Source organism: Porcibacter vitabionis, assembly GCF_046263795.1.
GTDB lineage: Bacteria > Bacillota > Clostridia > Lachnospirales > Lachnospiraceae > Lachnocurva.
The window spans coordinates 1-49,749 of the sequence record NZ_JBJYZD010000015.1 but is presented as its reverse complement, the minus strand read 5'-3'; the positions used below and the strand labels follow the sequence as shown (position 1 = coordinate 49,749).

Genomic DNA, 49,749 nt, shown 5'->3' with positions numbered 1-49,749 from the left:
CTTCGAACTTCTGCTTACAGAACTTCCCAATCATGCCGAAGATGAGGATCCATCTTATCTGGATGATCTTCTTCCCTGGTCCAAACGAATTCAGAAGTATTGTCTGAGCCAGATCAATAGGCAAAAAAAATCTTAAATTTTCAAAGTACAGATCTATTCTCAAGAAGCCCTGATTCTATCAGGGTTTTCTTTGATTAAGTACTCATGTTTGAGGACTTACATACATATCATACTCCTAAGTAGAATAGTTGTATTTACGACTAAATATTGTATAGCAAAAAATCCGCACAATTGCAAGCAAAAGTGCGGATTTATCCAGTGTTTTCAAGGCTTTTGGGCCGTTGTATTGCGCGCAGTTTTTCTCTAGTTGCACGCTTTATTGGAAGTCAACAAAAGAACAGATACCGCTACCAGGCAAACAGGGCCTATATCATAGGACGTAGAAAAATGTTTATTGCCAGGTTCCTTGCAAGTACCTGTAGACTTTCCCTATTGGACAATATATTTGAAGGTGCGTGTGCTAACCGATCGCAGATTCAACCCGGCAGACGCGATCCCCGAAAAAAGAAAGCAGACGCCCGCGACCGGAAGCACTTTAATAATCGACCGCGCACCTTCACAACTGATACTATCAAATAGTTCAAGCTGTCTCAACTCTTGACAGCTTATTCATCATGTCTAAAAAATAGCATTTGCCTAGCTCCGGCTGTCATTTCCTTCAAAAAAAATAGGAGCAGCTGAAATTATCAAACTTTCAAGTACTCTCGGTTGACGCTAGGTATACCACGTTGGTGCCTGTCACCAACGTGTGGCTCATCTTAGAGAATCACAGCATTGGGATCGTCGAAAACATTAACAGCTGATTCGAATGACAGATCATGCTTAAGAATATTGATCCGGTTCTTATAGTTGTCTCAAGCGAAGGTCATAATGTTCACTCACTTAATAATTTTTCATTAAGTTTTATTGAACCCTCATTTAAAAAAGAAACATAATCAAAATAGTCTATGTATCTTATGGTAGAATAGCGAGATACATATGATGTTAAATCTCTAACACAACAAACTCCATTTTGATTTAAACCAGTCCCAGGAATAAAGCAAGCAGATTGAAATTCTGGCATAGGCTTATGAACAAATATCACCTTATTTTTATAAGGTAAAGAATCAAACGTTTTAATATCGTCATAAGAGCATCCGTCTCTTTCGCACATCATAACATAAAGATTATCAAAATTAATTCTTTTTGTTCTTTCGTCCCATTTTGTCTTAAACTCTTGAAAATCTAAATAGTGAACAGCATTAATTACAATATCTTCACAGCCGATTATTGGATATGGAGATTTATCGTCTTTAATATTAAAAAAATTACCATAAAGATATTTATTCGGATTCTGTAAAAACTTCAAATAGTCTTTAGCAGAAAAAAACAAATTAATAGTAGGGGATTCAAATTGTAGACCTAATGCATGATATATTACCCCCCCCACACAATTAGAAGAGAATATACTCGGATTACTATTTATAAGCATATTCCTCATATTTTTATCGTGTTTTTTTCTTAATGTCCATCTAACATTAGATTTAAAATAATCAAACTTATTCATAAATGCTACCTCCTTTGAGAAGAAATTCTGTCTTTAATTATGATGCTTATTTGATCAATCGATAGCCTCATTACTTTTCTGTTAAAAAAGAGCCAAATTAGTAAAAAAATACCGGTTAACACAAGTGTAATAATATAGTTTCCCTTTATAGCTACTAGTGAAACAAAAAGGCAAAGGACAAAGAAAAGGAGTGATTTAGTCAAAGAAAGGCTCTTATGTATCAATTGAACTACGTCTATGTATCGATAGATTGATACAATAAGCCACGAAATAAAAGTAGCTATAACAGCTCCTTGTATCCCATACTTAGGAATAAGAGTAAAATTAAGGACAATATTAGAAACAGCACCAATCAACGTTGTTATAGTAATTCTCATATTTTTTTTGTGAGCAACATAAACTCCGCCAAAAAAATTTACTATTGACATTAAACCAGTGCCAAAAACTAAAAAAGGCACATAAATCCATGATGAATAATAACTTTTGCTAACATATACCTTCATAAAAGGTTGAATAAAGCCAATAATAACTAAGCTAGCAAATCCGACAAAAAACAAGAATGCTGAATAAATGTTTGAGTAAAATGAAGTTCCCTCTTCATTTTCATATTCATCAATAGCAGATAAAGTCCAAGCTTGCATAAAGATGCTACTTAAAGTAGTCAAAACTGTAGGGATCTTTGTAGCGACAGAATATAGACCAACAGCAGAATTATCCATATAGAAGTTGATCATGAACTTATCAGATGCTGTTATAATCCATCCAGATAAGGCGTTAACGATCATTGGCAATGAGTATATTACAAGTTTCTTAACAAGTCTGACATCAAAAGAGGCTGATCGAATATCCCTAATAACATTCCCAGCATAAAGTAAATATATAATACTAATTACATAAGCCAGAATGTAACTTAAAAAGTAACCATCTATTCCAAGTTTAAAAAGACTCAATAATAAGATATTAAAAGCACAAAAAGCGAAACTATATATCATACTATTAAGTGCATATTGACGATTCTGGTCTTTTATTTTAAGGTTAACCGAAAGAACATCTTGAAGAGTTCTGAAATTCATTATTAAAACAAAATAAGGTATCCATCCCTTCAAAGAGTCAAATTGATAATAAATAGGAATACATAATATGGAAATAACACATCCAACTGCCGCAATAATTATAGAATCTAAAAGAACATCTTGTTTTTTTATTTTTTTATCCAGGCCAAATCGAAGCATCCCATCTGTAATAGAAATTGAAAAAATGGGACTTACTATATAAATCGCATTTAAAACAAGTTCCGTTGTGCCAAATTGAGCAGTAGTAAGGCAATAAGTATATAAAGGCACCAAAAAGAACTGTATTATTTTTGATCCAATATTTCCAATAAAAAAGATTATTGTATTATCAAAAAGTTTTTTCCCTTTTAATTCCATTTTGTATCAATCTACCAAATATTCTTTTTCTCTTTTTTTATACGCGTTAATCAATTTGTCACTCACTTGAGCACCATAACCAAAATGCGCTACAGCACAGTTCTCTGATATTATCATGGCCTTAGAATTGCAAATGCAATAGCTATTTAAATCCGATTCATCAATTCCTAGCCCTACTCCTCCATGCGGAACAGAAAACATTCCCATATCTTTCCAAACATCTCTTTTAAAAAAAATAGCTCCTATGTTATATCGCACTGGACAAACAGAGTAATTAAAGGGATCAATATTTAATGTATTAGATAGAGTGTCAATATTTTGAAATTCCGGAATTGAGTTCATAAAGAATGGAACGTCTTTATTTGAAATAAAATCACAAGAGTTGTTATTGCCACCATATACAGCCTTTCCAAATCTTTTTTCGTAATCACTTAATTTATCAAACTTCTTTAAGAGTCGAATATAGCCATACCCATTTATCGGTGTAAGAGGAGAAACAAACCCAATATCGTAAAGTCCTTCTTTTTTTACTTTAGAATATGTTTCTCGCATATTTAAGAAGAATTCTTTAGTAATAAACATATCTTCATCAAGTTTATAAATATACTCAGCTCTATCAAAGATTTTTAAAGCGATATTCTGTGCAATACAAAGTTGATTCTTTTGTGTGCTAAGATACGACCAGTCATTTTCGTCACATATTTTGCTTAGTTCTTCTGAAAATAATCCCGAAGTAATAATACAAACATCTATATCATCAGGACAAAATTTTTTTATCCTTCCAAAAACAGCTTTCCATAAAAAGTTTCGATAACCTGATAAAACAATCAATGCGTATTTTTTGTTCTTTTTTCTATCGAAAAACTTGTATTTTGAATTCAATTTTCTTTTATTATCTATTCTATTAATTTCAGTCTTTATAAATTGTTTAGGCATACTCATTGAATTAATCTCCTTTTATCACAAGCGTTCTATTTATCCAATATACCAAAAAAGCAGGAAGGACTTGTAACCAAACTCCTTGAAGCATAACCGTCATATTTAAGCAATTTACTAAAGATAATGATGCCACAAGATAGACTTTGCAAAATGTTAACAACATATTTTTTTCAGTCTTTATTTTATTATTTTGTGTCAATGCAAAATAAACTATTCCTGCTTCAGGAATTATAAAGCCTATATTAAAAAAATTATATAATTGGCAAGATAATGGAAGTATCTGATCGACGGCTATACTTGACCCATAGTATATTCTATTAAAAATTATATGTGATGCATAATCTTGTAAATTAAGTATTCTATTTAAAAGTGGAAAATTGTTAAAGAAATCTGAAATAGACATAAGTAAAGGGGACGGCCCATTCTTATGAACAGACTTAACCATTTCTATTCCAACATGAATATTGGTCGGCCCAGCAAAATATGCATTCAAATTCTTATATGAGAATAATGAATTAACAGTTGAATTCATTTCCATATAGTCTTGATTTCCCAGTCTCGAGAACTTGATCATTGAACCAAAGAATACAGCAAAAATCAAAATAACTAAAAGTCCTATTAATAACACTTTCTTATATTTGGGGTGAAATCTAACTAAATATACATAAGCTAAAAGTCCTGTTATAAGCATAGACCATCTTGATACATTATCGCTGTTTATTGAGCTTCCATTTATATAGAAAATACTTATAGCAATTTGTAGAATGATTATTATCCATTCAGGAAGGCCAAGTCTTTGAAAATACAAAAAAGCTTTTATATATATAATTAGAAAAAACAAGTTTACTAAGAGAGCAATTAGGCCATTAGCAAACACCACACTAGCTTTATTTGTACTTAAGCTAAAATATAAAGATAATATTTCTCTATGTGTTATGACGTAGGCTCCGGTGACAATTAAAATAGCCGTAATAATTACGCCTCTTTGATTTGAACTTTTTATATTATCATCATTTATGTTAAAAGCTTCATACGCAACAGTCGTATTATCGGCACGGCTTTGATGTCTTACATCAAATAGAAAGATAGCAAAATATATTGCCATCATTTCTAAATATACAATCCAGTTATCATCAGGAAATGTATATACGCCATCTTTAAACGCCGCTAAAGCAACTATTATATACCTAAAAACACCGGACCCTCTAATAATTATCACAGGCCATGAATAAAATGTTTGTCTAGATAGAAAAGAACATAAGGCATTGAAAACAAGAAACAATAAGGCCGATCCAAAAGTGCCTGTTTGAAATGCCTTATCATTTATAATTGCCCAAATAATGGCAGCGAAACATATAAATAAATTGGCTGTTCTATAATAATCATTCTTATATATAGATAGTGTCACAATAGCACCTTTAGTCCTTGCCTAAGTGAGATAATTTATAAATTAATGCATCCCATTTGAGCTTAAAAAATGGGTAGTAGAACATCCTATCTTTTCCATAGTCTTCTACGCATCTTGTCGTTATCATCTTATTATTTTCAATAAATTTATTTGGAACAATCAAAAATTGTCTAACATCCTTTTTTTTAAATGGATTATTCATTTTTCTCTTTTGAAAATGAACATATCCAAGTTCTCTTTTGCTAAGTTCTCCTTCTTTTAGTGAAAATTCATACAATGAACCGTTTCTCCACTCAAATATAATGGGCACCTTTTTCTTATAATATTGTTTGTAATCTTGATCATAGCAGGAAAGTTGAAAGGCGTATCTCAACGGAGAAATATCGTCATACATCTTATCTACTCTATAAGACGAATATCCTAAAATTGTAAATATCTTCCTAATTCCGTACATGGGATTTTCATCAAAAGCCATGTTCTCGGCAACTCCCAATATTCTTTCAATAGGCTTACCACATTTTTCAGAATTCATAAAAACACTGTTGATATTATTTGAATTTTTATATAAAGTCATATGACCAAGAAACATTACTTTGTCAGATGTTAAGACATTATCCGTTAAAAATTTTCTAAGGTTTCCAAATATTGTATCTGAGATGTCACAATATCCCCAGTAATCTGAATCCTGTAAATAATCCTTAAAAACATACCCATATGTCGGTTTGAAATCACATAGTTTGTAAGGGGTATCTAAAGAAACCTTGAATTCAAATTTGCTTTGTATGTATTCTTTTAACCATTCAAACGAAACCTGAACCTTTTCAACATTAGTTGGGTAATCATATTCCGTTGTATCATCTGTGAATATAATCCATTTAATTGAAGGATTATACGCACAAGACTGTAACCATAAAGGAAATTGTGCTTCCGGTAATTTCCCAAAATACGGGCAAATAAAAGTAATTGATTTCATAAGTTCTCTATAATATTTTCAAGTTTATTTACTGCAACAGAACGCGACAAATGTTTTTGTGCGTACACCTTACCGGCGTTCCCATAACTATACATAACATCTGGATTTTCATACATGGTTTTCATCCATTCGGCCATTTCATCAGGATTCTTTACTATCACTCCACCAGGTAAATATCTAGTAATTCCAGCATCATACGAAATAAAAGCCTTACCTTCTGCCATTGCTTCGACTATTGAAACTGGAAATTTTTCGACTCTACTACTCATCATATAGAAGAGAGATTCCTCTACATAATCAGAAACCTCTGTTCTCGGAACACTAGTTAAGGCATATATTAGTTTTCCAATATCTCCACTATTGTTGATTGCTTCAATTACTTTTTCATAATATGCATTTTTAGTGCTTCCTATCATTACAAGTGATAAATCTGGAATATTTGCTTTCACAAATGCTCTTACCAAATCTATTTGATTTTTATTTGGATCATAATTTCCTACAAAAAGAGCATATTTCCCATATTTTTCTTTTAAAGAAGAATTATTATTCTGCTTAAAAAAAGCATCATCAGCTGCATTCTCAATGATATTTGTCTTTACACGATATCTTTTTATAAAATATTGATTAGCATAATCCATCGAATGAAGCTGTATGATCTTATCATACTCAGATATATATCTTCCCAATTTTGAATATAGGCTTCTCCAATTCAGCGAGCACCAAACTTTATGCATAAGTTGGATGCCATTTGACCAATCTGAGTTGTTAAATGTAAACTCAAACATGCCGTGCATATATAATATTTTTTTACAAGGCATTTTCCTCAAAAGAGGAAGTAATACATCTGTAGTAGCTGTCTGCATACACATATTTATCAAGCAATCACTGTTATTTGCTAAATCAATTATGTATTTTTGATAGCCGATAATGTCACCTTTATACTTACAATGCACTGTTGAAACATTCACACGATGGATTATAACACCATTATGTTCTTCGTCTAATGGTGCTCCTGGTATCACTGGAGTTACAACGGTTACATTATGTCCTTTTTGTACAAGTCCCTCCGCTAAGTACTCTGTTACAACCTGAACTCCATCTTTGTTCGGATAATACGTATGTGCTGTAATAACGATATTCATACTTCCCTACTTCTTTTCCCACTTTTTCCTATGTATGGCAGCATACATTCCATCAGGAATAAGTATCATCAATAATTGCTTGTATGGTACATACCAGTATTTCTTATATATGCCCAGTTTCTTGAAGCCCCAATTTTCAATGTTAAAAAGGTTAAGCCTGTTTTGTACTGTTCTTTTTGCAAATGCATCGCGGTCATCCCGATAGCAATAAAGTATATCGTCTATATGAGCACCTTTATACCCTTTAATATAAAATTTAAACCACAAATGGTAATCTTCAACTCTTATAAGATTTTTGCCTTCTGAATATCCACCCACGGATACTAGGGCATCCCTTCGCATCATTATACAAGGATGTATAAACGGTGATCCCTTCGCAAAATCATTCTTTTTTACTTCTCCATGAAAACTCGTTCTGCCCCATACTCCATTTTCATCAAACATTTCCATGTTGCCGTCAACTAATGCATATTCTGGATGGTTATCCAAAAATTTAACCTCCTCCTTAAATCGATTAGGTAGGGATCGGTCGTCACCGTCTTGTCTAGCTATATACCTTCCCCTAGCATAATGAATGCATTTATTGAGAGTGTAATTAAGTCCTTTATTTTTTTTATTAGTTAAAAGAACTATTTTTTCTGGGTAATCATTTTGATAAGATTTTGCAACGGAATATGTTCCATCGACTGACCCATCATCACAAAGGATCAATTCCCAATCTTTAAATGTCTGTTTCAATATTGAATCTATACTATCTGATAAATACTTTTCACAGTTATAGATTCCCATGATGATAGATACCTTTGGCATGGACTATAAGCTCCTAAATTTCTTGATAAGTTTTTTGCATTATTTTATTAACGATACCAATGTCGTATTTTTGAGCTTCCATCTTGCAATTTTTAGAAAGCTTCAAAGAATATTCATCCTTCAAGTTTAGTATTCCATCAGCAAAACCATTAACATCACTTGGATCATATTTATATCCAGTAACACCATTTTTACTGTAGCTATTTATTCCACCCATATTTGATGTTAATAAAGGAAGTCCCGCTGCCATCGCCTCAATCGCAGACAAGCCAAGTCCTTCACGATAAGAAGGGAATGCAAAGCAATCTGATGCATGAAGTAATTCCGGTATGTCCGTTCTAAATCCCAATAAGTGGACTTGTTCCTGAAGATTAAGTTTTTCTATCAGATCTTGCAATTCTTCATATATTTTTCCAGTACCAGCAATAATGTATTTTATGTTAGGATCATTGATTTTTGAAATTGCTCTGATAATTACAGAATGGTTTTTATTTGCATTTAATTCGCCTATGGACATTATTAAGAAGTCAGCCACATCTATTCCAAGCTCCGTTCTTACTTTCTGCCTATCAATTGCTTCACTCAAATAATTATAATCAAGAAGCTCCAGGCCATCATCAAATGTAACATTTTGTGTTATGCCTCCCCCGATCAGATTTTTGTAATCTTCATCAACAACGGAAAGATCGAAATGTTTGATCTTATTCTGGTTATATGCTCCCTGCTGTGACCAATTATCACGGTGAGTTAACTCTGCACTTATCGCTTCCGCTACGGAAGTTACATCCTGTGGATCAAATAGCTCTCCACCCTTACCAGTATCAATCAGATCAACATTGCCACGGATATTGCCAGCTAGACATGGAGTACCTGAAGCCATAGCCTCCGTCAGACTTACGTTCAATCCTTCACGGATAGAAGGAAGAATATTAAGGTCCGCCGCTGTGAGTAACTCGCTCACATCCTTACGGAATCCAAGAAGTCGAAGGTCAACGCCCTCTTCAGCAGCCAAATCTTCTAGTTCCTGCTTCTTATCGCCTGTACCAGCAATCATATAGACGATGTGGTTATTTCCAAACTTTCCCGACTTCTTTAGCTCACCTAGCGCTTTTATAACCACACTGTGATTCTTGTTCTCATTCAGTTCGCCGACAGAAAGAAGGAATATGTCATTACTATTAACGCCTAATTCCTGTCTCTTAGCATCTCTGTCAATGCTTTCACTCACACCAGCGAATTTCTTAACATCCACACCAACACCCGGAATATAGACGGTCTTCTTAGCATTAAATTCACTCGAAGCTCTTTTATAATCTTCCTTATTGATTGTTATTAATACGTCTGTGTACTTAGATAATGCTTTCTCCACAGGATAAAACAATATCCAGTTCTTAAGAGGAGCTCCATCATAGAAATGGAATCCATGTGCTGTATAGATTACTCTCAGTCTTTCGGGGGCACTTTTGCCTTCTTTAACCCTTCTCTCAATAGCGTCGTTATAATCTTTTGCTGCAAGCCTTACTTCTGCTGCGGCAACAGGCGTATGAACATGTACGAGCGTGTACTTCTCATGAAATAGAAGTTCTTTTATCTCATTATAACTCTTGCTCACCATTCCGATGTGCTTCGGAGATCGTGCAAAATCAATCTGAAAATACTTAACTCCCAGATCGTCTAATTGCTTTCTAAACTCTTCAACTCGTTCTTCTGTCCACACGCTTCTATCATCGAAGTTACAAGCAACATGGACTGTATATCTAAGATCAAGGAGAATTTGAATATTAGCCATATTAAATTGCCCAATCATTGAAGGCACTGTGGCTATCATGAGAGCTTTCTTATGCTGTTGTCCGTTCACTTTACTCTGTTTCATATTGTTTTTGTTTCTCTAACACAACTCTTATGTGCTCAAATGTAAGGATGGAGTCCCTAATGTCTCTTAATAACCTTCGCCGGACATCCGACTGCTGTAACTTCTGATTCTAGATCCTTCACAACGCAGGCACTAGCGCCAACAATTGTCCCAGCTCCTACATCTAATCCCTGTATAATTTGACTTCCTGTACCCATCTCAACACATTCTCCCAAGTGACAGGCTCCGCTTACGTTTACGCTGGGATAAAGCGTTACAAAATCATCAATCACATCATCATGACCAATTGTGCAGTCGAGATTGATGATTACATGATTTCCAATCTTTTCATCAACTGTGATAATCGTTCCAGCGCAGATGATGGTTCCAATACCTATACTCACTGATTCTGAAATAACCACACTAGGATCTATAATTGTGGCGAAATTCACACTATCGCCCAGCTTCTCAATGATCTTCTTTCTAGTCTTTGCGCATCCAATTGCACACACGGCCCAAGCAGAATCTTGCTCTTTCAGGTAATCACATCCGCCGAGGACTTCGTAACCATTCTCAATTGTGCTCCAAAGGGCACTATTGTCATCAATAAACTCTTTGATGTTCCAAGTGGGCTTCACAGCATTTATTCTTCTAACAAGCCATGCAACTTCTCTTCCGAATCCACCTGCTCCAATGATTTAGAGATACTTTAATCCACTTTTTGGGCCTGCCTTCTTCTGGTCTACTGTACTCATAAGCAGACCTCCGAAGACTGAATGTTATGATTCGCAATTGTGATTACTGTTGCTGCATAAAGCGGTATTGCGAACCGAACAAAGGAGTCAAATCTTTCTTTGCTATAACTTTGTGTTATATCCCCCCGATTGTGGATGAGGTGTTGTTCTTTACCATCTTTCTTGCTGGTACTCCTATATAAGTTCCTGCTTCATCTATATCCTTAATAACCACAGTCCCTGCGCCAATGACGCATCCGCTGCAGATATTAACGTTATTGCTTACTACGGCTCCGATTCCAAGCCAGACACACTCACCGATCTTCACTGTCCCAGCCGTATGTGCTCCAACCGCGATATGCGTGAAGTTACCAATCACATTGTCGTGATCCACTGAGGCAACGGTATTGATAATGCAACCATCACCTATAACACTTCCAGGATTAATCACAGCATCAGCCATGACTACAGATCCATTACCAATTTTCACGCCTTCCGCTATAACAGCGCTCGGGTGGATTAGCGTTACAAGCTGTTCTTTATACCGTTCACAGAAGTGTTTCCTGATTTCGTTATTTCCGATAGCAACGAAGAGATCACCTAAAGGAACTGTGTCCGTTGTACCAATTACCGGATCCTGCCCGCAATGTGTAACAGCAGGATCATCATCTAAGAATGCTATCTTTTCATACCCATTCAACTTCGCTATATCAGCACAGACCTTACCGTGACCCGAAGCCCCAATGATAGTGATGCTCTTATGTTCTTTTAATTCCACATATATCACACATCCTTTTCATTTGCTTTAATGCTCATATCATCATCTGTAGAAACATCAACATCTTCCTGCGTACCTTTGAACAACTTCATTGTAGCTTCACCGTCTTCCGATATACCTTCTTTGTTGATGACTTCTTTTATTGTATCTGCTATTACCTTACAATCTTCTATAAATGTCACGTTGTCTACATACTCAACGTCATAGTCGAACTTTTCTTCCCATGAAAGTCCATTTCTTCCATGGGCCTGAGCGAGCCCGGTTAAGCCCGGTCTGACCTCATGCCTGCGTGACTGATGCTTGTTATAAAGTGGTAAGTACTGAACCAGGAGTGGTCTCGGTCCAACCACAGCCATGTCACCTTTTAAAATATTGATAAGTTCAGGAAGCTCATCCAATGATGTGGAACGCAGCTTCTTGCCGAATGGTGTCAGGCGCTCTTCGTCACTTTTCAACTCTCCGTTCTCATTTTTTTCATCCGTCATTGTCCTGAATTTGAAGAGTTTGAAGATCTTGCCATTCTTCCCCGGACGATCCTGAGAGAAAATAACTGGAGAACCTAGCCTCAATCTTACAGCGATACCAGTAATCAGCAGCACTGGAGATAAAACGATCAGCGCCCCTGTCGAAAGGAATGCATCCAAGGGTCGCTTAAAGAACTTCTCATACAGGCCTTTCATCTGGTGAGGTTTGAGATCCTCAAACTCAGCATCTTCCCAGTCGCGTTTCTGACTGATCTGATCAAAGATCCCGGCGATTACAGCAACCACAGAGCAGATGAGAAGTATTACTTTTATGATGTTTTTAACAACTTTTAATTCGTTATGGTTTCTATCTTTCATAAATGTATTTCTGCCACTCTGTAGTTAAAACTGTTCTCTATATACGAATCAATACTCGTTAACTATTACTGAAACGCCCTATGAATAACTTCAATAATCTTGTCTTGCTGTTCTGCAGTCATCTTATTATCTGAAGGTAAACAGAGACCACGTCTGAAGATATCCATGCCAACATCTATCGTCTCACCCTCATCGATATAAGCATTGCTCTGTCCTCTTCCACTACCATTACGATTAATAAAGTCGTGACCCAGATACACCGGCTGAGCATGCATAGGTTTCCATATAGGACGGCCCTCCGCATTTATTGCAGCAATCATGTCAAGAATTTCCTGAGGACTGCTCTTTCCAGATACACTCTTATACAAGAAGTTCTTATCGCCACGAACCGCCGGTGCCATAGCATCGGGATTTATGATTAAACAGCTCAACCAGAAGTTAGGTCTACTCTTCTTGAAATCAAAGGGGTTCATGGATACAGGTAAATCCTTAAGACCTTCCTTATACCGCTCATAAATCGCCTTTTTCTGACCGATGTGTTCCTCCAAATACGGAATCTGCCCTCTAACCACACCAGCGATCACATTAGACATGCGGTAGTTATAACCGATTTCTTCATGCTGATACCATGGAGCCGCTTCACGACTCTGTGTCGACCATTTTCTTACCTTGTCAGCATCAGCCTTAGAATCAGTGAGGAACATTCCACCAGACGACCCTGTGATGATCTTATTGCCATTAAAACTAATAGCGTTGAAGTCGCCAAAGGTACCAGTTTCGCGCCATGTAGGCTGTACTACTTTTCTCCTGCCCGTGCTTTCATCTACGTCTTGTGAATAAGTAGAAAGATAACTAGCCCCCAAAGACTCTGCAGCATCCTCAATAAGCAACGCACCATGTTCATCACAGATTTTTCTAATCTCATCAATCTTTCCCGGAGTGCCATAAAGGTGTGCCACGACAACAAGTTTTACTTCCGGGTAGATTTCGAAAGCCTTAGACAATGAGACCGGGTCCATATTCCAAGTATCATGCTCTGTGTCAATAAACACAGCTTCCCCGCCTTCATAAGCAACCGGATTCACAGTCGCATCGAAAGTCATGTCAGAACAGAAAACCTTATGTCCAACGAGCGATCCGTCGTTTGCAGCATGAAAGCCGTAAAGTTTTTCGCCTGCAAGACGTGTAGCCAAATGAAGTGCAGCGGTTCCGGCTGATAAAGCTACTGCATACTTGCATCCAACCTTAGAAGCTATCTCAGCTTCTACTCTATTAATGTTTGCACCTACTGTACTCATCCAATTTGTTTCATAGGCTTCTGTAATATATTTTAACTCGTCTCCATGCATCGTTGGGGAAGAAAGCCAAACTTTATTATCAAATGGTTTGATATCAGAAATATCCTTCATCTCGTTCTTCTTTCTTTACTATCCTCACCCTTCCTGCGCCTGATCCGCATGTTCCAGATCCGGCTTATAGGTGGTAACAACTTCCGATACTACTTTCTTCATCTCCATCGGATTCACTTCTTCTTTGGAGACTTGATCCAGTCTATGCAGTTCCTGCATAAACTTCTCATCGTCCATTTCGATCGGATGGCCGATATGGATAAGCTTGTTCGGTGTATCCCTCATTCCCTCTTCGTCCATAAGAAGTTCCTCATAGAGCTTCTCTCCTGGCCGGAGACCGGTATATTCGATCTTAATGTCCACATCCGGCTGATATCCGGACAAACGGATCAGTTTTCTTGCCATATCATCGATCCGGACAGGTTTCCCCATGTCGAGGACGAAGATCTCTCCGCCTTTTGCGTAGATAGAAGCCTCTAATACAAGAGATACCGCTTCCGGTATTGTCATGAAGTAGCGAATAATATTTTTATCCGTTACTGTAACAGGACCGCCCTTGGCAATCTGCTCTTTAAAAAGAGGAATGACGGAACCATTGGATCCAAGAACATTTCCAAATCGTACTGCCATGAAGGTTGTATTAGGATACTTCCGGTCCATCATCTGGATGATCATCTCGCACATTCGCTTGGTCGCGCCCATGAGAGATGTCGGATTGACAGCTTTATCCGTGGAGATCAAAAGGAATCTCTTCACGCCATGTTCCGCTGCCGCTTTTGCAAGTTTATAGGTACCCATGACATTGTTTTTAACAGCTTCACAAGGACTGTTCTCCATCAAAGGCACATGCTTATGTGCAGCAGCATGGTAGATCATGTCCGGATGGTAGGTTTCCAAGACACTATTGATCCGGGAAGTATTACGGACGGAGCCAATTAATGTTACTAGATTCAATTTATCGCCATACTTTCGAATCAGTTCCTGCTGAATCTCATATGCGTTATTTTCATAGATATCGAAGATGATCAGCTGCTTTGGCTTAGCTGATGCAATCTGTCGGCAGAGCTCGGAGCCGATGGATCCGCCGCCTCCGGTTACCATAACCACTTTTCCTTCGATCGTCTTCTTGATCTCGGTAAGGTTGATCCTGACTTCTTCTCTTCCGAGCAAATCTTCAATCTGCACGTCTCTGAGCTTTGATACCTGTACATCACCATTTACAATCTGGTAGATACCAGGAACGATCTTAAGCTGACAGCCGGTCTCCTGGCAGATGTTCAGAATATTGATTCGGTCTTCATTTGACGCACTCGGTATGGAAAAAATAATGATATCAATTCGATACTTCTTAACCAGTTCCGGAATATCATGGCGATTTCCCTCGATTTTGTGTCCCTCCAGATACCGTCCAAGTTTCATCGGATTGTCATCGACAATGGTTAAGATCTGGTAATTGTCACGGACACCAAAGCGAAAGTCATTGATCAATTCCTTTGCCGCCTGACCTGCTCCGACAATCATTACACGCTTCTTGTTTTCATCCGGCTGTGCAATTTTTCTCCTGGCCGATATATAACGCACCATTCGGTATCCGAAACGGATTGCAACGCAGAACAAGAGAGACATCAAATATCCCACAACAGCTACGCTTCGTGGGACCTCTACTCCAACCAGCCAGGAAACAGAATGCTCTGCCAAGAGTGCGGCTGCAAGAATCAAGTAAGCAATAATGATGTGATAGGCTTCCGAGATACTGGCATATCTCCAGATACTCCGATATAGATGACAGAAGCCATAAACAACAAGAGTTGTGGCACAGATGATTGGGAAGAGAAGTGTAAGATGCTGCAGATAATTCTGCGGTATCCTTGAGAAATAGAAGTCAAACCGAAGCCACAACGCGAAGAAATAGGAGATAAATATAGTAACAACGTCTGCAAAAAAGAGCAGCATCACTCGCAGTTTGTAGCGCGAATCTCCCTGAAAACTGTTATTATTTTCTTCTGTACTCATAATCCCACCATATTTCCTTCATAATCCTACTATTCTTATCTGTCAACGATATCACATCGTTTGTCCCTGTTTGTCTCAGTTGTTGAAGCACCAGCTAAGCTGCCCATCGGACCTGCCCACTCGTCCGTCTTTCTGATCTATCCGAACTCTCTGAGATTTCAGCTCAATCTTTCTGCTCCACCTGTATCCTCTGGTCCTTTTCGATCTGATCCAGGTACTCTTTTGCCTGATTTACACTATTCTGATCCGGGATCATAACATAAGCCTGGAAATGTGGCATAGAATAGGTCGTATTCTTCGCGCCGGAACCTTCCACATGATACTTCTGGATATCCCAGCTTTTTCCATCATTCAGCTGATCACTGACCAGGGAACTTATAGTATCGTAAGGAATGCTGGTTTCAAAGGAATCCGACAAGCTGGTCATCAGCTGATCAAAATTCTTCAGAACTGCAGCCGAGCTAAGTTTATTGATGACGCCTTCGATCACGTACATCTGGTCCTTTCCTCTCTGGACATCTCCCTGAGGAAAAGCGTGCCGTTCTCTTGCAAAAGCCAGAGCTTCGTCAGAATTCAGATAATTGTCTCCCTTAACGAAAGTATATCCGCCTGCCTGGAAGTCGTAATCCGAATGAACCCGGACACCGCCAAGGGCCTGGATAATATTGGTGAAACCGGTGAAATTCAACCGGAAGTAGTAATCGATTTTCGTATCATAGAGCATGGACAGGGTATCCATGGATACATTTACACCATAGATCCCGGCGTGAGTCAGCTTGTCTTTTACCCCATTCGATATCGACAAGGGTACATAATAGTCTCTCGGTGTCGTCAGAAGGAAGATCTGATGCGTCTTGGTATTGACGGTTGCCAGGATATTCACATCCGACCGGCTGGTCTTGGAAACCGCGCCCGGAGTATCGATGCCAGATATAAAGATGGTAAAAACGCCATCTGTTTCTTTCTGTCCCTGGTCTGCCAGCTGAACTTCTGTCTTGATATCATAAGACTTGATCTCTCGGATCTGACTTTTGAAATCCTTATATTCATCCACTTCCGAGATAGCCGGAAGAAATGCTTCGTTCATGACAATGGCATCGCTTTCCTTATGAAGGAGGCCGGTTGCCATGCTTAAGAGATCGTCGTAGCTGTTGGATGCAGAAAGCTCCGCCGCCCCCTGATCCTTATCGATTCCCTGGTCCTTGGCAATACGCAAAAAGACCTGGTTCAGTTTCTTACTGTCATCGGTTTTCGAGATCCCGAAATTGTAATTCTTCGTCTCCCCGATTGATTGGGCCTTATTATCCTTCAGAACATATACGCCGTAAACCGTAGACTCGGTCTTGGCATTGGTAATCTTCTTGGCTGTGTTTACCGTCGTCTGGAGATAATGAAAAGCAAGGCCCGATAGAATACTGATGATCAGGGCCAAAGCAATTCCGGTCCAGTAGGAGATCTTATGATGGTGGTGCTTCCTGGTCAGAACCAAGTCAAGGACCCAGATGGCTGCCAGAATAAGGACAGCCAGCCCGCTATACTTGACCGGGAAGAATTTAGACCGGATGATCGTAATCACTAAGAGAGCCGAGCTGATCAGCTCTGCAATCAGGAAACCCCAGCGAATGATTTTATGTCTTGTACGCATTGATTCTCTACTTGCTTTCTATTCTTACTATCTGTATCTCTGCAGTTGCAAACGACTTGCAAAAGCTACCGGACAACCGGAGCCCTTCAAACTACTGAAACCACTCAAACTGCAACTGCATTACTGCACTACCAGATTGAAGCTGACCGGCGCGGATGTATTCCCGTCACTGTCTGTAACAGTAATCTGTATAGGATAGCTTCCAGGCTGCTTCGTATTGTAGTCTCCGGAGACATTGACTCTCCGGAAAAGTGCATTCTGGTCATCCTTGTCATCCGTAATACTCGTGACCACACCAACCGGATTAAAACGGCTTCCTGCTTTGATCTCTACCTGAGAAGAGGAAAGAGTCACTACAGGGGCTGCCGGGTTCGAACCCTCTGATTGAACCGAACCCGCTGCCGGCTGGTCTGCATTTGCTGATGCATTCGTATCTTGATCTGAATTTGCAGCATTGGCATCGGAGCCGATGCCAGAATTCTTGTCGGAGTCCTTGTCCGAGTTCTTCTCTGAATCCTTGCCGGTTTCCCCGTCGGACGAGTTTTCCGTCTTGGCTTTGCTATCGCCATTGGCTGAATCCGGGGAAGAAGCTTCCTGTTCGGTTGCCTGATAGGTCACGGTTCTTGCTGCTGTGGTCGCATTATGTGCTTTATCTGACACGCCATAGAGGACAACTGCTTTGGTCTGGTCATTGTTCGGGGTGATGCTGACAATGAAAACCTTGTCTGTAACATCACCATCACGGTTATCTTCGGCACGAAGCTTGGTCAGAAGATCGTTAGCATCTTCGCCTTCTTTATAGGCAATGTCGGCATCGCTGAAGTGGATGACCGGCGGTTTTCGGTCTGTTCTAAGATACAGGAAAGCAGAGAGCAGAAGAAGTAAGACGCAGGCAAGTCCGAAAAATACCCGTATATTGAATTTTGTCATGCCTTGTCCTCCTTTTCCCTGTCAAGCTTTATCTTCCAACTCCGCCTTGTCACCGTAGTATTTGCCATAGTATTTGCCATAGTATTTCCCATAATACTTGCCATAGTACTTATTCCCGCTGGCTACAGGAACTTTATTCAATACGACGCCAAGGATATGGGAGCCTGCCATTTCCAGCTGATTCTGAACGTCCTGAAGGAAGCGATAACTGACTTCTCCGGATGCACAGACAATAATCGAGGCATCTGTTGCCCGGGAAATGACGACCGCGTCGATCACGGATCCTACCGGCGGCGCATCGACGATCACGTAATCATAATGGTCGCGCAAGGTCTGGATCAGGTAAGAAAAACGTTTGGATCCTAAAAGCTCCGACGGGTTAGGTGGAACCTGCCCGGAAAGGATCATATCGAGACGGTTTATATTGGTATTAAAAATGCATTCGGTTAGTTCTGCTTTCCCGGTCAGATAATGCGTCATGCCCTTATAACTTCCTTTGACATGATATCGGCCGGCTAAAACTGATTTTCGAAGATCTGCATCAACAAAGCATACATTCTTTCCAGCCTCAGTAAGAGAAACCGCCAAGTTCATCGTGGTTGTAGACTTGCCCTCGTTTGGCATGCACGACGTCACGACAAAAGCCTTTTTATCCTCACCGGCAAATTCGATATTGGTCCGGAGTGCCTTATAGGCCTCGTTCATATGATAATCATTGATATTATTTAGGGAGCGAATCGTGATCTCTGCCATGGCTTACCTTCTTTCCTTAGAGTTTGACTTGCCTGTCACCCGTTTCCTTCCGGAACGGTGACCAGCCCTTTCTCCCTCTGACAGGGGAATGGTTCCAAGAACAGTAAGTCCTGTGTATTTCTCGACATCGTCCGCGGTCTTGACCGTATCATCAAGGAGATAGCGGACAACGAGAATCGCAATCGTAAGAAGCAGTCCGATCAGTGCGCCGACAAGGACATTCAGCTTGACATTCGGAGAAGACGGACTTGTTGGAAGTGACGCCGTCTCAACCGTATTCACCGCATCGATATTCATGACCTGTGTGATTCGGGCGGAAACGGATTTCCGGAGTGCATTGGCAAGCTTTCTTGCCATAGTCGGATCCGGGTCGCTGACACTAATCTGGAGGATTCGGGTGTTGGTCTGGTTCTCAACCTTGACGTGTGATTTCAATTGGGAAACCGTGAGGTCTGCACCAGACTGGGAAATGGCCTCTTCCAGGACCGGCCGGGTCGTTACCAGCTGGATATAATCTGCCGTCAACTGGGTGGCTGTCTGCAGGTCGCTGGATGTGAGTGTATTCTGATCCTGACGGGACAGGATCAGGATCGATGTCTCCGAAGTGTACATAGGTGTCACAAAGAGGCTTGTGAAAATAAAGGTGATCAGGGCACAAAAAATAGTCACCAGAAGGACAATAACCTTCTGCGACCAGATAAGTCCGAAAACTTCAGCAAGGTCTATGGTGACTTCTTCATTGTTATTCTCTGATGCCTTGGACCGGCGTAGTTCTTTCGAGTCCACTGGATAAACCTCTCATTCTAATCCTAATCGACAACAAGTCAATACCCCCTCCCCGAAAAAATCAGGAGAGGGGTAAAAATACTCACTTGTTACAAATACTTTTATATCATAAATAGTTGCTCTGTATAGTTCAATATGCAAATTGAACAAAGAATGCAGATTGAACAAAGATCAATTCACGAAAACTTGAAATCGTGGGTAAGAAATTATGCACCTATGATCCTGTCCTTGCCTCGCAAATCCCTGATGACTGCATCAATCGGATCAATGCTTCTGTATTCTTAACAGCACCGGTCGCATTTAAGTGTTCTCCACGATCGACAAAATCGGTATGCGGATCGATGGTAAGACCACTGTTCGGCATATTCAGATCGATAAAGGGGAGGTTGAATCTGCTTGCATATGTAGACAGCGCATTATGCCGTCCCATGGAATAAAGCCCGGGGCAAACACTGCTGAAGAGACAGAGTGTGATATTTCTTTTCTTACACTCCGCCGTGATTTTGTTCATGATATGCCTGTTAAATTTTGAAAATTCGAGGAACTCTCTCGTAGGTCGCATGTAATTCATATCAGGCACATCCGGAGAAACTGCATTCATCGGTGTAAAACCCTTAAAATCCGAAGACACAGGCTCCGGTTTTCGGGTCAGGTTTTTCCATGTGTCGTGATAAAAGAAAACAGGGAATGCACGGCCTGCCAGGTCAGGAATAAGGGTCTTCGCCCCGTCCAGATTGCCTCCGTAATAAAGCACATCCGTTTCAAACATTATGATCCGTGGGTTCTGGCACTCTAATAGTTCCTGAAAAGCATGATATGCCTCAAGAATCGTCATTCCGGGACTTGAGAGGAGGATAGAATTCTTGCCTGTCCCCTGATCCATGAGCTTGGTGTCAACGCCTGTCATAACAAGGGAATCGCCAATAAAAGCCAGGTCTATGCTATGATCTGGCACTCCCTGCAATGTAGTTAAAGGGCGGATGTGATTCCCGATCGCAGCGTCGACTCCACCTGTGAAGGAAGGTATTTTCACTGATACCAGAGACAAGAGATGAAGAAGGATGAGAAGTATAGCAAGAAAGAGGGCACATGAGATCCCTTTGTTTTTCGTTGCTCTTTCAAAAGATTTTTTCAATTTCTCTAAGGACATAAAAGGATTCCTCTTTCTATGCTACTCAAAATGGATTTCTTCCTGACTGGATACAAAAAACGACGTTGGTGCTTGACACCGGATATTATCAAAGCCTTAAGTTACCATCATTACTGTGAGCTTCAACTTTCGCTACAGTAGCACCACCAATGTATACAGCAGCCTTTCCTTGGGCAATATGGGATGCTGCACCAACTGCAGCCTTCCTATTTCCCTCTATCCTCAAAGAAGTAGTGCCTTCCAATATAGAAGCTTCTGCAGAAACTCTCACATATTCATTATTATTTACCACAACTGAAGCATTTTCTCTACATTTAAACAAATCAGCATTACCATCAATTGCCAGCTCAAAGTCTGATCGATAGGTCCTTCTCTTATAGCCACCGGAAACCTTAAAATTCAATAAATTTGCTCCTATTACATTTTTTAATTTAATCTTTCCGACAACAATAGATGATTTTCTCTCGAATCCCAACAAGCAGAAATAGAGCCGCATATGATGAGAATATATCATATTACTATTTTTCCCAATCGAAATGGTTTCCTCTCTATAAGCCGCATTCTTGTATACACTGGTCTCAGTTTGACTTATTATTCCGCTATTTGAGTGCTGCAATTTCCCCTTGTTTTTCCAAATCTTTACAATAGTAATTATTCCTTTATCATCAGTAACTCTAGGATTACGCAATGCATCAGCTAATCTAACTAGAGTTTCTTTCTTTTGTTCAACATTCTTTTTGGCCGATTCTAATGACAAGATATAATCTTCATTTTCCTTATAACTTAGTCTGGAAATGGTTTTAGCATATTTCAAATTGTTATCCTTGATTATAACTTCTCTATAACCTCTTGCCTTTTCAAGTTCAAGATCAATTTCTTTTTGTTTTATATCCAATGAAGGCAAAACATCATATTCTATTTTTTCCCACAGTCTATACTCTATTATAATCGATGTATTATCTCCTTTACGCTCAAAATCAACCTTCTTGGCGTTGTCAACTATTGAACAAATATCTGATTCCTCTAAGCATTTTGATTCATTATGATAAGCTATATCTATTATTTGTGCAATTCTCCAATTTACCATATCTATTTGGTTAATAGAAATATCTAGCTGACTTACCACTGTTTTGAGGATCGTTATAATATCGCAAAGTTTTTGATATGCAACTGGGTTTTCTTCTTTACTCCCATCATAATTCCGCTTTGTAATTTCAATAAGCACTTTGTATTCCACCTTAAAAGCTTTGTCTTTTACCTTCTTCAAAGAAACAATGAGTGCACTATTGCTGTCAGAGATTTCTTCTAGTTCTCCAGCTTTTGTCCTATCTATCAGTTTTGTTGATAAATAAATATTGTAATCAACCAAAATCTCAGGGATTTGCTTAGCAACCATTTGAATTGTTAGAGCCAAAAGCATTACATCATCGACTGTCATGTCAAAACTCTCCTATTCTTTTGCATGTTCCTTATGTGTTAAAAATTATCCGGGTGTTTATAATCAATCATTACTCTCTTTACACCCAACAATTTGTTAAAAATACTTTGAATCGTATTTTTCAAACTCATCTGAAGAATCCGGAGCCCGTTGAGCACCCTGTCCGGTGCAACTGAGCCACCATTCCGTTATTAACTGAGTCACCCTTCCGGCGATAACTGAGCCACTTTTGTTTGAGACTCCTACAATGATGACAAACGCAATAGTGCGTTGAGATTCATTCAAAGGAGGTCACAGAAGAGACAAACTACAGAGAAATCCTCCGGCTGAAAAGCCAGTCGATCCAACCAAAGACATCTCTATGAGGGAAGTCTATGGTCTACACAAGTAATCGCGACGGAGGTGGCTCAGTTCCTTCCGGACACCTGGCTCACCCGCCACCAGAAGGGCGGCTCCGCCGCACCGGAATATTCATCATCTTTCTAAGCAGTTTTTTAACAACAAACTTATCCATCATTACAGTTCCTCCTTTTATCTCCTACCTAATTGAGCATTTCAGAATGATACAAGGTAAGACATCAGGATCTTCTCTTTCTTCCTTTCTTCTATGGATAAAATGAAGAAGAAAAAATCTATTTTGACGAGGAAAAATTGTTTCTCTGCAGATACAAGATTGATATTCCATGAATATTTTCTATTGCTTACCATGTGAACTTCCAGAGACTAAAAAGGAGCTTGTTATCTGGGGCTTTAGTTGTAAAATCTCTGGAAGTTCACATCCAGAGGTCAAGAGGAAAATATACGAGCGGACGATCAAAGGCGTGGTCTATATCAACTACGAGTACGACCGGGTCTATAAGCCTGACAAAAAGTACAACATCCCCAAACGGACTACGATTGGTAAGAAGTGCGAAGATGTTGATCGCCTTTGTTGCGCTGATCATCCGGAAGCGGATGTATACGAAGCTGAAGGATGCGGAAGAAGAAATGGCGGAACGGCCGAATTACCTGAATGTACCGGCATCTGTACGAGAACTGGAAAAGATAGAGATGATCCGTCAGGCGGATGGTGTGTACCGGTTAGAACATGCGGTCACTGCTACGCAGAAAACAATACTGAAAGCGTTTGAAATCGATGCGAATTACATAAAAAGAAAAGCAGGAGAAATCAGCGACCAGCTGAATCCGATGGTGCTTAAGGTCAGGATATAGGAGGAAAAAAGTTATGGCACGCGGAAAGCGGAAAGTATCAACAGAAGCAATGGATGCAAAGATCGAGCAGCAGAAATCTGCACTGGAAAATGCAAAGGCGAAATATGAAGCCGAAAAGGATGAACTGGCTCACCTGATCAAACTTCGGAACGAGATACCGAAGGAAGAACTGATGGATGCTGTCATTAAGAGCGACCATTCTTATGCGGAGATCATGGCGTTCATCAAAGGATCAGAAGAGGTGGAACAGGCAGAGAGCCAGTAACGCCTGGATCAATGGCGCTACTGGCTGATGTTCTATTGAGTGTCAAAAATGTTGGAAGTTAAGATTACATAAAAACATTAGCACTCTGATGACATAACCGAACCAACAGTAAAATTTAACATTATTTTCCTCATTTTTTCTCCGTCCAAAAGCTCTTCAACTCCTTCAACAGGCTTGCCACAATCAGTATCATGACGATTCCTATTGGGAATGCAGCTATGATGCTGACACTCTGTATATTGGACATGGAGCTGTCACTAAACAGTAATGCTATCGGAAGAATGATTAACAAAATGCACCACATGAATTCAATCTTCTTTGAGGGCTGCTGTCCCTCTTCCAAGTGTTTATAGCTATAGCAGGAACCAATCAGAGCAATAGAGTCAAAACTTGTCGCATAGAAAGCGATCATTGTGCAGATCAGCCAGATCAATACTACCGGTACCAGCGGCATCGTCTTTATCATGGCAATGATCAGATCATAAGTATTCGCACCAGACTGGTACTGTGCGATGAAGTCTGCAACCCCGGCCATCTGCTTTCCCATGGAATAATTGCCAAGAATGATGAAGCTGACGCAGGTACTTCCGACACCGAAAACATAGCCGCCCAATATTGTCTGTCGGATCGTACGGCCTTTTGAGATCTGTCCGATGAAAAACGGTGCTGCGATGCTCCATACCATCCAGTATGCCCAGTAATAGATTGTCCAGTTCTGTGGGAAACTGGATGTGCGGAGAGGATCTGTGAATGTTGACAAGTCCACAAAATGATTGATCATTCGGCCGAAAGACTCCAACCCTGTTTCAAGGATATATTTGCTTTCTCCTCCAAATACCAATACATAAATCAGGAATCCGAAGAACAAATACATACAAGCATTTGCAAGATGGCTGATTCCTTTGATTCCATGCAAAAGGCTGTAGGTATAGATCACGCAGGTGATGATCAGAATGATGATGGTTACCATCGTCCGATTGACTGTAATCCCAAAAAGCGCCTCGATTGCAGCCGCCATAAGAGGCGTCGCCACAGAGAACGTTGTTGCAGTTCCAGCAAGAAGAGCGAATACAGCAAGCAGGTCGATGATTCTCCCTGCCCATCCGTCTGTGTGCTTTCCAAGGATCGGTCGGCATGCTTCGGAAAACTTCTGACGGTTTCTTTTCCGTACATGAAGCATGAAACCGAAAGCTACTGCAAGGACTAAATAAAAGGCCCATGGAATAAAGCTCCAATGAAAGAGAGGAAAGACGCCCGCCCATTCCTGAACCGATCCCAGTTCCTTGATATGCGGATCAGAAGCATACATGACCCACTCTGCAAAGGAGTAGAACAGGATATCTGCAGCCAGACCGCATGTAAACATCATTGATCCCCAGACCCAGAAGGAGTACTTCGGTTTCTCATCCTGTCCGCCCAGCACGATCGTTCCGTACTTTGAACCGGCAAGGTAAATGGAGACAAATAGAATTCCCAACCCGATGATCAGATAATACACACCAAAGGTGTCTCCGAACACATACCGGATCTGTCCGACCACCTGATTAGACTGTTCCGGAAATACAAAAAACAATGTTGCCAGCGACAGGATAAGGATCAGCGGAACCAGCGTGATCACCCAATCGATTTGTCCTGATGGCGTTCCTTTTTTTCTTTTCATGACGTTTTGTCCTTTCTTATTTTTGTTCGCATTCTTTAGTTATCGCTCATTCGTGAACAGTAAGGGTATAGTAGGTCCAATAGACTAACAGAATCTAAGGGATGAAACCTAATCTCTCAGCCCTCCGTCATACAAATACGAATAGTGATTGCCGTTTGCATCGAATGTAAAACCAATTGCTTCTGTTGATTTCGCATCTTTCAAACAATGGATGTGAACAATATCTCCTTCTGTAACTTTGAGTTTCGATGCCAGTGACTTCAAAATCTGTGAATGCGTATCATGAAGATAGCTTTTATCAAATGAGCGAAGCTCATCCAGTGTGTCGAATTCAAAGATGTAATCATCCGGATACTTTCGGATTTTCATTCGTAGCTGATCGAGATGCTCAATATAAATGTCTTCCCAAAGCTTGTCCGTCGTTTCCGGATCATCATAGACTTCATCCAGGATTGCCCGAAAAGCAGAGGAAAACTTCTCATCCCAAAAGGTATGACCTAACATATACCAGGCATTCTTACCACCGATCGTGACCTTTTGTATCCACCCATCGGAATCTGTTTCCATGCACCATTCTTTTGTCGGTCCATCACTGTAAACCGCTGCATAATATGCGCTGTCTACTTCCCTCTCAAAGGGATTCTGATGAAAATAATTATCCGCTGAACAGATGTAAGTGTTGGAAAGCAGATCCTCAGCCACCTTGATACTGGCATTATTATTCCGGGTCTTATAGTACGGATTATGGACTAATTGAATTCCAAACTTTTCTTTCAGGTATTGGAACTCCTCGGCCTTATACCCTGTCACAACGGTGATGTCGTTGATACCACTTTCCTTCAGCTGCCTGATTTGACGTTCGATCAAAACCTCTCCCTTCACCGTGATCAGCCCCTTGGGCCTTTCATAAGAAAGCGGTGCAAATCTTGAACTTGTTCCCGCAGCCATAATGACTGCATTGTCAACGTGATACATCCCTTTACCCTCGTTCTCCATTGTACGTTTACATGCGTTCCACAGCATACCGATAATAATCCTTTGCATATCGATACTGACGAAGACTGTACTCACCGAATTCCACACCCAGATGTGCTTTATATTCACACCAGTTTGACCAGAGCAATCCGCAGGTCGCAATATAACAGTATATTTTGGTTCGCACCTCTTTCGAACATTTTTCCTGGAAATACAGGTCGATCAGATGGTCTACCTGTTTTTTATCATAGAGGCTGTAGATGCAGAACATGGCGATATCCACATGCGGATCCTGCATACCGGCATACTCCCAGTCAGTAAGCTGCAACTGTTCTGCTCCCGATGCGTCTTTATAGAATAGGAAGTTGTCCGGAACGGCATCGATATGTGTAAGACTATATTCTCCCTTATGCTGATCAATGTATGCTCTTAGTTTCAGGACGTTCTTCTTGGTTTCCGCATAATCCTGATACATCGATCCGGAACCATTCCACAAGGACTCGTAAAATTCCATCTTTTCAAACAGGTCAAAGGAATGGTTTACCTTTAACTTTTCATCATGAAATCTTCGCAGAAGCTCCATGCATCTGTTTAAATCATCATCGTTACATGGATCGCACTCTCTGACACCGTTTAAAAATTTCGTAATCTTATATCCATTCTCTGGATTGATATACACAGGATCGTCGCAGAAATGGAACCCTCCGATGGTCTGATAAACATCTGCTTCTTCTCTTCGATTGATCAGCTGATCCGTTCCTTCTCCCGGGATCCGCATGATATATTTCTCACCCTTACATCGGAACAGGAAAGAGCGGTTCGTCATTCCTTTTTTTAGAATTGTAATGTCTGTAATATCAGCCGGTTTTGCAGCAAAAACATTCTCAATTGTATGGATGGCTTCGGAATTCAGTTGGTTCGACTGATCATCCAGATCACGAAGCTGCTCGTAGGTATTGATCTCAGTAACATCGGAAGCATGAACCACTTTCGCCGTTACGGTCATTCGATCCTTCTCATAAAGTGTGGATTCCCAGAAATCATTGTCATGCATCTTATCATGGCAGTACATAGAAAGCTTTTCTTTGACTTTGCCGCATTCCGATCCTGTCAGATAGGAAATGCCTACCATAGCATTCCCGGCATTATTGGTAAGAACGAGTTCATTTTTCCGATTTACCCGGACATCGGATTCATCATCGATCAGATCGCTGACCATGTACCAGGAATAGAGTTCATGTCTGTGAAAAGGATTTCGGTCACACCAGACATCACAGGGAACGATATAGGTATTATGAAGATGATTCATCGCCTTATAAAGCGAATGAATGTTGTTCTTTGTGGCATACTCGGAATTGACGATCAGCTCCACGTTATATTTGTCCATGAGGTACTCAAACTTTTCTTTCATGAACCCCACGACAATATAGATCTCCCGGATACCCGCTGCATGAAGCTGGCTGATCTGCCGTTCAATTAGTTTTTCTCCATTGACTTCAAGGAAGGCCTTCGGTGTCTCATGGTTGATCGGCACCATTCGCATACCAAATCCTGCAGCGAGGATAATGGCATTCTTTGGTTGTCTCTCCTCAAGTAACTTCTCCGTCTTGGCTGTAGCCTTCATTTCGTCTACATATCCATTCTTTTCCAATGAATTCAGTGCTTTATTCACTACGCCGAGTGCATGGCCTGTATATGCTGCCAGCTCTCTCTGATTCTCAAAAGATCGCTGTGTAATTGCCAAAAGTACATCTGACTCTTGTTTGTTCATGGTGCTCTCCTTAAGCGTTGTTCGTGGTCTTTATTTAGTATATGTTTCGTGAACATCAGTGTCAAGAAAAAAACTTTTGGGAGGGCTCTTGTAAGCTCGCAAAGTTATTTCAATCTAAACTTCCTATCTATTTTTTGACACTCAATAGAACAGCAGCCAGTAACGCTCGTGATCCATGCGTTACTGGCTCTCTTCCTATTCCATATATTCTGATTCTTTGATGAACGCCATGATCTCCACATAAGTATGGTCGCTCTTAATGATAGCATCCATCCGACGTTGGTGCCTGTCAACAACGTGTATTGTCACTGAGTTCAGCCAAACGTCTTTCCCTTCCTCTTCTATACTCACTCCATAAATTCCTATTTCACCGATGAACCCTCATCCTCCTTGAGTTCCGTACCATAACCATAGTCCAATGCATCCGATTCATCAAATCCACTCAAAGTCTGAATCTTCTGTGAAATTTCATTGACTGTTGAGGTCGGGGTATAGTCCGTCTTTTTATACAGATATTCATACAGTGCCTTAACATTGCTTGACAAAGTACAAGGGACGTCTACAGAACCAATTTTACCAAGATTCGTTGTATGCAGAGCAAACGGGAAGCCCGTTTGTCCCTTCAGGGAGTAACTCTGAATGGCCATAGCAAGCTGTGTCAGCTGTCCAGCTGAGAGCGATGTTGATATATCCGGGAAAACATTTGTCACCAGCTTATTAAGCTGAGTCGGGCTGGCGGACTTGGCCTTCTCAATCAACTTTTCTACCACAATTCTCTGCCGATTTGCACGGCCGAAGTCCATGGAACTCGTATAACGGATCCTGCACCATGCGGTTGCCTGAACACCATTCAGATGAACATTGGTTCCCGGTGTAATTGGCTGATCTTCATCCATATGTCCTGTGACATAAGCGACTTCACCGGCATAACCCTTTTTCTTAATAATATCGACCTCTTCCTGAGTGACATCTACATTCACTCCGCCCACCGCATCTACTGCCTCAACTAATGCATTAAAGTCAACTGCAATGTAGTCCTGGATATCCAGATCCAGGTTTCGATTCAGCATAGTCATGGCTTGTTTTGCGCCGCCTCGTGCATAAGCGGAATTTGCCTTCTGCAGGTTCATTTCACCTGTAACATCCAAAAGGGTATCACGATAGACGGAAACGATTCTCACTTCCTTGGTGTCATTATCTATAGCTGCAACCATGATTGCGTCTGACTGACCGGTGTTGAAGTCACCATTAGAACGATTGTCTAAGCCAAAGAGGGCCAAAGTCGTATAACCCTGCAAGAGGTCTTCCGTCTTTGCATCCAACTTATTCTTTTGAATTTTCCCAACATCATTGAAATTAATACGGCCCAGCTTGGAATAAACATAAATCAAAGCAATGAGAATCAGAAGAATGAGGATCTCAATGATCAGTAACACTCTTCTCTTCTTTTTTTTCTTTTGTCGTACTAGCTTACGCTGGATTCTTCTTTCTTCCACAGTCAGTTCTGATTTCCTTGCCTTCAGAATCCTCTTTTTTTCTTCTTTGTCAAGATGCAGGCTGGAACCCTGATTTCTATTTTGTTTTCTGGATGTCATCATTCAATCCTCATGTTTTCTTTTTGATTCTAATGGTATGTCAGTCCTAATATTCTGGTGTCTCTCGAACTCTCACAACTTCGCATCATCATAAACAGCTGGCGGACTCTTCCGAAACACAATCAACTTACTGAATACATAATTCAAAGCAATGACGATAAACTGACTCATGAATTTCACCGGCATATTCGGCCATTTCAGCCGTCCGATAAAGAAATACAACATAGCCTCTTCAATGCCAAGAGTAATCAGCCTGCCGGCACTGAAACCGATCAATTGATGAACAAAGGCATAGACTCCCTTTACATGTGCGACAAAGACATAGCGCCGATTGGTCGCAAATGCAAAGTAAGTAGCAAAAACCCATGAAATAGCATTTGAGATGATGATATTCCACCCGAATCCTTCGGTGAATAAAGCATAGGTCCCAATCGAAATGATGAAAGTCCACAAGCCAAAGATGCCATACATCATGAGTTGCTTGTATTTCGCATACAGCGGCAAGACCTTAGCCCTACCGTTGGGATGGTTCCGGAATGCCCATGCTATAAACTGATCTAAGAGATCATTCGGATCTTTTAAATGAAGTTTTCCCATATACCCTCATTCTTTTATTCCACTGCAATCTCCCGCTGTCATTTGCTCCTTTGACAGCAAACAATAGCTAATGTATTTTAGCACGGTAACAACTAACTGTCCAATAAAAATAAAGAATCCGTCACGAACCAATCCGAAATCGGTCATAAATGCAACATTTATCCAAGCTTGGATTTCTGCTCTATCCGATGTAAGATGTTCAACATAGAGCATTTTACAATCATTGATCATTGGAAAAAATATTGAGGTGATTCTTCGTTATGAAAATACAGATCATTATCGCTTCCCACAAATCCTGCTTTCTTCCTTCCGATTCATCCATGTATTTGCCTCTTCAGGTCGGTGCAGAGGGGAAAAGGCCATTGGAAGTTCTTAGCGATCATTCCATCTTGGATCCATCGGGAAAATATACGGGACAAAAACAGTTTGAGCGGGATGACACCGGTGACCAGATCTCCAAGAAGAACCCCTTCTACTGCGAGCTCACCGGTGCTTATTGGGCATGGAAGAATCTAAACGCAGACGTGATTGGCCTGGTTCATTACCGCCGTTATTTCACGGTAATGCCAAAATCATATCGGATGACTCATAACTGGGAAGACAGTGTCCTGACCGAGGCAGAGCTTCGTTCCATCCTCTGTTCCTATGCCTCTGCATTGTATGGGAATATGGAAAAAACGAAAGAGCGGGAAAAGATTGCAGGTGAGACCAATGAGTCAAGAGCAATCGAGGATCCTACCACAAATCAGGAAAAGGCTCTGCATCAGCTCCTGCAAAATGGTCTTCTGATCGTCCCTAAGAAAAGGAAATATTATATAGAAACTCTCTACTCCCACTACAGCCATACACTGGATGGGCTGCATCTGGATATTTGTCGCCAGATCCTGGTGGAAAAAATGCCTGAATATCTCAATGACTTTGATCTCGTGATGAAGCAGAACTGGGGTTATATGTGGAATATGATGATTGCCTCAAGAGCTGTCTATGACAAGTACATGACCTGGCTCTTTGCTATATTGGAAGAACTCGAAAAAAGGATCCGTCTGGATGGCCTCTCTTCCTTTGAACAGAGGCTCTTCGGCCGGGTCAGTGAGATTCTCTTCAATGTATGGATACACCATGAGATGGATTTCAAAAGCTTGTATACAACCACGAAAAATCAAGGCATTTCGAACTCCGGGCTTCTTCTGCTCGAGTTTCCTGTACTCCACACGCAGGCGGAGAACTGGCCTTTGAAGATTCGGTCCTTCTTAGCTGCTAAATTATTCGGAAAGAAATATAAGGCCTCTTTTTAATAATGCTAGCGGTTAAAGCCATAGCCGGTCTTGCTTCGAAGCTTAAAAATAATATTTTGTATAAAAAGATAAGGGTGATTCAGAATCTGTTTCACCTTACATGCCTTACTTCCCTGACGGAAATCAGCCTTGAAAGTCATCATTCTCTTAAGTCTCTTCAGGTTTCGGATCGTCTGCCTGACCGGAAGATACAAACCGTTTCCAATCGGATAGAGATCAAACTGAGAAGATTCTAATTCCATGTGAATGAGATCGATAAATTCATAGGTCGACTGATCCGTCAGACGGGTATCTCCGGACAGATTCTTCGATGTGTAATGGTGGATATACAGGGCTTGATCGATATATCGGAATTCCACCCCGGCTTCCAGAAGAAGGACCCAGAGGAAGAAGTCATCTGCACCGTTCTTCGTCAAGGGATGTGTCATCCAGAAATCCGGTATCCATTTTCTCGGTATGAGGCACTGACCCGGGGATATGATCTGTGTTCCAATATTTAGATAGGTCGTCCTGTTACCAACCTGTTTTTTATGATAATCTGTCCGGTACCAGAGGGACTTCCAATCCTTTTGCTCTAATATGGCATTAGCTACATAAATAAATGGCTTCCTATGATCGGATGAATTCAAGGCAGCCTCGCCAAAGCAAAGGATCGCATCATCAGATAAGACATCATCCTGATCCAGAAAGACAATATATTCACCGGATGCTTCTTTGAGTCCATGGATCCTGGATCGTTGGATCCCCTGATTCTCACGATTCTGCACCAGCTTGAACTGAAATATTTTCCCTATTTCATTATTGCCGGCAGTCAAACCATCTTTCTCGGCATCAGATACAGAAGGGCCTCCGGCATCTTCCACCGTACCAGATATGGAAGGATCCTGGTATCCCTTCTGTACTTCCCAGAACATCACCTCTTCCCCCGGACTGTCATTCACCATAACCACTTCGAAAGTCAATGCACCCGCGAGCTCTGATTCCTGAATGGTTTCTGCATTTCGAAGAATCATCGCCCGAAAGGCCGGCATATAGGGATTCCCCTTAAAAAATGGGGTAATGATAGAAATTTTAATCTTCGTTTTCAACATTGGATGCTCCACATGTTTTCATCCGGCACTCTAACGAATCTGTTTAAGTCTGTGATAAAGTTTTCGAAAATGCTTCTTTCCCCAACGGAAGAGATTCATCCTCCGAAGGGCTTTCCCGGCATTTCCCTGGCAAAAGGGCTGATAGAGGAAACTTGTTAAGAAAGAGCTGCTATGGAACTCTCCCCGCAGTTTCTGATATAGACTACTGTCCTGCATTTCCTTCTCAATCATGGAACGTACTTTTGCCTTCGGAGTCCCATGATCTAATTCCCGGGCCGTCATAGAGGCAAAGGAGCGGAAATACCGTCCTGCGATCATAGAAAGATCTCCATGATCTCCTCTTAATTGATATTGCTGGTCCAGAAATTCCCGACAACGTCTTTTCTGCAGCTCAAAATATTCCGGTATATATTTTCCTGTCAGACGATCTTCCTGGTCTATATTGACATAATGATAGAGAACATCGGGTATTGTGGCTGCTCGTTGGGCCAGATCGTAAACTTTCCGATTGAAGAAGAAATCTTCGCTGAAACTTAGATCCGGAAAGAGGATCCCCCTGTTTTGAATCAATTCTGTCCGATAGATCTTATTCCAGGGATAACCATAGAGGGTTTTCTCTTCCAGTTGAAAGAGCATGTCAGCCAGGGCCTTGGGGTTCTCCCGGTCCGCAAAAGCTCTCTCCGGTGTATGTGTCGCAGAATAGCTGACACTCCTGTCCTTATTCAGGAAATCCTCCGCGATGCCGAAAGTCAGAACATCCGGATCGTACTGTTGGATCGCATATCTTGCCTTTTCCAGAAGTGTCGGCTCGATCCAGTCATCTGCGTCCAGGAAAAGAAGATGGGTGCCATGTGCTTTCCGGATGCCAAGGTTCCGGCTGGCGGACACACCGGAATTCTTTTCATTATGGAGAAGCTTCCAGGTCGGATACGATCTCACCGTTTCTTCCAGCCATTTTCTACTCCCGTCCGTAGAACAATCATCGATAAAGAGGACTTCCAAGGGTGCTACAGTCTGCCTCTCAATTGACTGGCAAAGGCGTGGCAGGCTGGACTCCGCGTTATAGACCGGTATTACGATGGTATAGGAAATCATTTACTGCCCCTTCCGGTAAAGACAACGGCAATGGTTTTCAAAATAATCTTGATATCGAGTCCCAGCGTCCAGTTCGCGATATACTGGGTATCCATCTTGACGATCTCTTCAAAATCGGTGATATCCGAGCGGCCGCTAACCTGCCACATACCGGTCAATCCGGGGCGGAAGGCCAGTCGAGCCTTATGGTGCAATTCGTACTGTTTGAACTCATCTTCTGTCGGCGGACGGGTCCCAACCAGGGACATATCGCCGATCAATACATTCCAAAACTGAGGGAGTTCATCGATGGAGTGCTTCCGCATGAAATGACCAATGGGAAAGATCCGAGGGTCATTTTCCATCTTGAACATCAGACCCTGCATTTCATTTTGGGCCATAAGCTCCGCCTTACGACGATCGGCGTCCGGATACATGGAACGGAATTTCCAGATCTTAAATCGACGTCCGTTTCTGCCGACACGAGGCTGACCATAGAAAACCGGGCCGGGCGACTGGTGCTTAATGATCGGTGCGAAGATCAAAAAAGCAATTCCCGTGAAGATAAGACCAACTAAGGCACCCACAATATCCATGAGCCTCTTCAGGAAAAGCTGTCTCGCATTCCGGATATTCATGGAGGCCGTCAAAACCGTGTAATTCCCATAGCTTTCCAGACGACGTGACGGCAGCATCTGGTCTGTATGGACCAGGGCAACATGCACTGTGATCCCAAACTCCACCAATTCTGCAGCCAGTGCATCCGAAGAAGCCCTGGTATTCCCGTCGATAAAGACCTCGTCTACCACATTGGTCCGAAGGTATTCCAAAAGGCCATCCGCATTACAGACCACCGGGATCCCAAGGATCTCCTGTCCGGTCATATCCTTGTCCACAACAACGATTCCGGTCACCTTAAAGTCGGTATAGAGATTCTTTCCAATTTCTCTTACGCACTGTTCTGCATTGATTTCTTCGACAATCAGAAGCATATCGGATTTATTCACGTCCAATATCTTCCTTCTGCGGATCAGTCTTTTCCACAGTACACGAACAATATATTCAAAGCAAATGGAAATAATGAGATAGAGGAAGATCATTCCCCGAGAATAAAAGAGAGACTGCCTTGTCGCATACATATAGATCAGGAGTCCACCGAATACGATAAAACAATGCCCTATCGTATGGGTCAGCTCCTGAAAGCGGTTTCTACGAAGGATCCCGCTGTAACTCTCTGTGAAGAAAACCACACAGATATCGATCAAAAAGAGGATGACCGCCATCCTCTGGTAAATGCCATCCCGGTAGATCAGATCCCGTTCGAACCAATCTCCCCGAAATCGGATCAAAAAGGCACACAGGAAGGCCAGCTCCTGCATAAGGAGATCCAATATGGTAAAATCCAGATGTTTGATCCAGCCGCTTTTCTTTTCCTGATACATAAAGCCCCCGTTTCTAGCCATCTGTACTTGTTGTCATCAAATCACCCATTTCCCCGTTTTCGGATCCAGGTGAAGGCAAGTGTCCTGACTGTAGTTATCATCTACAGAAAAAATCGATGCCAGTTGTTCTGTCAATGGCTGGTGGATATATTTCCGGTAAATTTCTTCCATACCCTTCCGTGCCTGCTGTCGGATTTCTTTCGGGACTTGATCCACAGAACCGTATCGCAAGCTCTCCAATCTTCCTCTCGCTCTCGCATAATCGAGGATCCCATTCTGAAGGTCTTGTATGCCCTCTGAAGGTTTCGCTTCTTTCCGGTATTCCGGATCTCTTCCTCGAAAGCGAATCAACTGACCATAAGGAGCCTGGAGCACACTTTCAAGAAATAGCTGTGTCTCCTCAATATCCTTTATAAAATCCTCCGAGTTCTCCTTCTGCTTGGTCTCCTGATCCACTTCACTTCTCAATGTCAGGGAGGATCCAGGACCATACATTGAAGCAATCGGACAATGATTCTCTGCCAGCTTCTCATTTTCCTGAAAGACAGCAAGATAAGCTGCAGCAACCGGTGACTCCAGGAGACGGCTCATCCAATACTGAATGGTACCACTATAGCCGATATCCACAAGGAGAACTTTGTTCCGGTCTACATTTGATGGAAACATTTGGTCAAGGTAGCCTAAATAACTTTTTCGTTCCTCCTTCGCATACGAAATCACCTCAGGGAATATTGCTCGAATCTTCTCGATGGTTTTCGAAAAGTCATCGTCACTTGTTCCCTTTTTGAAATGGATCTGGCGGTCAGGAAAGTGCTCTGCTTTCTCCTGAGGGTATCCTAGTCGTGAAACCAGAAGATTTCGAAGCGATCCGTCGTAATCTCGCCGAAGAATTTCCAAGATATCCTCTTCCGTCCGAATTGCCGCTACAGAGACTGAACGGCGGGATGTCAAAAGGTAGCAGCTGGGCAGAGCCTGATCTCCAAATATGATCTGGTAGAGCTGGCGGAAGATATAACCCTCACGTGCCAGGAAGGCAATCATCTGCACTTCATTCTCCCGTGCTTTATTATGAATCCAGGTGATAAATTCATAAAAGAGAGGGCCAAAGGCAGTCCAGCCAAATGTATAAGAATCATGAAAACGAAATTGTCCATCCGGAGAAAGGGCAAAGGGGCTATTATAAGCGCCAAGATTACAGGTGAGTCCCTTCACAATGGACTGCATGATGGGGTCATTGATCTTGCTTTCACAGGCTGACTGACCATCGATTCTTTCCTCGTCCCTTGAATTCATGATCCAGCAGGTTTTCTCATTTCGGTCCGACAATTCCTGCCAATCCGACTGCAGATTATCCCCGACGTGAGCAAGATTCATACCCTGGTAGTCTGTAAGGACCTTCTCCCAGAGACTTCCGTCATCCTTCCTGAGCCCTTCTTCACAGGAGATATAAAGGGCTTCATAACCTTGAATTCCATTCTTTGAAAGGATGTCTGCGATGATATCCTTTGGAAGATACATGTCACTGACCAGGATCAGGTGTTTCCCCTTTTCTCTCAACTGATTCCAGAGATCTACTATGTCGCGTCTCGGAGATAAAAGTTCTCTCTCCAGATCGATTTCTTCCTGAAGGTAGTGCTCCATTTCTGTCTCGGACCAGTGCATAGACTCCTTCAGGATGGCATAGATCTGCCGGATGGAGGTCTTTGCACCGAAGCTATGGTTGGCTTCGATTTCTGCAAGGATTCGTTTTTCTGCATCAAATCTATGATTCAACTGATTGGATTCTGCTCCGGAAACCCTGTTTGCTTCCCGCCTTCCTGGTTCTGCCTTTTCCATAAGCCAGAAAAGGTCAACAGGATGATGCACTTTCCTGGTAAGCAGCGTATCGAAGATATCAAAGCTTATGACGTCATAGGCCATGAGATCCAGTTTCAGATTCGTCCTGTCCCTTCGAAAAACAGGCAGGAAGGCCTGCTTATCCCAGTCAACATGTACTTCCCGTCTGCCTGAGGATAGGATGGCATCGTGATATCCATTATAACGGCATACCTTTGAAACAGCTCTCTCCAGTACGTGAGCCAGGGTTCCATCGGTCTGGCTTGCCTCCGGGTCGAAATCCGAATAGGTCAGATGACGGTTCCAAATCTGACGAATGGCCTCATTTCTAACCAGAAAAAAACTTCCTGCCGGATAGAGAAATACCCCTGACGAAAAGGGTATTCCCAGGGATTCGAGAAAATTTCTTCCCTTTTCTTCATCTGACAGCCAACTATATGCTTCCGGTGCCATGCCTTCATAGCGCTCCGGATAAGCCAGACCAATTTCAGGGTGATTTTCCATCAGACGAATCAAACGGGTGGCAGTCTCTTTGTCTCCTATCAGAGTTTGGACTGAGAACTGGCGCCAGTCTTCCTGTTCTGTCCCGGTATATAGAGATTTCTTGGAATGCAGATGGAGAACATACTTATAGTCTTCAAGTTCTCTCCCAAAGAGGGCATACATAGGGGCAATATCTCTCCCGCGATTTTCTGTTGGCCGGATTTGAAGCTGATTTAAATGTGGAATGGATCTACATTTCTCTGTGATTTCCTTCTGGTGAACTGCGTTTTCACTTCCCCGATCCTGTATCGAAATGAAGAGATCAAAGGGAATCGGAATATTGGAAAGGGATCTTACAAATTCATCCAGGAGATCCTCATAATAGAGATGAAGTTGAACCGCCAAAAAATTCTCAGGCGTATTCTCTAACGCCTGACAAGCTTCTCCATCCAGCTCGTTAAAGGTCAGCCGTATATCATCTCCTGGAATGACAAAAGAAGCCCGTCTCTCGGCGAGCTTCACTTTGACCTTATTCATAAATGCTGTTAAACCCTGGCGTCGAAGGATTTCTATGCCTCGGCGCAAGTGACGAAGCTGATTCTTATTCATGGACAATTACTCTTCATGTTTTTTTAAATATTTGACAAACTCAATTCTTTCTAAAAGACTTAATAATCTGCGAATCCATCTTTTCATTCTTTAGTAGCTAATCAAACTAATTCCACAATGTTACCCCTCAACAAATTCAAAATGTGTTTTCGACTCATCTGTACTTATAATCTAATTTCATTGCAAGGAACATCCATGATGAAGCCGTCTTTATGCAACATACACCGACTTTGTATGAAATAGATGAACTGCCGCTACCTTTATGAAAGTTTTTTTCAACCCGTTTGCCTCCGATTTCAGTAATAATCTAAATCTTAGGTTTTAGTTCCGGAGAACCGTTACTATGTTAATATCCTAGTGTTCTCGGTCAGATTCGTTCCACAGCCATGATAAAGTCTGAACTATCATGTGACCCACTCCCCCCCAAGAAACTAGATTCTGCATCAGGAGATTCAGAGCCATAAGAACGAGGTGTTTACAAAACCACTTTTCCCATAATACAAGAGCTCATCTACATTCTCTTCTTGAATAACTTCTATAATTATGTCACTTGATGTATTCACTATTGACAAAAGGATTTAGATTTCTCTCATTTCTCTTACAAAACTCACTATTTCCTCTTTATTTACAAGTGGGCAATAAATCAACTCTATTCGAAGTTGATTCACATCCGATTCAAGGTTAGAAATGATAATATTTGGGTCGTTGCCCTTTGCCAGCCAAACAATGTTTTTGTCTTGTTTTCCTTCATAAGGAACCATGTTTGCATATTCTACATTAGCAATACCCTGTTTTTCACCTACAATAGCAAACTTTTCAAGTAGTCCGCTAGTCATGGCTGGATCAATTCTGACAGCAACTGTATCGTTTGGTATATCTAAATTAAATATAGCTTCATTTTTTTCATTATATTGTTCTGACAAAAAGAAACTATGCTCTTCACTAAAACCATGCCCATAATCATAATAGACCTGTATCCTAAGATTAGTCACTAAGGCATTCCAATGATTCAATTTGTTTTGATAACTGAGAATTTGGCCCTTTAGTGAGGAAACTTTACTCGTCAAATCTTCAGGATATATTTTATTTCCTCTCAAACTTAAGCTATTTTTGTAAAGACCATTTCCTAGCACATATTTTTGAAAATTTGTTTCCATTTTGGAAAATAGCCTTTGCTCCTGCTTTCCAATGTTTAGAGTTTGATAAGCCGCTTCTTCGATGTCACCACCTGTCCTGTTTCTATAATTTAAAAAATAAAAGACACATCGCCATTCGACAAACTTCCAAGGGATAGGAAATGAAAAAGTCCATTCATAATCCAAAATAACATATCCATTTTTTTTGCAAACTGCATTTTCAAACAGACAGTCAATATCGGTTATTGATAAGCTTTTCTGTTCCCCCAGTATCAGCATTTCTGTTCCGTCAAATGAGCCAAATATCTGTTCAAAATCGTTAGTTAGGGTATATTCTATTTGTTTCCCCGGAAGAATAAACATATTAAAATATTCTTTTATTTTATCTATCCATTCATCATATTTGCCCGCTTGAAACAATTCATCGAGAATATTCTCTAAAGTTTGTCCCTGAATAAATGTTAATTCAACTTTATTCCTATTGATTGGATCCACCCTGTCCCATTTCAACTGAGTGTCCTTATACATTTCAGACAGAATTTTATAGTGATCTGCTAATGTTAATAAATGTAACGAGTCAGAATGAATGGTTTCTTTGACAACGTGAATCTCATTGTTCAGCTTATACATTTCTGTTTTAGTTTGAAATTTATCATCCCTTCTTGGCGAATAATGAATATAGCTCACAGCTTTTTTTGCTTTTGAGGATACGATGTCATTTTTTGAAGCTATTATCAAAAAGCTATCAGCAAAGTCAGTCGACAGGCCCTCATGTATTAAAGTATTTAGAAAAGATGGTTCATCTTGAAATTGTAACCTATTAACAGAATAATCCCATGTGTCCTCATGATATCCACCTACATCTGGAAGCCATTCGTCAGAATAAATGTCTGTCACAAAACTATGAAAAGGAAACAAGTAATACCATCTCTGAATCAACCCCATTCCTTTGAGAATATTCTTTAACTCCCTTTTTGTGTATTTAACACGGTAATCAGGGTCGTGTCTATCTGTATCCCCATTTTGTTTTGTGGAATCTTCAATAAACATATGTCCAGAAAGAGCCGAATAGCTGAGACGATTGCTTGCAAAGAGAACAATGCAACAGTTTGATGGTGCCTTTTCGAGTGTTGTTCGCAATTCATTAACTGACCAGTGCTCTACACCATTCAAGATGAGCCAGTCTATAGCAACAGGAATTTCCTCACTTGGCGCACTACAAATCAGGACTTCTTCATTTGTGGCAATAGGTAACCATCCAAATATTCTCTCGTTATTTCTTCTTTTTGCTTCTTCTATGATGTCGAGATCTGCTTTGTTTTCCATTTTTTGATTCCCGTGCTGAGTGATTAAAAATTCACTTTTTTTACATCTACTGTTGAATTAATATCGAAAAAGCCAACTGTGTTTTTATCTGACAGCACTTCCAATGTAATAACATCGTATAGCCTATGATAAACTGTAAAATCCGCTCCATCATACCCGGTACAGCTAATCGAAAGGAGATATGGTCCTCCCTGAAGATTCATTTTTTGCGTAAACGAACACACAAATATATCATCTGCTTTAGCTGTAAACAGATTTTTCTTTTCAATCATTGTATTTGTACCTGTAATTGCTACCCCCTGTTTGTTTTTTATTGTAAAGGTAAAGATTGGATTTTCAATAGTGGTATGAAACTTTATTTTTGATCGTATTGTAAAATTTTTTTCCTTCTCTAACGTATTATTGAGTGCGCCACTACTATCCCATACGCCAAAATCAATTATTTCGGCAGAGCCATTACCATACTCATTTAGTTGGGGATTTATCGTAAAATTATCTTTCCACAACTTGGTCTCATTCTTAGAATGAATTTGTCCCTGTAGCTTTTCATGATCTAATGGTCTGCCAAGAGCATCTGTCTCTCCTCGTATAACTGCGTCCACGTCAACCTGATGAACTACAATTCTCTTATACAAGTCAATCATATCCTTTGGTCTTCCCTCGGATACTTTTCTCCCATGGTCAAGAAGTATGACTCTGTCACAATAATGTGCTATACTACTTAAATCATGTGACACAAAAAGAACAGTTTTTCCTGCCTCACGAAACTCTTCAAACTTACGATAACATTTAGACTGAAAGAAAACATCTCCAACAGAAAGAGCTTCATCTACAATCAATATCTCTGGATTAATATTTATTGCCAATGCAAAGGCTAGCCTGACAAACATTCCTGAAGAATATGTTTTTACTGGTTGATATACAAATTCACCGATATCAGCGAAATTTAATATATCATCTATTTTTTCCTTAATTTCATCATGGGTGAATCCCATCATTGTTCCATTCAAATACACATTCTCAATTCCTGTATATTCTGGATTAAACCCGGCGCCAAGCTCCAGCAAAGCGGATATTTTTCCATTAATTTCCAATTCCCCTGAAGTCGGTTGTAAAACGCCTGTAATTATTTTTAAAATGGTCGATTTTCCAGCCCCATTCGTTCCAATAATTCCGACGGTCTCACCTTTTTTTACATCAAAAGACAAGTTTCTCAAAGCATAATGCTCTGTATAATGTTTCTTTTGTTTTGACAGGCCAAATGCATCCATAAGTCTGTCACGATTACGTTTATATAGTTTGTACATTTTCGAAACATTTTTTACTCTAATTGCATAATTATCCATAATCATACACCGTTCTCAATAAATAGAATAGGTTCTTCTTACAATAACTTATATAAAAAATAATCAAAGTATATCAGCAAAATGAGGTTGCAGCCTTTTAAAAACCCAATTACCGAAAAGAAGGAGCACGATAGTTACACCCCAGAAATATAAGTTAATCATCCCTCGTTCAAAAAACCATATCCTATTCAACAGACTGTCTCTATATCCCGATACAATATAATACATAGGATTCAACTTCAGAATAATTTGAACTGGATTTGAAATGCGTCCCTGTGAAATCATTCCATCAATATTCCACATTATGGGCGTCATCCATACTAGAATCTGCAAGACAATTCCAACGATCTGAGATAAATCTCGAAAAAACACCACAACGGCACTAGTAAAGTACACAATTCCAGCTACTAAAAAGAACATGCAAAAACTATAATAAAGCATTTGAACTGCATAGATGGAGGGGATATATCCATACGCTGTAAAGAAAACAAGCGTAAATCCAATAAAGAAAAGATGGACAAAAAACGATGACATCATTTTAACCGTTGGCAATATTTCGATATTAAAAACGACTTTTTTTACCAAAAAGCTATATTCTAGCAGAGCATTTGTACCAGACGAAACTGCATCAGAGAAGAAAAACCATGGAACCATGCCCGCAGTTAACCACAGTACATATGGAGCTTGAATGCCACTCTTTGTCACTTGAGTGCCTGCGTTTAATGCCTTATCAAACACAAACCAGTACACTAAAATAGTCACAATAGGCTGAACAAAAGCCCATATTATGCCAAGATATGATCCGGCGAATTTCTTTTTAAAGTCATCTCTACCAAGATTCCATATCAGTTTTTCATTGTTTATAATTGATTTTGGAATGGATGTCATGTTAATACCTCACAAGTTTATAGATCCTTATTAAAAGAGAAGTCTTCTCTTTCCAAGCTCAGATGCCGATTATAGCACGGATCACCTTTTTCAACAAGACTTCCCCACCTCTTGCGGAAAGTCAAAATCTCCTGCCGGAACCTTGCCTGTTTTTCTTCGGTATCCTCTGCTCCTCTGGATTTAGATTCATAATGATATAATTCAGCATATGGAGTAAAAACTATCCTATACCCCGCTTCTCCAACTTTCAAGCAAAAATCTACATCATTAAAAGCTACAGCCAATTCTTCAGTTAATCCATGTACCTGCTCATATGCCTGTTTTTTTACCAGTAAACATGCTGCCGTAACAGCACTATAATCTTGTACAACTACTGCTCTTGAAAAATATCCCTGATCCTTTCTAGGATAATATTTGAATGCATGACCAGCGACACCACCGATTCCGATAATTACACCAGCGTGCTGAATCGTGTCATCCGGATAATACAACTTGGCCCCAACAATTCCGACATCTCTTCTCATGCAAATATTCGTCATCTCTGACAGCCAATCAGGAGTAATTACTTCCGTATCATTATTTAACAGGAGATAAAATTGACCTTTCGCAAAGGAAATGCCATAATTATTAATCTTTGAATAATTAAAGGATCCTTTGTAATAAACGACTTTTATCCTTTCATCTTTATTTATTTTTTCATAGTATTCTTCGGTCTGTTTCTCTGTACTATTATTCTCCACAATAATAATTTCATAATTCGGATAAGAGGTTTTCCGCAATATTGATTTTATGCAACGGTCCAAATCATCTACATGATCCTTATTCGGAATAATTATCGATACTAAGGGTTTTATGTTCCAATGATATCGAATACGATATCTCCCATAGTACTCCGTTTCTACAACAGTCCCTGGTATTCCCATACGGTCAAGGTGCGCTTGAACAGCACGTTTTCCAGCTTCAAAAGCATAGAGTTTGCTCTCTTGATTTCCAGCCGTCGATAATTCATAACTTCTCCAGTGATATAGAATTTGGGAGATATGCAATATTTGATTTGCATTTAATTTCTCTACGCATCGAAGTGTAAGATCATAATCCTGTGCTCCATTAAATGCAGGATCTAGCAATCCCACTTTATCAATGAGAGACTTTTTTACCAAACTGAGGTGCGAAACATAATTCATACTATTCAAAAGATCAGGATTATAGTCCGGTTTAAAATTTGGTTCAGACCGTCTCTTTCCAGTAGCATCTATTTTATCTTCATCGGAATAAATATACTGAATGCCAGGATTATCAAATATTGCTTTAGCCGCCAAATAAAACGCCTCCGGCGAAATAGTATCATCATGATCTATAAATACAATCCAATCTCCACTTGCCTTTTTAATTGCAGCATTCGTGTTTTCAGAAATACTACGATTCTCAGCTAGCAAAAAATATTTAATTCGCGAATCCTTTTTAGACAAAGCCTGCAAATAATCTGTGTTAGGTGATTTTTCATCACTACCTTTACCAGCATCCGCTAAAATTAGTTCCCACTTTGAATATGTTTGAGATGTTATGGAGTCAATTAGTGCCTTTAAATATTTTTTGGGCGTACGATATACTGCAACCACTATACTGAATAGTGGAATCTCATTACTTGCCTTATCTTCTTTTTTTAGAGCGTGTAGATACCATTCATGTTGGTCATTAAGTTCTTTCTGATCTGGTTCCGTTTTTTTTATCCATGACTGATAGTCATCTTCGGGTTTCTTTTTAACAATATTTTTTATTTTTCCAGCCGCTTTTCTTAATGTCGCACGTTTCCCATTGTCTTTCAAAGATTCTTGGGTACGAACTATTGCTTTACGAACTCCACCAGCATTTTTCCATCTTATTGCAGCAACTGTCCTTCGGGTAATTTCATAATTCAAGCTACCGTCCGCTCCCTGGAAAGTAATTTTCCACGGCATGTCTTTCAAAAGAAGATTTGGCACTTTAATGTAAAAGCCCACATTTGGATCATCACTTACACGCTCTGGAAACTCAAGCAATACATCCTCCCGCCTTTTCCTCTCTATATTCACTTTTTGACCAGATTTAGTGCTTAACTGAATATCAACCTGGCATCTATCCAAAGCCCATCCTGTAATAACAGTGCTTCTATCTGGTTGAACAAATAATTGATCTATTGAATAACATAATCCTAGTATTTTTTTCTTAAAATAAAAATTTCTTTCTATTAATAGTTCAGAATTGTCTTCACAAGTCACAAATAATTTTATATTTAATTTGGTCTCATCTTCTTTAACATCAGGAAAGTAAACAAATCCAACAACTTTATTATCATTTCCTTTCCCTCTAAAAATTCTTTTAAAAAGATTGTCCCCATTTGGAATCAATTTAATCAGAGCTGTATTCTTATTAACTTCGGCATGAAATGTAACATTCGCCGGAGAAATTTTTTTTAATAAATATCCCCAGAATAATAATCGTGTAGGGTCTTCAATATCAATATGATATCCTTCAAGTTTAAAAAAATCTGATTCCATTTTTTTCTTGTATGATGATTTCAGAAGCTAAATCAACATTTTCCTTTCTTTTTGATTCTATGGTTCAATACATTCAGATACTGTGGGACTTTTGATTATTTTCTGTAGCTTAGACTACTTTATATGAGTGTATTGCCGCTACCTTTATCTGAATTGTTTATCAGCTGGATGTGCCGGAGATCTTCTCTTGAGTACTTATTTCAAGCAAGTCTACGATGATAATCGCTGGTGGATGCCACAGTATCAGGGAACCGAAAGGAGGGTTTCACTATGTACTATGTAGCATCGATATTGCCAAACTCAATCACTTCGCTTCTGTTGTTTCTTCAGATGGCGAGGTACTCGTTAAGCCGTTCAAATTTACGAATGACAATGATGGCTTCTGTACGCTGCTCTCTGCACTCGCATCATACGATCGCGGCAGCCTCATCATTGGTCTTGAGTCAACGGCACACTATGCTGACAACCTGGTTGAATTCCTCGTGTCTACTAAATGCTACCAGGTCTGCGTTATCAACCCGATCCAGACTTCCACGATGCGTAAGAGCAACATCCGGAAGACAAAGACCGACAAGGTGGATACGTTAGTTATTGCCAAAACACTTATTACTCAGCCGCACAGATTTTTCTCGCAGGAAGATATTGACCTCATGAATCTAAAGAATCTTGGCCGTTTCCGGCAGAAGAACATCAATGAGCGTACTCGGTTAAAGGTTCAGCTCACAACTTATGTTGATCGGGTATTCCCCAAGCTACAGTATTTCTTCAAATCCGGACTGCATCAGAAGGCTGTCTATGCTCTTCTGAAAGAGGCTCCCACATCGGAACTGATTGCTTCCATGCACTTGACTCATCTTGTGTATCTGCTCGAGGTCTCCTCCCACGGACACTTCCATAAATAGCAGGCCAAAGAATTAAGAATTCTGGCACAGTAGTCTGTCGGGTCCAGCGACAGAGCCCTATCCTTGCAAGTAACACAGTCTGTGGAGCAGATCGAGTTACTGGACAAGCAGATTAAGGATGTCGAATCTCAGATGACCGAAATCATGCTCGGACTCGACTCCGTCATTATGACCATCCCCGGCATTGGCTATGTCAATGGTGGGATGATTCTGGGCGAGATCGGCGATATTCATCGCTTTCAGAAGCCCTGTCAGCTGCTTGCTTTTGCCGGGCTGGATCCTTCCGTGTATCAGTCCGGAAATTTACCAGAATGTCTAAACGAGGCTCCCGGGTTCTCTGGTATGCGTTAATCAATGCAGCTCATAACGTTGTGAAAAACAATTCGACCTTTAAAGCTTATTATGACGCAAAAATGGCCGAAGGCCGTAATCATTACAGTGCCCTTGGGCATTGTGCCGGCAAGCTCGTCAGAGTCATCTTTAAGATGTTCACTGACAATGTGGCATTTAATCTCGAGTAAGTTCTAACCCGAGGTCATAGTAGACTTTGAAAAGCACCCTTATGGGAGCTCTATTAGAGTTACCCTTTTTTAGCCACAAGACAAAAAGATATTTTCTGCTAATTTATGCTTGACTTTTCATAGCTGGTCTCCTTTCTCATGTTTGTTGCTTTACTAGTCTTTAATTAATACATAACCGTTTCTATGAATAAAGCAAAATCGTGTGAGATTCTATATTTCCTACTGAATCTCTCTATTTGTAACTACAACCAAATATTCCTCATCGTCAGACTTCAATAGGAGCTTTTCCTATATTCTCAACTATTCTACAATAAAGCATAGCGTGTATGCAATCTCTTCAATTCAAGAGACGTAGAGTCCCTCTTCCTTCTGTATGGCGTAAACAAAGTTTGCCACACGTAAGAACATGTCATAGTTTCAACCAAGCAAATCCACAGTCTAGGGGGTTCTACATTGAGATCGCCACGTTCCAGATAAACATTGATTACCGCAGTAATTTCCAGTTCACTACAAGTAGCCGATTTGACGGTCTGAGCAATTTTCACAAAATCATTGTCATAGTGTCTTGATAATAATCTGGTCGTTGTATGGTCTATTATCAAGTTTGAAATTGAAGTTACATGATAGTAAGCATACTTCTCTGTAAGGATCATGACAACCAGAAGGCGTGCCTCCGACGGCGCCCAAAAATGAAATATTAAATTTCACTCTTGGTTGGGCATCTTGATTAATCCGTTTTTTCATTGATTTGCTCCTTTTGTGCAACTATAATATTGTTATAAATACTATTGATAGAAAGTGCGTCTATATATCTAATTTGTCGAACCTATCCATTTATCGGACATCCATGAGAGAAGCAAACCGCCAGATGGATGTTTTTCATTTCACTTATAACAATATATTTTGCCGTGTACTGATACATTCTTTTTCAAAACCTCAAAATAAGTATTTTCCATGCAGTCTCTTTTTTACAAATCCAGACGACCACACAAATGATTTTGAATGTTTGGCAAATGCACAAAAATTAGATGTTTCTTCTTCCCATATTGCAAAATTTTTCCATATTCGAGATGACGGCCAGAACACTCCTCTTGGAACACTTTATCGTCATTTTTATGAGTCTCTGAATCGTGCAATTCCGAATCATGTACATATTCGACTGGAACCAGACGACAGGCAGCTCATTCGAAACAAAATCAGGACAATTGATGACAACAAACCCAAGCAATACTTGTATGATGTAAGGACAACTGGCGGGCATCGAACAAATCTTGATAATGATAAAGCAGCAGCTTTCTATCCAGACATCTACGTTCATTTTCAGAATGATACAGATTACAGCTTTTTCTTTACAGCAGATCCTTCCAAAGAGGTAACGTTGGACACTCTTCTCCAGAAGATCGAGCATCGGAATCATAGTTCCAGTTGATGTCTTGTCCATATATATTGACTGTATTTGGATGCCGGAATGTTTTCCATACCAAAAAAATTTCCAGATGAGCGATCAAAAATCTCCTTGCTTCCGGTATTGTTATGCGAACAAGCGTAAGTCCTCAATCACCGGTACCTTTTCAGGGTACCATATTTCTGCGATGATATCTCTATTTATTGACGAGTTGCACGACTTGCAAAAGTTGTGCAATGCTATGAAGGAGGTATTCGCATGTCCCGTATCAATCAAGCTTTGCACCAGATGAAACTTCAGGACTGGGCCCTGAAAATCAAGGATCAGGCTTCCAGTGGTCTCCTCGTTTCCGAATGGTGTGCACAGAATCATGTCACTCGTTATCAGTTCCATTACTGGAAACGCCTTGTCAAGGAAGCTGCTATAGAGCAGATGCTTCCGGAGATTGTTCCGCTCCCTCTTTCCACACCTGACACAGATTCTTCGCACACCGGCTTTCCCTGTCGCGCAACTTCTGCAAGTAGTGCAGTATCCTCGTGTGATGAGCCTGCACATTCCTCCGTTTCCCTCAAAGTGAACGGCATCTCTCTGGAACTGGACCCTTCCACACCAACTGATTTCCTGATCAAGCTTATGAAGGCGGTGTCCCAATGCTGAAAGGATCTGATTACTCCATCTATAACGGTGTTTACATCGTCTGCGGCTACACCGATCTCCGCTATGGGATTGACTCTCTGGCAGCCATCATCCAGAACCGGTATGAGATGAACCTATTCGTTCCGAATACCCTCTTTCTCTTCTGCGGAAGATCCGCTTCCAAGATCAAAGGCCTGCTCTGGGAGGGAGATGGATTCCTGCTCCTTTACAAGCGGGTTGAGGCCGGTCATTTTACCTGGCCGAGAAACTCTTCTGAACTCCGGTCCCTCTCCCCGGAACAGTTCAAGTGGCTGATGTGTGGGTTCTCGATCGACCCGGTGATCCACGAAGTCACACCTTCTCAAACCGCCTAATTCCAATATTTTCTTGTGCAAAACAGAGATTTTTTTCTTCCCTTTTTGACTCCTTTCTTTGAATCCGGCACAACTCCGGAAAGCCTGTTCCCGCTTGGGATCACAGCTTTCCGGGGCTCTGCCGGATCTTTTCTTTTTGATTTCAGCCGATTCTTTTCCGGTCTGTACCGCCCCAGGACAAGCCTGCAGCTATAG

Annotated in this window: 39 protein-coding genes and 1 pseudogene; 8 read left to right on the top strand and 32 right to left on the bottom strand. The window is 40.6% G+C overall.

Annotated features, from left to right (window positions below; all coding sequences use genetic code 11):
• Positions 1 to 934: 934 nt before the first annotated feature.
• The 19 genes from ACKX2L_RS10450 to ACKX2L_RS10360 all read right to left on the bottom strand — a co-directional run bounded on the left by ACKX2L_RS10450 (position 935) and on the right by ACKX2L_RS10360 (position 22,578).
• Positions 935 to 1,606 carry a DUF1919 domain-containing protein gene (locus tag ACKX2L_RS10450; RefSeq protein WP_497553231.1) on the bottom strand — a complete coding sequence of 224 codons (672 nt, stop codon included), beginning with the start codon at positions 1,604 to 1,606 and terminating at the stop codon, positions 935 to 937.
• A gap of 5 nt (positions 1,607 to 1,611) precedes the next feature.
• Complete coding sequence (locus ACKX2L_RS10445) at positions 1,612 to 3,036, bottom strand: lipopolysaccharide biosynthesis protein (protein WP_497553230.1); 1,425 nt, start codon at positions 3,034 to 3,036, stop codon at positions 1,612 to 1,614.
• Positions 3,037 to 3,042: 6 nt separating this feature from the next.
• On the bottom strand, positions 3,043 to 3,978 hold the full coding sequence (locus ACKX2L_RS10440) for a hypothetical protein (protein ID WP_497553229.1): 936 nt from the start codon (positions 3,976 to 3,978) through the stop codon (positions 3,043 to 3,045).
• A 4-nt stretch (positions 3,979 to 3,982) separates the two neighbouring features.
• Positions 3,983 to 5,383 (bottom strand): hypothetical protein, encoded by a 1,401-nt coding sequence (locus tag ACKX2L_RS10435; RefSeq protein WP_497553228.1) that lies wholly within the window; start codon positions 5,381 to 5,383, stop codon positions 3,983 to 3,985.
• 10 nt (positions 5,384 to 5,393) lie between these two features.
• Positions 5,394 to 6,356, bottom strand: a complete 963-nt coding sequence (locus ACKX2L_RS10430) for a DUF6625 family protein (RefSeq protein ID WP_497553227.1) — start codon at positions 6,354 to 6,356, stop codon at positions 5,394 to 5,396.
• A complete protein-coding gene (locus ACKX2L_RS10425) occupies positions 6,353 to 7,498 on the bottom strand; it encodes a glycosyltransferase family 4 protein (RefSeq protein ID WP_497553226.1) in 1,146 nt (381 codons plus the stop codon). The genes ACKX2L_RS10430 and ACKX2L_RS10425 overlap by 4 nt, the downstream gene beginning before the upstream one ends.
• A 6-nt stretch (positions 7,499 to 7,504) precedes the next feature.
• Positions 7,505 to 8,308: a glycosyltransferase gene (locus ACKX2L_RS10420; RefSeq protein ID WP_497553225.1), complete on the bottom strand. Its 804-nt coding sequence runs from the start codon at positions 8,306 to 8,308 to the stop codon at positions 7,505 to 7,507.
• 13 nt (positions 8,309 to 8,321) lie between these two features.
• Positions 8,322 to 10,181: a glycosyltransferase gene (locus ACKX2L_RS10415; RefSeq protein ID WP_497553224.1), complete on the bottom strand. Its 1,860-nt coding sequence runs from the start codon at positions 10,179 to 10,181 to the stop codon at positions 8,322 to 8,324.
• A gap of 56 nt (positions 10,182 to 10,237) precedes the next feature.
• A complete protein-coding gene (locus tag ACKX2L_RS10410; RefSeq protein WP_497553233.1) occupies positions 10,238 to 10,855 on the bottom strand; it encodes an acetyltransferase in 618 nt (205 codons plus the stop codon).
• A gap of 175 nt (positions 10,856 to 11,030) precedes the next feature.
• A complete protein-coding gene (locus ACKX2L_RS10405) occupies positions 11,031 to 11,672 on the bottom strand; it encodes an acetyltransferase (RefSeq protein WP_497553223.1) in 642 nt (213 codons plus the stop codon).
• A gap of 5 nt (positions 11,673 to 11,677) precedes the next feature.
• Positions 11,678 to 12,352, bottom strand: coding sequence for a sugar transferase (locus ACKX2L_RS10400; RefSeq protein WP_497553232.1), 675 nt, complete (start codon positions 12,350 to 12,352; stop codon positions 11,678 to 11,680).
• Between the two features lie 227 nt (positions 12,353 to 12,579).
• Entirely contained in the window at positions 12,580 to 13,923 is a 1,344-nt protein-coding gene (locus ACKX2L_RS10395; RefSeq protein WP_497553222.1) for a DegT/DnrJ/EryC1/StrS family aminotransferase, read from the bottom strand.
• Between the two features lie 24 nt (positions 13,924 to 13,947).
• Positions 13,948 to 15,876: a polysaccharide biosynthesis protein gene (locus ACKX2L_RS10390; protein ID WP_497553221.1), complete on the bottom strand. Its 1,929-nt coding sequence runs from the start codon at positions 15,874 to 15,876 to the stop codon at positions 13,948 to 13,950.
• A gap of 163 nt (positions 15,877 to 16,039) precedes the next feature.
• Positions 16,040 to 17,521 carry an LCP family protein gene (locus tag ACKX2L_RS10385; RefSeq protein WP_497553220.1) on the bottom strand — a complete coding sequence of 494 codons (1,482 nt, stop codon included), beginning with the start codon at positions 17,519 to 17,521 and terminating at the stop codon, positions 16,040 to 16,042.
• A 120-nt stretch (positions 17,522 to 17,641) separates the two neighbouring features.
• Positions 17,642 to 18,451 carry an immunoglobulin-like domain-containing protein gene (locus ACKX2L_RS10380; protein ID WP_497553219.1) on the bottom strand — a complete coding sequence of 270 codons (810 nt, stop codon included), beginning with the start codon at positions 18,449 to 18,451 and terminating at the stop codon, positions 17,642 to 17,644.
• A 21-nt stretch (positions 18,452 to 18,472) separates the two neighbouring features.
• Positions 18,473 to 19,204 (bottom strand): CpsD/CapB family tyrosine-protein kinase, encoded by a 732-nt coding sequence (locus ACKX2L_RS10375; protein WP_497553218.1) that lies wholly within the window; start codon positions 19,202 to 19,204, stop codon positions 18,473 to 18,475.
• A 3-nt stretch (positions 19,205 to 19,207) separates the two neighbouring features.
• Positions 19,208 to 19,990 (bottom strand): YveK family protein, encoded by a 783-nt coding sequence (locus ACKX2L_RS10370; RefSeq protein WP_497553217.1) that lies wholly within the window; start codon positions 19,988 to 19,990, stop codon positions 19,208 to 19,210.
• 214 nt (positions 19,991 to 20,204) lie between these two features.
• Positions 20,205 to 21,140 carry a hypothetical protein gene (locus ACKX2L_RS10365; RefSeq protein WP_497553216.1) on the bottom strand — a complete coding sequence of 312 codons (936 nt, stop codon included), beginning with the start codon at positions 21,138 to 21,140 and terminating at the stop codon, positions 20,205 to 20,207.
• An 88-nt stretch (positions 21,141 to 21,228) separates the two neighbouring features.
• Positions 21,229 to 22,578, bottom strand: coding sequence for a hypothetical protein (locus tag ACKX2L_RS10360; protein ID WP_497553215.1), 1,350 nt, complete (start codon positions 22,576 to 22,578; stop codon positions 21,229 to 21,231).
• Between the two features lie 909 nt (positions 22,579 to 23,487).
• Here ACKX2L_RS10360 and ACKX2L_RS10355 point away from each other — a divergent pair.
• Both ACKX2L_RS10355 and ACKX2L_RS10350 read left to right on the top strand, forming a co-directional pair.
• Positions 23,488 to 23,790, top strand: a pseudogene (locus ACKX2L_RS10355) (IS1634 family transposase); the annotation flags it as partial.
• A gap of 13 nt (positions 23,791 to 23,803) precedes the next feature.
• Positions 23,804 to 24,055, top strand: coding sequence for a hypothetical protein (locus ACKX2L_RS10350; RefSeq protein ID WP_497553214.1), 252 nt, complete (start codon positions 23,804 to 23,806; stop codon positions 24,053 to 24,055).
• A 130-nt stretch (positions 24,056 to 24,185) separates the two neighbouring features.
• On the opposite strand, the gene ACKX2L_RS10345 is transcribed toward ACKX2L_RS10350, so the two are convergent.
• The 5 genes from ACKX2L_RS10345 to ACKX2L_RS10325 form a co-directional block, all read right to left on the bottom strand.
• Entirely contained in the window at positions 24,186 to 25,715 is a 1,530-nt protein-coding gene (locus ACKX2L_RS10345) for a BCCT family transporter (RefSeq protein WP_497553213.1), read from the bottom strand.
• Positions 25,716 to 25,823: 108 nt separating this feature from the next.
• Entirely contained in the window at positions 25,824 to 26,690 is an 867-nt protein-coding gene (locus ACKX2L_RS10340; RefSeq protein WP_497553212.1) for an NTP transferase domain-containing protein, read from the bottom strand.
• Between the two features lie 28 nt (positions 26,691 to 26,718).
• Positions 26,719 to 28,461, bottom strand: a complete 1,743-nt coding sequence (locus tag ACKX2L_RS10335) for an NTP transferase domain-containing protein (RefSeq protein WP_497553211.1) — start codon at positions 28,459 to 28,461, stop codon at positions 26,719 to 26,721.
• A 362-nt stretch (positions 28,462 to 28,823) separates the two neighbouring features.
• Entirely contained in the window at positions 28,824 to 29,897 is a 1,074-nt protein-coding gene (locus ACKX2L_RS10330) for an LCP family protein (RefSeq protein ID WP_497553210.1), read from the bottom strand.
• Between the two features lie 231 nt (positions 29,898 to 30,128).
• Positions 30,129 to 30,653 carry a GtrA family protein gene (locus ACKX2L_RS10325; RefSeq protein WP_497553209.1) on the bottom strand — a complete coding sequence of 175 codons (525 nt, stop codon included), beginning with the start codon at positions 30,651 to 30,653 and terminating at the stop codon, positions 30,129 to 30,131.
• A 260-nt stretch (positions 30,654 to 30,913) separates the two neighbouring features.
• Here ACKX2L_RS10325 and ACKX2L_RS10320 point away from each other — a divergent pair, with 260 nt between their 5' ends.
• The gene (locus tag ACKX2L_RS10320; protein WP_497553208.1) at positions 30,914 to 31,948 is read left to right on the top strand and encodes a DUF4422 domain-containing protein; all 1,035 of its coding nucleotides are present in this window, start codon (positions 30,914 to 30,916) and stop codon (positions 31,946 to 31,948) included.
• A 5-nt stretch (positions 31,949 to 31,953) separates the two neighbouring features.
• Here the strand turns inward: ACKX2L_RS10320 and ACKX2L_RS10315 are convergent, their stop codons facing one another.
• From ACKX2L_RS10315 to ACKX2L_RS10280, 8 genes are all read right to left on the bottom strand, one after another.
• Positions 31,954 to 33,039: a glycosyltransferase family 2 protein gene (locus ACKX2L_RS10315; RefSeq protein WP_497553207.1), complete on the bottom strand. Its 1,086-nt coding sequence runs from the start codon at positions 33,037 to 33,039 to the stop codon at positions 31,954 to 31,956.
• 30 nt (positions 33,040 to 33,069) lie between these two features.
• The gene (locus ACKX2L_RS10310; RefSeq protein ID WP_497553206.1) at positions 33,070 to 34,134 is read right to left on the bottom strand and encodes a glycosyltransferase family 2 protein; all 1,065 of its coding nucleotides are present in this window, start codon (positions 34,132 to 34,134) and stop codon (positions 33,070 to 33,072) included.
• On the bottom strand, positions 34,131 to 35,576 hold the full coding sequence (locus ACKX2L_RS10305) for a sugar transferase (protein WP_497553205.1): 1,446 nt from the start codon (positions 35,574 to 35,576) through the stop codon (positions 34,131 to 34,133). The genes ACKX2L_RS10310 and ACKX2L_RS10305 overlap by 4 nt, the downstream gene beginning before the upstream one ends.
• 15 nt (positions 35,577 to 35,591) lie before the next feature.
• Entirely contained in the window at positions 35,592 to 38,483 is a 2,892-nt protein-coding gene (locus ACKX2L_RS10300; protein WP_497551766.1) for a rhamnan synthesis F family protein, read from the bottom strand.
• Positions 38,484 to 39,061: 578 nt separating this feature from the next.
• Complete coding sequence (locus ACKX2L_RS10295; RefSeq protein WP_497551767.1) at positions 39,062 to 40,945, bottom strand: hypothetical protein; 1,884 nt, start codon at positions 40,943 to 40,945, stop codon at positions 39,062 to 39,064.
• Positions 40,946 to 40,968: 23 nt separating this feature from the next.
• Positions 40,969 to 42,291 (bottom strand): ABC transporter ATP-binding protein, encoded by a 1,323-nt coding sequence (locus tag ACKX2L_RS10290; RefSeq protein ID WP_497551768.1) that lies wholly within the window; start codon positions 42,289 to 42,291, stop codon positions 40,969 to 40,971.
• A gap of 63 nt (positions 42,292 to 42,354) precedes the next feature.
• Entirely contained in the window at positions 42,355 to 43,179 is an 825-nt protein-coding gene (locus ACKX2L_RS10285; protein ID WP_497551769.1) for an ABC transporter permease, read from the bottom strand.
• Between the two features lie 17 nt (positions 43,180 to 43,196).
• Positions 43,197 to 45,716, bottom strand: a complete 2,520-nt coding sequence (locus ACKX2L_RS10280; protein WP_497551770.1) for a glycosyltransferase family 2 protein — start codon at positions 45,714 to 45,716, stop codon at positions 43,197 to 43,199.
• Positions 45,717 to 45,931: 215 nt separating this feature from the next.
• On the opposite strand from ACKX2L_RS10280, the gene ACKX2L_RS10275 reads away from it, so the two are divergent.
• The 5 genes from ACKX2L_RS10275 (at position 45,932) to tnpB (ending at position 49,554) form a co-directional block, all read left to right on the top strand.
• Positions 45,932 to 46,618 carry an IS110 family transposase gene (locus ACKX2L_RS10275; protein ID WP_497551771.1) on the top strand — a complete coding sequence of 229 codons (687 nt, stop codon included), beginning with the start codon at positions 45,932 to 45,934 and terminating at the stop codon, positions 46,616 to 46,618.
• 63 nt (positions 46,619 to 46,681) lie between these two features.
• Complete coding sequence (locus ACKX2L_RS10270) at positions 46,682 to 46,969, top strand: transposase (RefSeq protein WP_497551772.1); 288 nt, start codon at positions 46,682 to 46,684, stop codon at positions 46,967 to 46,969.
• 918 nt (positions 46,970 to 47,887) lie between these two features.
• Positions 47,888 to 48,568 (top strand): DUF6037 family protein, encoded by a 681-nt coding sequence (locus ACKX2L_RS10265; protein ID WP_497553204.1) that lies wholly within the window; start codon positions 47,888 to 47,890, stop codon positions 48,566 to 48,568.
• A gap of 234 nt (positions 48,569 to 48,802) precedes the next feature.
• Complete coding sequence (gene tnpA / locus ACKX2L_RS10260; RefSeq protein WP_497551774.1) at positions 48,803 to 49,201, top strand: IS66 family insertion sequence element accessory protein TnpA; 399 nt, start codon at positions 48,803 to 48,805, stop codon at positions 49,199 to 49,201.
• Positions 49,195 to 49,554 carry an IS66 family insertion sequence element accessory protein TnpB gene (gene tnpB, locus ACKX2L_RS10255; RefSeq protein WP_497553203.1) on the top strand — a complete coding sequence of 120 codons (360 nt, stop codon included), beginning with the start codon at positions 49,195 to 49,197 and terminating at the stop codon, positions 49,552 to 49,554. The genes tnpA and tnpB overlap by 7 nt, the downstream gene beginning before the upstream one ends.
• Positions 49,555 to 49,749: the final 195 nt, after the last annotated feature.

Excerpts from the sequence above, each read along its gene's own strand:
- ACKX2L_RS10365 (WP_497553216.1), bottom strand. The coding sequence starts at position 21,140 with ATGTCCTTAGAGAAATTGAAAAAATCTTTTGAAAGAGCAACGAAAAAC.
- ACKX2L_RS10350 (WP_497553214.1), top strand. The coding sequence starts at position 23,804 with ATGGCACGCGGAAAGCGGAAAGTATCAACAGAAGCAATGGATGCAAAG.
- ACKX2L_RS10345 (WP_497553213.1), bottom strand. The coding sequence starts at position 25,715 with ATGAAAAGAAAAAAAGGAACGCCATCAGGACAAATCGATTGGGTGATC.
- tnpA (WP_497551774.1), top strand. The coding sequence starts at position 48,803 with ATGTCCCGTATCAATCAAGCTTTGCACCAGATGAAACTTCAGGACTGG.
- ACKX2L_RS10295 (WP_497551767.1), bottom strand. The coding sequence starts at position 40,945 with ATGGAAAACAAAGCAGATCTCGACATCATAGAAGAAGCAAAAAGAAGA.
- ACKX2L_RS10300 (WP_497551766.1), bottom strand. The coding sequence starts at position 38,483 with ATGAATAAGAATCAGCTTCGTCACTTGCGCCGAGGCATAGAAATCCTT.
- ACKX2L_RS10440 (WP_497553229.1), bottom strand. The coding sequence starts at position 3,978 with ATGAGTATGCCTAAACAATTTATAAAGACTGAAATTAATAGAATAGAT.
- ACKX2L_RS10360 (WP_497553215.1), bottom strand. The coding sequence starts at position 22,578 with ATGACAGTCGATGATGTAATGCTTTTGGCTCTAACAATTCAAATGGTT.
- ACKX2L_RS10315 (WP_497553207.1), bottom strand. The coding sequence starts at position 33,039 with ATGTTGAAAACGAAGATTAAAATTTCTATCATTACCCCATTTTTTAAG.
- ACKX2L_RS10310 (WP_497553206.1), bottom strand. The coding sequence starts at position 34,134 with ATGATTTCCTATACCATCGTAATACCGGTCTATAACGCGGAGTCCAGC.
- ACKX2L_RS10285 (WP_497551769.1), bottom strand. The coding sequence starts at position 43,179 with ATGACATCCATTCCAAAATCAATTATAAACAATGAAAAACTGATATGG.
- ACKX2L_RS10395 (WP_497553222.1), bottom strand. The coding sequence starts at position 13,923 with ATGAAGGATATTTCTGATATCAAACCATTTGATAATAAAGTTTGGCTT.
- ACKX2L_RS10385 (WP_497553220.1), bottom strand. The coding sequence starts at position 17,521 with ATGCGTACAAGACATAAAATCATTCGCTGGGGTTTCCTGATTGCAGAG.
- ACKX2L_RS10445 (WP_497553230.1), bottom strand. The coding sequence starts at position 3,036 with ATGGAATTAAAAGGGAAAAAACTTTTTGATAATACAATAATCTTTTTT.
- ACKX2L_RS10305 (WP_497553205.1), bottom strand. The coding sequence starts at position 35,576 with ATGGCTAGAAACGGGGGCTTTATGTATCAGGAAAAGAAAAGCGGCTGG.
- ACKX2L_RS10375 (WP_497553218.1), bottom strand. The coding sequence starts at position 19,204 with ATGGCAGAGATCACGATTCGCTCCCTAAATAATATCAATGATTATCAT.
- ACKX2L_RS10430 (WP_497553227.1), bottom strand. The coding sequence starts at position 6,356 with ATGAAATCAATTACTTTTATTTGCCCGTATTTTGGGAAATTACCGGAA.
- ACKX2L_RS10340 (WP_497553212.1), bottom strand. The coding sequence starts at position 26,690 with ATGTATCACGTTGACAATGCAGTCATTATGGCTGCGGGAACAAGTTCA.
- tnpB (WP_497553203.1), top strand. The coding sequence starts at position 49,195 with ATGCTGAAAGGATCTGATTACTCCATCTATAACGGTGTTTACATCGTC.
- ACKX2L_RS10390 (WP_497553221.1), bottom strand. The coding sequence starts at position 15,876 with ATGAGTACAGAAGAAAATAATAACAGTTTTCAGGGAGATTCGCGCTAC.
- ACKX2L_RS10290 (WP_497551768.1), bottom strand. The coding sequence starts at position 42,291 with ATGGATAATTATGCAATTAGAGTAAAAAATGTTTCGAAAATGTACAAA.
- ACKX2L_RS10280 (WP_497551770.1), bottom strand. The coding sequence starts at position 45,716 with ATGGAATCAGATTTTTTTAAACTTGAAGGATATCATATTGATATTGAA.
- ACKX2L_RS10425 (WP_497553226.1), bottom strand. The coding sequence starts at position 7,498 with ATGAATATCGTTATTACAGCACATACGTATTATCCGAACAAAGATGGA.
- ACKX2L_RS10415 (WP_497553224.1), bottom strand. The coding sequence starts at position 10,181 with ATGAAACAGAGTAAAGTGAACGGACAACAGCATAAGAAAGCTCTCATG.
- ACKX2L_RS10325 (WP_497553209.1), bottom strand. The coding sequence starts at position 30,653 with ATGGGAAAACTTCATTTAAAAGATCCGAATGATCTCTTAGATCAGTTT.
- ACKX2L_RS10400 (WP_497553232.1), bottom strand. The coding sequence starts at position 12,352 with ATGAAAGGCCTGTATGAGAAGTTCTTTAAGCGACCCTTGGATGCATTC.
- ACKX2L_RS10335 (WP_497553211.1), bottom strand. The coding sequence starts at position 28,461 with ATGAACAAACAAGAGTCAGATGTACTTTTGGCAATTACACAGCGATCT.
- ACKX2L_RS10320 (WP_497553208.1), top strand. The coding sequence starts at position 30,914 with ATGAAAATACAGATCATTATCGCTTCCCACAAATCCTGCTTTCTTCCT.
- ACKX2L_RS10380 (WP_497553219.1), bottom strand. The coding sequence starts at position 18,451 with ATGACAAAATTCAATATACGGGTATTTTTCGGACTTGCCTGCGTCTTA.
- ACKX2L_RS10450 (WP_497553231.1), bottom strand. The coding sequence starts at position 1,606 with ATGAATAAGTTTGATTATTTTAAATCTAATGTTAGATGGACATTAAGA.
- ACKX2L_RS10420 (WP_497553225.1), bottom strand. The coding sequence starts at position 8,308 with ATGCCAAAGGTATCTATCATCATGGGAATCTATAACTGTGAAAAGTAT.
- ACKX2L_RS10275 (WP_497551771.1), top strand. The coding sequence starts at position 45,932 with ATGATAATCGCTGGTGGATGCCACAGTATCAGGGAACCGAAAGGAGGG.